Below are 56314 nucleotides of genomic sequence, written 5' to 3'. Positions count from 1 at the left end.
GCCTGATGCTCCTCGCTGAGCACATGGTCCATACGTAGATCCACTTCTCACTCCTCCTTCGTCACGGTCGCCAGCACCTGGCCGAGCGACACCTGCTCCCCGGCGGCGACGGCGAGGTTCGCCGTCCCGTCGAACGGGGCGAGCAGCCGATGCTCCATCTTCATGGCCTCGATCGTCACCAGCGGGTCCCCGGCGCGGACCGTGTCGCCGCTGGTCACGGCGACGGCGATCACGGTGCCGGGCAGCGGGGCGGTCACCTCGGGGGCGGCCTCGGTGAGCTCCGCCTCCCGCTGGGCGAGTGCGGTCAGGGTCTGGGTGGTCCGGTCGGCCACGGTCAGCCGTGCCGTGACCCCGTCGGCCCAGGCCCAGACGACGACGCCGGCGTCGGAGCGGTCTCCGCGGGCCAGGGCGACCGATCTGCTGCGCCCGTGCCGGGTGAGCAGGTGGGTGCCCGGTCCGCCGTCGGGCGTGGCGGGGCCGTCCAGGGAAGCTGTGCCGTCGAGGGGGACGGTGGTGGTCAGGGTGTGGCCGTCGGCACCGGCGTGGGTGACCAGCACCGAGGGCACGGCCTGCTCGGCGGCGCGCCAGCCGTCGCAGGCCCATCCTTCGCCAGGAACCGGCCGGGGCTGGGCGACCAGCAGGGCGGCGGCGGTGAGCAGATCGTCGTCCGGTCGGGGGAGTGCAAGGTCCGGCAGTCGCCGCGCGATCAGGGTGGTGTCCAGGCGTCCGGCCCGGACGTCGTCATCGTCGAGCAGGCCCCGCAGGTAGGCCAGGTTGGTCTCCACTCCGAGGATGACCGTCTGTCCGAGCGCCCGGTGCAGACGGGACAGGGCCTGGGCCCGGTCCGGGGCGTGGGAGATGACCTTGGCCAGCATGGGGTCATAGTCGATGCCGACGGCCTGTCCGGCCCGCAGTCCGGTGTCCACACGGACCCCCTCGCCGGCGGGCTCGTGGAGTCGCAGCACCGTCCCGGTGGCCGGGAGGAACCCGGCCTCGGGCTGCTCGGCGTACACCCGGGCCTCGACGGCGTGCCCGGTCAGCCTCACGTCCTCCTGGGTCAGCGCCAGGGGCTGACCGGCGGCGATCCGGATCTGCTGCTCCACCAGGTCCACCCCGGTGATCTCCTCGGTGACGGGGTGCTCCACCTGCAGCCGGGTGTTCATCTCCATGAAGAAGAACGTCCCGGGGTCCTCGTCGGAGACGAGGAACTCGACCGTGCCGGCCCCGCGGTAGTCCACGCTCCGGGCGGCCTGGCACGCCGCCTCGCCCAGCCGGGCCCGGATCTGCTCACCGTCCTCGGTGTCCAGCAGCAGGGGGGAGGGTGCCTCTTCGATCACCTTCTGATGACGGCGCTGCAGGGAGCATTCGCGTTCGCCCAGGTGGATGACGTCGCCGTGGGAGTCGGCGAGGACCTGGACCTCGATGTGCCGGGGGCTGCGGATCAGCTGCTCGATCATCAGCGAGTCGTCGCCGAAGGCCGCCTGGGCCACGCGGCGGGCCGCCGGCAGAGCCTCGGCCAGCTCCTCGGGGCGCTCCACGACCTGCATGCCTTTGCCGCCGCCGCCCGCTGAGGGCTTGATCAGCACCGGGTAGGTCATCCCGGCGGCGGCCTCGACGAGGGCGTCGTCGTCGAGGCCCGGGGCGGACACGCCGTCGACCAGCGGCACCCCGGCCGCGGCCACATGCTCCTTGGCCCGGATCTTGTCCCCCATGATCTCCAGCGCCTGCGCCCCGGGGCCGATGAAGACGACTCCGGCGGCCTCGCAGGCCCGCGCGAAGGAAGCGTTCTCGGAGAGGAAGCCGTAGCCGGGGTGGATGGCCTCGGCCCCGGTGGTGCGGGCGGCCTCGATCACGGCGTCGACGTCCAGATAAGAGGCGGAGGCCGCGGCGGGGCCGAGGCAGACCGAACGGTCAGCCATCCGCACGTGGGCGGCGTCGACGTCGGCCTCGGAATGTACGGCCACCGCGGTGATGCCCAGGCGATGCAGGGTGGAGATCACCCGGCAGGCGATCTCTCCGCGGTTGGCCACCAGGACGGTGGTGAAGAGCTGGTCCATGCTGGCCTCCTACATCCTGAACAGGCCGAAGCCCGACGCCGGCAGCGGGGTCCGCGAGCAGACCTCCAGCGCCATGGAGAGCACCCGTCGGGTGTCGGCGGGGTCGATGATGCCGTCGTCCCAGAGCCGGGCGGTGGAATAGTACGGCTGTCCCTGGTCCTCGTAGGTCTGTCGGATCGGGGCCTTGAACGCGTCCTCCTCCTCGGGGCTCCAGGTCTCGCCTGCGGCCTCGAGCTGGTCGCGCTTCACGGTGGCCAGCACGGAAGCGGCCTGCTCGCCGCCCATCACGGAGATCCGCGCATTGGGCCACATGAACAGGAACCGGGGCGAGTAGGCGCGCCCGCACATGGAGTAGTTCCCGGCCCCGAACGAGCCCCCGATGACCACCGTGATCTTCGGGACCCGGGTGGTGGCCACGGCGGTGACCATCTTGGCGCCGTTCTTCGCGATTCCTCCGGCCTCGTAGTCACGGCCGACCATGAACCCGGAGATGTTCTGCAGGAACAGCAGAGGAATGCCCCGCTGGTCGCACAGCTCGATGAAGTGCGCGCCCTTCAGGGAGGACTCGGAGAACAGGATCCCGTTGTTCGCCACGATGCCGACGGGGTGCCCGTCCACGTGGGCGAATCCGGTGACCAAGGTGGTGCCGTAGTCGCGTTTGAACTCGTGGAAGGCGCTGTCGTCGACGATCCGGGCGATCACCTCGTGGACGTCGTAGGGCTGATTGACGTCCTGCGGGATGATGCCGTCCAGATCAGCCACGTCCAGCCGCGGAGGGCGGACCTCGGAGGCAAGCTCCCAGGCCCGCGGGGCGGGAGCGGGGAGGGTGGCGACGATGTCGCGGAGGATCTGGAGAGCGTGGTCGTCGTCCTCGGCGATGTGGTCCGCCACGCCGGATTCGGCGGTGTGGACCTTCGCGCCGCCGAGCTCCTCGGGTGTGACGACCTCTCCGGTGGCCGCTTTGACCAGCGGCGGCCCGCCCAGGAAGATCGTGCCCTGGTTCCGCACGATCACCGACTCGTCGCTCATGGCGGGCACGTAGGCGCCGCCGGCGGTGCAGGAGCCCATGACCGCGGCGATCTGCGGGATGCCCTCCGCGGAGAGCTGGGCCTGGTGGTAGAAGATGCGGCCGAAGTGGTCCTCATCCGGGAACACCTCATCCTGCAGGGGCAGATACGCTCCGCCCGAGTCCACCAGGTAGAGGCACGGAAGCCGGTTCTCCTGGGCGATCCGCTGAGCCCGCAGGTGCTTCTTCACCGTGACGGGGAAGTAGGTGCCGCCTTTGACGGTGGAATCGTTGCACACCACCATCACGGGCCGACCGTGGACCAGCCCGATGCCGGTGATGATTCCGGCGCCGGGGGAGGCGTCGTCGTACATGCCGTGGGCGGCCAGTGCGCCGATCTCCAGGAACGGGCTGCCGGCGTCGAGCAGCCGGTCCACGCGCTCGCGGGGGAGCAGTTTGCCGCGCTGCTGATGCCGACGTCGTGACGCCTCGGAGCCGCCGAGAGCGGTGCGACGCAGGGTCTGGTGCAGCTGGTCGCGCAGTTCGCGGTTCCGGCGGGCGTTGGCCGCGAAGGTCTCGTCCCGGGGGTCCACGGCGGTGGAGAGGGTGTGCGAGATGCCCCGTGGCTCCACGTCTTCCTCCTGGTGTCCAGCAGATCCGGTGCCGGTCAGATCCGGTGCCGGTCAGGTCCGACGTCCGGTAGATTTGAGTGAACGATGGTTCACTGAAAGCGACTCTAGTGGCGGTGATCACATGATGTCCATTCTCGACGGCGGGTCGGGCGAGTCGTCGGGTCCGCCGCGGACCCGGCGCCAGCAGGAGAAGGACCGCCGGCGGCGCGACCTGCTCGAGGCGGCGGGCCGGCTGTTCGGCACCCGAGGCTTCGCCTCAGTGGCGCTGGACGACATCGGCAGCGAGGCGGGCGTCACCGGGCAGGCCATCTATCGGCACTTCAAGGGCAAACGGGACATGCTGGGCCAGCTGCTGCTCGAGGTGAGCCAGGAGCTGCTGGACGGAGGGAGGGCACTGGGTGCGGGCGCAGGAATCCCTGAGGAGCGGCTCCGGCGACTCATCGCCTTTCAGGTCCGCTTCGCGCTGCGCAGTCCCGAGGTCATCCGCGTCCAGGAGCAGGAGCTGGGGCGGCTGGCCGAGCCCGACCGTCGGCGGATCCGTCGCATGCAGCGCGAGTACATGGACATCTGGGTGGACGCCGTCCGCGCCCTGCATCCCGCGGCCGGATCGGAGGAGCTGAGCCTTCGCGTCCATGGGCTCTTTGGGCTGATCAACTCCACGGCGCATTCGCTGAAGCACGTCCACGGCCGGGCGCCCTCGGCCGAGACCATGGAGGTCGGCGCGCGTGCGCTCGAGGTCATGGCGCAGGCCGCCGCAGAGGTGGAGATGTCGCGCTGAGCGTCGGCGTCAGAGGTGTTGTGACGTGCAACACTGTCCTGCTAGCTTCGGGTTTGTCGGCATTCACTGAAATCCACGATGCGGAGTGCAGATGAGCCTGAGCCATGACACCCCCGAGGATCTCCACGACGGCGCGGCCCAGCAGGCCGGCCGGCTGAGAGTCGCCCACGACGTCGGCCCCTGCGAGCCTCCGCTGCTGGAGTCCACGATCGGCGCGAACCTCCGCGAGACGACGCTGCGATTCGGCGAGCGGGAGGCGTTGGTGGATCTGCACGCCGACAGGCGCTGGACCTACGCCGAGTTCCGGCGCGACGTGCGACGGCTGGCCACAGGACTGCATCGGGCAGGCGTCCGGACGGGGCAGCGGGTCGGCGTCTGGGGCCCCAACCGCTGGGAATGGACGCTGACCCAGTACGCCACCGCCGAGCTGGGTGCGATCTTGGTGACCATCAACCCGTCCTACCGTCAGCATGAGCTGACCTATGTCCTGCAGCAGGCCGGCATCACCGCCGTCGTCGCCTCAGATGAGTTCCGGGGTCAGGACTATCCGAGCATGCTGGCCCGCGCGGACGATGAGCTCGGAGCCTTGGAGCTCAGCGTCATCATGGGGTCCCCGGAATGGGAGCAGCTGCTCCCGGCGGAGCCGGATGAGGAGCTGCTCGACGTCGTCGCGGAGGACCTGACGCCCGAAGACCCGATCAACATCCAGTACACCTCTGGCACCACCGGGTTCCCCAAGGGTGCGACGCTGAGCCACCGCAACATCCTCAACAACGGCTTCTTCGTAGGGGAGGTCTGCCGATACACCGAGCAGGACCGGGTCTGCATCCCCGTGCCCTTCTACCACTGCTTCGGCATGGTCATGGGCAACCTGGGCGCCACCACCCACGGCGCGACGATGGTCATTCCCGCCCCGGCGTTCGATGCCCGAAGGACGTTGCAGGCGGTGCAGGATGAACGGTGCACGAGCCTCTATGGGGTGCCGACCATGTTCATCGCCGAGCTCGGCCTGGAGGATCTGGGCGACGTCGACCTGAGCAGCCTGCGCACCGGCATCATGGCCGGCTCACCGTGCCCGGAGGAGATCATGCGTCAGGTCATCGAGGTGATGCACATGGAGGAGGTCACCATCTGCTACGGGATGACCGAGACCTCCCCGGTGTCCCTGCAGACCCGGACGGATGACGAGCTGGAGCGTCGGGTGGGGACCGTGGGCCGAGTGGTGCCCCATGCGGAGGTCAAAGTGGTGGATCCCGTCACGGGGGAGACTCTGCCCGTGGACAGCGACGGGGAGCTCTGCACCCGTGGGTATCTCGTGATGCAGGGCTACTGGGACCAGCCGGAGAAGACCGCCGAGGTCGTGGATCCCCACGGGTGGATGCGCACAGGAGACATGGCGCGCATGGATGCGGAAGGGTACGTGCAGATCACCGGGCGGATGAAGGACATGGTGATCCGCGGTGGGGAGAACATCTACCCGCGCGAGATCGAGGAGTTCCTCTATACCCATCCCGACATCGTGGACGCCCAGGTCATCGGTGTGCCCGACGAACGGTACGGGGAGGAGCTGATGGCCTGGGTGCGGCTGCGCGACGGGGCCGCACGGCTCACCGCGGCAGCTCTGCGTGAGTTCTGTGACGGACGCTTGGCGCGCTACAAGATTCCGCGGTATGTGACGGTGGTGGACGAGTTCCCCACCACCGTGACTGGGAAGGTGCGCAAGGTCCAGATGCGCGACGAGGCCCTCGATCTGCTCGCCACCCCTGGAGCGGTCGACGACGCGCGCGCCGGCTGAGGGCGGCACCTGGGTGGGTGCCGTCCTCAGCTGGTGATCCGTGGCGGTGTGGTGTGGGTGGTGGCGCGGTGGGTCAGGGGTGACCGCGGTCGTGGGTGCGCCCTTCGGTGTGAAGGAGCTTGATGAGCGCGTGGGGCGCGGTGCGATGGTGGGGGTCGGGGCCACGGGACATCGCGCGCAGGGTGTTCCAGCTCAGGCGTGTCAGGGGTGGGGGCCTGTGCTGGGACCGACGGGTTCGAGGCGGGTGAGATGGCTGAGGTGGCTGGTCTGGTGGCAGTGATGCCGGTGGCGGGGGTGCTGCTGGCTCTGGTGTCGCTGTCTTCGGTGGTGTGGCCGGGTCCTCTTCGGTGAGCAGTCCGTGGGACTTCAACCGATGGTGTCTGCGGCACAGGGCCTGCAGGTTGGGCCCGCTGGTGGGGCCTGCCGGGTAGGGGAGCCGGTGGTCAAGATCGCAGCGCTGCGCTGGGATGGTGCACCCCGGGGCCTGGCAGACCCCGTCACGGAAGATGATGGCATCCCGCAGCCGGGCCGGAGCGTAGCGGCCGGTGTAGGTGATGGCGAGGACGTCCGGAGAGACGTCTCCTGCGCCGGGCTGGATCGGGCAGGGTGGGGTCGGGCTGGGCTGGTGCGGACTGGGTGGGGTCGGGCTGGCGCCCGGGCTGGTGTCCGGGCTGGTGTCCGTGTTGATGGTGGGGCTGGTGGTGGCGTGGTACCAGTCGTGGCAGGTGCGGGGATCACCGGCGAGGTGGCGGGCATCGCTGGCTGGGATCACCCAGTTCCGGTCGGCACTGATGCCCGGGTCGTCGCTGTGTCCGGTCAGGGTGGTCTCAGGGATCATCACCGCGATCTTCGCCTCCACCGGGGCGCCCTCGACCCGACCGGAGAGCAGCCAGGAGGCGAACAGATCAGCCTCCAACTGAGCCAGAGTCCGAGGATCCCGTGCATCGGTTGGATCTGTGGGTGGGGGTTCGAGGCGGTCGGAGTCTCCAGGGGCAGGGGTCTCACCGGGAAGGACCTCAGGACCGTCCTGGACCTGGACGGGGATCCTGGTGGCCCCGCGGATGGGACCGGCGGCATCAATCTGGTCGGTGATCCGTGGCAGCTCGGGGTGCTCGACGGGCCGCAGGGGGTGCTCGACGGGGAAGACCTGCTGGGCGCTGGTGGCCTGTGAGCCGGTCCCGCCTGTGCTCCTGTCTCCACAGGTGGTGTCGGTGTCGGGGTATTCGGTGTCGGGGTATTCGGGGGTGGGGATGGTGTGGTGCTGGTGGCCGCGGGCGACCGCGCGGAGTCGATTCGCGATCGCGGCGGCCGCCACTGTGGGCAGGCGGGCTTCGAGGTAGCTCATGGCGTGGTCGTCGTGTTGGAGGCGTACCCATCGATCCGCCCGAGCACGGTCGCAGTCGGCCTGGTATTGGGCGGGGTCCAGGGTGGCGATGTAGCGGCGCAGCCAGGCCCGCAGCTCACCGAGATTCATCCGGGCTGCCGCTGCGGCGGCCGCAGCGTCGAAGGCCTCACAGTGCGCAGCCCGGATCAGGGTGGTGGCGGTGGTGGTGATCGCGCGCAGTCGGGCGGTGTCGATGATCCCGGCCAGATAGGTCTTCCAAGTGACCGGCAGGGTGGTCCGGGCGGTGCGGGCGGCGGTGAGCATCCCGGAGGCTACCTGCTCGCTGACCCCCAGGGTAGCGGCGGTGTCTGTGGTGGCGGCGTCCCGCAGGGCGCGGCGGGTGTGATGGTCGAGCCCGGCGGCGTGGGCTTCTCGGGCTCTGCGGTCTTGGTAGTCCAGCAGTCCGGTGAGGGCTTGGGCTTCGGTCTGTCGGGTGGTGATGATCAGTGCTCGGGCGTGGGAGAGTTCTGGTTCTTGGGCTAGGTGCGCGGCCCGGGCGGGCCAGAACACGGAGCCAGCACCACCAGAACCAGCAGCAGCGTGATCGGCACGAGAGTCGTCGCTGTGCTGGCCGTGCTGGCTGTGCTGGCTGTGCTGGCTGTGCTGGCTGTGCTGGTCTGGGTGCTGGTTCACCCCGTCCTGGTCCTCCATGTCTCCCACGCTATCCACCCCCTCTGACGTCTCTGCCGGGGTGCCCGTCTCTGCCGACCCTGCGGGGGAGCCCTCCCCGGCTGCCCTCTCGCGGGGGTCCTTCCCCGGCTCCTCCTGGTGTTGCTCAGTCTTCCGGAACCCTCTGACATATCCATCGAGCCCAGGCACCGAACCGTGCCATGCTTCTTCCCATGCGAGCAGTCGTCATCGAGGAGATCCGTGCCCACCCTGAGGTGCGGGAGGTGCCCGCCCCGGACGCCCCGGACGGCGGCGTCGTCGTGAGTGTGGAGGCCACCGGCCTGTGCCGCAGCGACTGGCATGCTTGGGCGGGACATGAGGACATCGCCTGGCCGCATGTGCCGGGTCATGAGCTGGCGGGGATCATCCAGGCGGTCGGCGCGGGGGTGGAGCGCTGGCGGCCCGGGGACCGTGTCACGGCGCCGTTCGTGTGCGGCTGCGGCCGGTGCCGCTGGTGCCGTCAGGGGGAGCCGCAGGTCTGCCCCCACCAGGAGCAGCCGGGATTCACGCATTGGGGCTCCTTCGCCGAACAGGTCGTCTTGCACGCCGCGGACGCCAACCTCGTCGCCATCCCGGACGGAGTGAGCTCACAGGCCGCGGCGAGTCTCGGCTGTCGATTCGCCACCGCGTATCGAGGACTTGTCGGCAGGGCCCGGATCAGCAGGGGCGAGACGCTGGCGGTGATCGGCGCCGGCGGCGTCGGGCTCAGCGCGGTGATGATCGGACGCGCGCTCGGCGCGGAGGTGATCGCGGTGGATCGCAGTCAATCGGCGCTCGACCTGGCCCGTGGCCTGGGTGCTGCGCATACCATCCTCGCCCCGCAGGGCCCGGGGACGCCAGGGCAGGACGAGGGCGTCCCAGCTAGGGTCTCGGAGCTCACCGACGGCGGGGCCGACGTCGCCGTCGACGCCGTGGGCTCCGAGCAGACCTGCGCGGATTCGATCCACAGCCTTCGGCGTCAGGGCCGGCACGTGCAGATCGGACTGCTGCCCGCGGTGTCCGGGCACCCACGGCTGCCCATGGACCGGGTGATCGCCTGGGAGCTGGACGTCCTGGGAAGCCATGGAATGGCTGCTGGCGCCTACCCGGAGATGCTGGCGATGATCGCCGACGGCCGCCTGGACCCGGAGCGGCTCATCGCTCGGACCATCGGCCTCGATCAGGCCGCCGCCGCGCTGCCCCTCATGGACCGTGCGCCACAGGCGGGCATGACCATGATCGACCCTCGGCGCTGAGCGGTCACAGATGCATGCCCACGTTGACCACCGTGCCGGAGCTGTCGCGGTAGAAGAAGCGGCGCACGCCCCAGGCCTCGACCGTCAGCGGATGGACGATCTCGAGTCCCGCCTCCTGAGCCAGCCTGTAGGCATCCTCCACGTCGTCGACGAACACCGACGCCTGCGGATTCACCGGCGCGGAGGCGTCCTGCGTCATCAGCCCGATCTGGGCCCCAGCGCTGTCGGCGAGGAACGCGATCCAGCCCAGGTCCATCACCAGCTCCAGTCCCAGCACCGCCCGGTGCTCCTGCACGGCCGACGGCAGGTCGTCCACCGTGAAGATGGGTGTCACTCTCTGCACTGTCATGGATCCATGCAACGACGACGTCCCGCAGCTGGCAAGGTGCGCCGTCCCAACCCCGGCCGGCGGCGCATTAGGCTGTCACGGTGATCGACCTCGACCTTCTCGGGTGGGCGATGCTCGCCGTCGGCGCGCTCATCGTCGGCCTGTCCAAGACGGCAGTGCCGGGTGCCGCCACCCTGGCGGTGGCGATCTTTGCCGCCACGATGCCGGCCCGTGAGTCCACCGCGGCCCTGCTGGTCCTGCTGTTGGTGGGTGACCTCTTTGCGGTCTGGATGTATCGGCGCGACGTCGACTGGGCCACCCTGCGGCGTCTGGTCCCCGCCGTGCTGGTGGGCCTGCTGGTGGGCGCCGTGTTCCTGGGGCTGGCCTCTGACGCCGTCGTCCGGCGAGTGATCGGTGCCATCCTGCTGGCGCTGCTGGCCTTCACCCTGTGGCGGCGTCGATCGGCCGCCGACGCCGCAGAGCTGGGCAGGACGGCCGCCTACGGCTACGGATGGCTGGGCGGGTTCACCACCATGGTCGCCAACGCCGGGGGACCGGTGATGAGCATGTACCTGCTCGCCATGCGATTGCCGGTGAAGACCTTCCTCGGCACCACCGCCTACTTCTTCTTCGCGGTCAACCTGTCGAAGCTGCCGTTCCAGGTGGGCCTGGGCCTGCTGAACCTGCAGGTGCTGGCGATCGCGGGGATGCTGGTGCCGCTGGTCGTCATCGGGGCCTTCATCGGACGGTGGATCGCCGTGCGCATCTCCCAGCGGCTCTTCGACCGGCTGGTGCTGGTGCTCACTGCCGTCGGTGCGGTGAACCTGCTCCTCTGACCACCCCTTGTGTCCCGGCGGCAGGCATGGTCTGGTGGAAGACCACCTTGAGTGACCACACAGCGTGCTGAGACAGCACAGCACCGCCGGATCGAAGGAGGACCCCGTGCACATCGCCGTCGTGGGAGCCACCGGGAACGTAGGCTCGGCCGTGCTCCGAGAGCTGCATCTCCGTCAGGAGGTCACCTCCGTGGTCGGCATCGCCCGCCGCCTTCCCGACACCGACGTCGAGCCTTATGCCTCTCCCGAATGGGCCACGATCGACGTCCAGTTCCGCGAGTCGGTGGCCGCCCTGACCGATGCCTTCGCCGGCGTCGACGCCGTCGTCCATCTGGCATGGCTCGTCCAGCCGAACACGGAGCGGGAGCTGCTGCGCCGGGTCAACGTCGACGGCACCCGTCACGTGCTGGAGGCGGCCGCCGCGGCGGGGGTCCGGCGTGTCGCCGTGGCCTCGTCGGTGGGTGCCTACTCGCCGGTGGAGGACGACGATCCCCGGGCCGAGGACTGGCCGACCGACGGCATCCCCGGCTCGCACTACAGCGAGGACAAATCCGCTCAGGAACGCGTCATGGACGAGTTCGAGAGGGCACATCCTGACGTATCGCTCGCCCGCCTGCGTCCGGGCCTGGTCTTCCAGGGCTGCGCAGGCTCGGAGATCCAGCGGTACTTCGCCGGACGATGGGCGCCGGTGCAGGTGCTCGGGGCGGTCCGTCCGCCGTTGGTCCCCCTTCCGGCCGGCCTGCGGGTCCACGCCGTGCATGCCGCCGACGTGGCGTCAGCCTTCGCGGAGGCGGTGACCCGTGGTGTCGAGGGGCCCTTCAACATCGCTGCCGACGACCTGCTGGACGCGCACCAGCTGGCGAAGGTGTTCTCCGGAGGACGGGGCAGGGCTGTGACGGTCCCGGTCAAGCCTGTGCGCTCGGCCCTGCGCGCCGCCCATCGTGCGGGGATGGTGCCCGCTGACGAAGGCTGGTTGGACCTGAGCTTGCGCGCCCCGGTGCTGGACACGACGCGCGCCCGGCAGAAACTGGGCTGGCGTCCGCTGCGCAGCGCGGCCGAGGCTGTGGAGAGCGTCCTGCAGGGCATGATCTCCGGCGACGGCGTGGCCTCGCCTCCCCTGAGGCCCCGCTCCGGCCCGGAGCCGGAGAGTCCCGATCTGCCGAACGCCGGTCACCGGCTCACCGGGTCGGTCGACGCCGGGCTGCTGCGCCAGTACCTGGCTGATCACCTCACGGGCGCCACGGCAGGGGTCAAGCGGATCGAGGCGATGGCGGAGGCGTATCAGGACACGCCGGTCTTCCCGCAGATCTCCGAGGTGGCCGGTGCGATCCGTCGTGAGCACGCTTTCCTGCAGGGCCTCATGCTGCGCCAGGGATTCCCCCGTCCGGGCCCCTCGGCCTCGCTGGCCTGGATGGGGGAGAAGGCCGCCCGGCTCAAGCCCTATGGGCGGGCCCCGCTGCGCCGCTCGCCAACGGCGCTGCTGCTGGAGTGCGAACTGATGTCCAGCGCCGTGACCGGCAAGCTCCACGGGTGGCTGGTCTGCCGGGAGCATGCCGAGGAGCTGGGCGTGGAGGCGGCCGTGTTCACCGAGCTGATCGAGGATGCCCACGCGCAGCTGGAGACGCTGCGCGAGGCGCATCGACACACCCGGCAGACCGCCTTCCGCGACGGCAGGCCGGAGGACCCTGCGCGTCTGTGAGCCCGCTGACCAGGGGCCGCGATAGGGTTGTGACCATGCGCACACAGCAGATCGCACAGACCGACATCACCGCCCCCAGCGTCACACTCGGCCTGATGAGGATCGCGGAGAAGACCGATGAGGAGATCCGCGAACTCGTCACCGCGGCGCGTGAGGCCGGCGTCGACTTCTTCGACCACGCGGACATCTACAGCACGGGGCTGACCACCCACGGGTGCGAGCGCCGGTTCGCGGAGGCGATGCGGCTGAGCCAGGCTGAACGGGAAGAGATCACCCTCCAGACCAAGGCCGGGATCGTCAAGGACGGCCCGTACTACGACTTCTCCTATGAGCACATCGTCAGCTCGGCAGAGGAGTCGCTGCGTTCCCTGCAGACCGACTACATCGACATCCTCCTGCTGCACCGCCCGGACATCCTCGTGGAGCCGGAGGAGGTGGCCCGCGCCTTCGACCACCTGGCCTCCACCGGGAAGGTGCGGCACTTCGGGGTCTCCAACCACACTCCGGCGCAGATCGAGCTGCTGCGCACCGCCGTGAACCAGCCCCTCGTGGTCAATCAGGTGCAGCTGTCCATCCCGCACGCGGCCATCCTGGCCGAAGGGATCATGGCCAACACTGTCGGCCAGACCTCGGCCGTCTCACCCAACGGGGAAGGGATCGTGGAGTACTGCCGGATCAACGGCATCACGCTGCAGGCATGGTCCCCGTATCAGTCGCCGCACGGCGTGTTCATCGGCTCCACGCAGTACCCGGAGCTCAATGCCGTGCTGGACCGGCTGGCGCACAAGTACGCGGTGACCCCGACGGCGATCGCCACCGCCTGGATCACCCGTCACCCCGCACGCATGCAGGTGGTGCTGGGCACCACCCGGGCGGACCGGGTCGCTGAGGCCGCGTCGGGCTCCGAAATCCCGCTGACCCGCCCGGAGTGGTACGAGCTGCTGCGCGCCGCAGGCCACCGGGTGCCCTGAGGCGGGACCGATCAGCCCTCGAACGAGTCCGGGTGCCCTCCGCGGCGCCCGGACTCACCCGTGTCCAGACCGGTGATCGCCGCCATCTCCTTCTCCGAGAGGGCGAAGCCGAAGAGGTCGGCATTGTCCCGCATCCGCTCGGGGCTGTCGGTCTTGGGGATCACCACGTCGCCGCGCTGTACGTGCCAGCGCAGGATGGCCCGTGCCGGGGAGACCCCGTGAGAGGCGGCGACGTCGGCGATCACCGGGTCGGAGAACTCGTCCCCGCGGCCCAGCGGGCTCCACGCCTGCACAACGGTGCCCAGATCGGCGCAGCGGGCGCGGACGGCGTCGTTGGTGAAATAGGGGTGGACCTCGATCTGGTTCACCGCGGGCACCACGCCGGTGTCCTCGACGAGCCGGTCCAGGTGGTGCGGCTGGAAGTTGGAGACTCCGATCTCACGGGTCAGCCCCGCCTCGGCCAGTTCGATCATCGCCTCCCAGGTGGAGACGAAGTCGCCGCCGTAGAGGGTGGGCAGCGGCCAGTGGATGAGGAACAGGTCCACCTGCTCCAGGCCGAGCTCCTGCAGCGAGCCCTCCAAGCTGGGACGGACATCCTCGGGACGGTGGCGATCGTTGCGCAGCTTCGTGGTGACGAACACCTCCTCGCGCGGCAGACCGGAGGCCCGCAGCCCTGCGCCGACGCCGGCCTCGTTGGCGTACATCTGCGCGGTGTCCACGTGGCGGTAGCCCGCGCACAGCGCCTCGGTGACTGCGGCTGCCGTGTCACGGGTCTTGTACGTGCCGAAGCCGAGCTGAGGGATGGTGGAGCCGGAGGGAAGACTGATGCTGGTCATGCCTCGATCCTAGGACCTACGGCAGGCGGCCCGCAGGGACGTATCATGAGGACACCATGGCAGAGTCGGACTCACCAGACGCCGTCGCCCGCGCGATGGACGAGGTGCCACGCGTCGATTTCCTCCCGTGGCCGCAGCGGCGGTTCGCCGCCGCCGACGAGCCGCTGTCCATCGGGCACGGCCAGACCAACTCCCAGCCCAGCACCGTGGCCCGCATGCTGCGGCTCCTCGACGTGCGTGCCGGCCAGCGGGCGCTCGACGTCGGCTCCGGTTCCGGCTGGACGGCGGCCCTGCTGGGTCACCTGGTGGGCCCCGGCGGTCGGGTCTTCGGGGTGGAGCTGATCCCCGAGCTCGCCGCCCGGGCGCGCCAGGCGGTGGAGCTGCAGGCGATGCCCTGGGTGCAGGTGCGTCCCGCCGAGAGCGACACCCTCGGCCTGCCCGACGTCGCACCCTTCGACCGGATCCTCGTCTCAGCGGATGCGGCGAAGACCCCGCACGAGCTGATCGACCAGCTGTCACCGGACGGGGTCATTGTGGCCCCCGTGGTGGGGGAGATGCACCGAATCCGCCGGGTCGATGACGGCGTCGAGACCACTCTGCACGGGCAGTACCGCTTCGTGCCGCTGCACTGAGCGTCGGGCCGAGCGGGGCGGGACGTCGTCGGGGATCCCCACCCGGAAGTACGCCACCGGGTGCTCGACACCCAGCCGCCCCACCGTGGCTGGGCAGTCGATGACCTCTGAAGCCGGGGAGACCGCAAGCCCCTGCCGGTGCAGGCGCAGCCACAGGCTCTGCAGCCGTCGCCCCGCCTCCACCTGGCCGGCCGGCGAGCGGTCCGGCCAGGACATGACCACCGGCACTCCCGTCCCCGCACTCGTCAGAGGAGGGGAGATCCGGCCCAGCAGCGCGGGGAGGGCCGGCCGGAGACCTGTGAGCAGCCGCTGCACGGGTCGGGACTGCACCGCCCGGGGCAGCTGCAGACACTCGGCGGAGAGCCCGTCCTCATGCCAGCGGGGATCCTGAGGGTCCAGGCGCAGCCAGTCCAGCAACTCGGCGGCCAACTCCGGAGTGGCCGCCACGTGGCGACCGGCGCGGCGCTCCAGCGGGTCGGCGTCGAGGGCGTCCAGGATGTGGAAGCCCTCCGGGAGGTCCAGCGGCCCGGGAGGCAGCAGGCGCCCCCGGTGGACCCGCCGGTCCAGGACGTCCTGGACGGTGGCGGCTGCCGCACCGACGGCGGGCCGGGCGGCATCCTCCGGGCTCCAGCTCAGGCGGATCCTGATGTCGGGCCCGGCCCCGGTGACCTCCTCGAGGCTGACGTGCTGGCCTTCGGAGGCGGCCGCGACGGCGAAGGATTCGATCCACGCGCCGAGGCTCAGATGCAGGTCGCGATGGGTCGGGTCTCCCACCGGCAGGGTGCACGAGGGGTCCACGGTCAGGCGCAGCGCCGACGCTGCGGCCTCCGGCTGGGGCACCCATGGCTGGGTGTTGTGTGCGCTGGGCGCCCGCTCCGCCACCTGGCACCACCACTGAGGCCCCTGCAACGTCGCGCCTTCGACCGGGCCGACCCGGCGGTGGAAGAAGCTCAGCCGGTGCAGCGGATGCCCGCTTGCGTGGGCGAAGACCCGGGACGAGCCGGGATTGTCCTCGCCGATGCTGGTCACCCGCAGATGCTCCCAGACTCCGTCATGCAGCTCCGCGAACAGTTCCCGCGACACCAGGGACAGCAGGCCTTCTCCCTGGCGGTCCGGTCGGGTGCCCTGGACGATCAGCACCGCATCCCGGTTCTCGCCCGGCAGCCTCGGCAGCTCCCGGAGCCCGAGCTCGCCGCGGGACCGGCGCAGCATCGGGGCCGGGTCGGGAACCACCAGGGCGAAGCTCACGATCCGCCCGGACTCATCGGTCAGCAGCACCACCAGCCGGGGGTCCATCAGCAGCTCCAGGCCAGCAGTCTGACGGGCCATCTGGCGACGGGAGATCGGGGTGAAGTACGGCAGCTGGGCGAAGGAGTCGTTCAGCGCCTCCCGCAGCCGCTCCACCTGGCCGCCGCGGCCGCGCAGCCGCAGACGCGAGGCGGGCTCGCGGCGCACCCCGGCGGCCTCCAGCTCGGTGGGGTCGGGACGACGTCGGCGCGCGGGCGGGATGTCCCGCACCGCCACCTCCCAGGTCGACGCCGGATGCCAGGGTGAGAACCCCGCGGCACGGAGCCCGTCGGCCAGCTCGGGCGGGGTCCAGGGGGAGTCGAAGAACGAGTCTGCGGCGAACCCGGAGGTCAGGGCGCCACCCTGCTGATTGGGCAGCAGCTCCATCGGGCCCAGCAGACCGGTCGCGCCGGCGCGGAGCGCGCGGTTCTCGACGGCGCCCAGCAGCGTCTGCAGCACGGCAGGTGAGTTCGCCGCCTCGGCGCCGAAGAGCTGGAAGGGGCCGGGGCCGAGCGAGGCGCTCAGCACGGAGTCGAGCTCGGCGGAGCAGTGGGTGACGCAGCGGCCCACCGGGACGCCGTCGTCGTCGCGGACCAGCAGCAGGGAGAGCTCGTCGACATGGGGGTGGTCGCCGCGGAACCAGGCCCGGACGTCATCGGCGAGCAGCGGCACTGCCTGGGCCGTGCGGGAACCCAGGGCGAGGAACTCTTCGCAGGCCGTGCGGGTGCGGACCTCCTCGACGGTCAGCCGTGACTCGAGCATCAGCGTCTCCGGTGCAGTGGATTGAGCGCCCGGGCGAGAGCTCTCACCCGCCCGGCACCGGTGATGGTGGCGCGGAGGTCCTCGGGCAGGTCGCCGGGCCGACGGGCACCTGGCGAGCGATCCTGCCAGTTCTCCACCATGCGCAGCTCGTCGCCCTCGGCCCGCCAGGTGCCGTTGACGTAGCCGACCTCCTCAGCCTCCAGGATCCGAATGAACCCGCCGACCACCGGCGCCTTCGACGGGTCGGCCGATCCGGTGCCCGTCTCCGGGGAGGTGCCCACCAGCCAGTGCATGATCGCATGATGCTCCGGGGCCTTGGCGAAGGCCATCAGCGACTCTCGCGATTCGAAGCACACCACCAGGCCGATGCGCAGCGGGAACTCGTAGTAGCTGCGATGCCACAGGTAGCCCGGCGCGTTCTTCAGCGCCTTCGCCAGAGGGCCCCAGGTCACCAGCTGTTCCAGGAACGCTCGGGGAGAGCGGTACTCGTTGCAGCCGAGGAACAGCGCCCCGGTGCGGGCCTGCGGGGCGCGGCAGGCGGAGAAGTCACGGGTGCGCATCCTCATCCCTCGCTGCGCCGGAGGTACACGTTCTTGATCTTCCGTCGGGAGACGTCGTCGGTGAAGGGGCCCGAACGCCAGGGGTGGACATGCACGAGCAGTTCCGCGGCGCTGGGGTCCTCCTCGAGAGACTCGGCGACATCCCGCGAGACGGAGGCCAGATGCTCCAGCACGCCGGTGGCGATGGTCTCCGCCAGGCGCTCGCGGGCGCCGTCGGCGAGGGCGGCGTCGGGAAAGAACTCCGGGTCCCGCAGCTGGACGTGCAATGCAGGCCGGTGCTCCAGGTCCCCGGTCTGCTGCAGCTCGATCTGGAAGGACTCGATGAGCCGGGCGACCTCAGGGTCCCGATACAGGCCGTTCTGCACGTCCACCGGGTAGATGTTCGCCCCCATGTAGGAGATCGTCGAGTCGCTGCGGCCGAACAGCAGCAGGAAGGGCAGCTTCATCCGTTGGTGCCGGTACGCGCGTTTGAGGCGTGGGACCAGGTCGGGGAAGTCGGCGGTGAGCTGCACCATCTCAGGGAAGGTGAGCAGGCGGGCCTCGTCGCCGATGTTGTAGCGGAGCCGCGGGCTCATCACCGCTGCCGAGTTGATGGTGACCACCAGCTCGTCGTCCTCGGTGGTCTCCAGGAAGGTCTCCAACGGGTTGTACTGGAAGACCATCGGAATGCGGGTCTCCTCCTCCCCGAGGACCCGCTCGCGGAAGTCCGGGTTGCTGATCAGCTCGCGGCGCAGCGTCACCGAGAGATCAGTCTCCCCACCCATGCCGATGGTCAGGTCCGAGGCGCCGTAGCCGGCGTAGACCCGGTGGAAGCGACGTTCCAGGTGATCCCGGAGACCCTCCGTCATCGCCTCGCCGCCGACGAACCCGTTGAGCCGGAAGTCGGCGAACTCCTCCCCGGCGGCGTCGAGCCGGTCCGCCAGATGCTTCAGGAACGGCGGGTAGGCGGTGATCAGGTAGGTGAAGCCGGGACCGAAGTGGCGCAGCGTGTCGAGGATCTTCTCCAGATCCGGACCCGTGTTCTTCACCATGGCGATCTTCGCCATGGCCTGACCGGTGTTGGTGCCGGTGGCCCAGGCCCCCATGGAGAACGCGTTGATGCAGAACAGGTTCTCCTCGCCGAAGAGCATGGTCACATAGCCGGCCACGTTCTTGTGCACGGTGTCGAGCTCCTGCTTGGAGCGCATCCAGTTGAACGGGGTGCCCGAGGAACCGGAGGACTCGTCCACCACAGTCCCGGCGACGTCGATGCGTCCCCGCCAGCAGCGGGGCGCTTCCTCGTAGCGGCGGACGTACTCGTCCTTGGACGTCGGGGTGTAGGAGGTCAGGTCCCACCAGCTGAACCGGTAGCCGGTGCGGGCCAGATAGTCCTGGTATGCGGGCACGTCGAGGGAGGCGTGCTGGCAGATCATCCAGGCGTTGAGCTGGGCGAAGCGTTCCAGGGCGGGGTGGTAGTTCCTGGCGGTGAACCGCCACAGCAGCGGGTCGGCGCGGTAGAGGCGGTAGGCCGCCGTCAGGCCCAGGTTCGCCGAGCGCAGCATCACCTGGCGGGCGATGTTGACCGGGCCGCGACGGATGGGCAGGCGCCGCAGATGGGCCTGCGCCTCATCAGGCACCACGGGGCGCAGACGGAGGGCCTTGAGCGAGGACAGCAGGGTGGAGGGCGCCATGAGGGTCAGTCTATGATGCGTGCCACGTCAGGGTCAGCCGCGGTGCGTACCGAGATCAGATCGTGGCCGAGCCGATGGATGGCTTCCAGCACTTCCGGAGGATCGACCACCTGCATCGGCAGCCTCAGCTCCGCCAGGTGCACGGCCACCCATTCGGCTTCGTCGGCTCCCACGGTCATCAGGCAGCGGTCCGGCCCGGCGGGGACGACGTCGGCGGCATGCGGCGAGATCCGGGCGCGCACCTGGTCCGCGGGCGCCTCCACGATCACTCGCGCCACCAGGGCGTAGGGGGAACGGAGCACTGCCTCCTTCACGGTGGCCACGGGGTCCGGGGACGGGATCGCCGTGTAGCGCAGCGTGGTCACATGCAGGTCGCTGATCCGGTCGACCCGGAAGGTGCGCCAGTCTCGGCGCAGGTGACACCAGGCGAACAGGTACCAGCGTCCGGCGAAGGAGACCACGCGGTAGGGGTCCACCCGTCGGGCGGCGGGACGCCCGTCCCGGCGGTGCGTGTAGGTGACGGTGCGGCGTTCCGCCGAGGCCTCGGCCAGCCGCGCCACATGCTCCACCGGGGTCCCGGCGTCGCGGTTCCCGATCACAGCGGTTCCCCGCCGCACCTTCTCCGCGGCTGCGGACACCTGCGGGGGCATCGTGCGGCTGACTTTGGCCAGGGCGGACAGTGCGGCATCCTCCAGGCCGGAGAGGCCGAGGTCCGTCAGGTGGGCCAGGCCGAGCACGACGGCGGAGGCCTCCTCCGGCTCCAGGACCAGCAACGGCCGGTCGGATCCCGCCACGAGCCGGTAGCCGCCGCCCTGTCCGGCCGTCGACTCGATCCCGTACCCCAGGTCCCTCAGCCGCTGGACGTCCCGCCGCACCGTGCGAGTGGTCACACCCAGTCGCTCGGCGATCTCCTCGGCGCTGGCCGAGGATCGTGCCTGCATGAAGGCGAGGATCTGCAGGGCGCGGCGGGTGGGGTCGGTGGTGTCGCGAGGCATGGTTCTACCGTACCGCCGGACGCGGACCGAATCTGTCCGCAATGGTGTGGACACTGAATCACAACAACCCCGAGAGGAGACCGTCATGCCCTTCCTGACCCCCGAAGTGACCGATGAGCGGGACGCCTGCGCCATCTATGCCGTCCAGCAGCTGGAGCAGCTGCGCATCGCCGCGCTGGATCTGGACGACGCCCAGCTGCGTGCGGCACCCACTGCCGGAACTCTGAGCATGGGTGGGCTGATCGCCCATGTGTCGCAGACCGTGGTCCGGTGGTTGCATCATGTCTACTTCCACGGAGTCGCCGAGCCGGACAGAGGGCTTGCCGAGGAAGCCTTCGCCCTCGGCTTCGACGGGTTCTGGACCGGCGAGGAGGTCCCTGAGGAGACCGGGGCCGAGCTGCGTGACCGCCTGGCGACGGCGCGGGATCTGGTCCGTCCCGTGCTGGCGGACGCGGATTTCGATGCGCGGGTGCCGATCCCGGATGCGCCTTGGTTCCCGAAGGAGCTCGACTCATGGAACGTCCGCTGGGTGGCGTATCACCTGGTGGCCGAGACGGCCCGGCATGCCGGGCATGCGGACATCATCCGGGAGCACCTGGACGGCCAGATCGCCTATGCGCTCAACGCCCGGGACGTCGGGGAGAGCTTCGACTGGGCCGAGTACGCGGGGTGATCGTCCGCTGCGGCCTGTGATCACGCGAAGAGGTCGGAGAGGTGCTCGCGGAAGGCGTCGGCCACCGTCGCGGAGAACAGGACGAAGCGGACCTCCTCGAGCGCGTCCCAGCGGCCGGGGACCTCGGTGAGAGCGAGCCGGGCGGCCTGGGCGACGTCGTCGGCCTCCCACCCATAGACTCCGGCGCCGATGCCCGGGAAGGCCACGCTGGTGGCTCCCAGACGGAGTGCCTCCAGGAGAGACTCCCGGAAGCAGGAGGCCAGCACGGAGGGGTCGGTCTCGCCTGCGTGCCGGTTCGGTCCCACTGTGTGGATGACCCAGTCGGCAGGCAGCTGGGCTGCCGGAGTGGACGCCGCGCGGCCAGGCGGCAGGCCTTCAGGCCAGTGGTGAGCTCGCAGCGTCCGGCAGTGCTGGAGGAGTTCCGGGCCGGCTGCGCGATGGATGGCACCGTCCACGCCGCCCCCTCCCAGCAGGGAGGAGTTGGCCGCGTTGACGATCGCGTCCACGTCCTGCTCGGTGATGTCGCCGTCGACCACGGTGATGCGCATAGGGTCAGGGTAGCTCTCGCCGGGACGCCATCGCACCGGCCGTGAACGGCACGTCGTCCGACCAGGTGGTGATGCTTGCCTGCGCCGTCCCCGCGGCCGGGCATGGCGCTCGGCCGTGGGGACGGCACAGTGCAGCTGATCGAAGGGCTCAGAGTCCCAGGGCGGCCAGCAGGTCGAGAACCGTGTCGGTCAGTCCGCCAGCGATGGCCAGGACAGTGTCGAGCAGACCAGAGATCATGGTGAAGCACCTTTCGTCAGGATGTCGTTGTCATCTCGTTCACCGCATCGGCGGCGACGAACCTATCATGGCAAAAGTGCTTCAGTGGATCGCTACAATAATGTTTCCTTCGTGTTAATCATCATCCTGCCTCCGGAAGGAACTGGATCATCACGGAGTCGACCCCAGGTCAACACATCCACGCGAGCTCCGGCGATCAGGAATTTCTCCCTCTCCACGCCCTCCTGGATGAAACCGGCCGCGCGGGCGACCCCACCGGAGCTCGGATTGTTGCGCCGGTGGCCCAGCTCCAGGCGGTGCAGACCGCCGCCGCTCTGGTCTGTGGGCGCTAGGGCCCAGTCGGCCGCGGTACGGGCCGCCGTCGTCATCAGGCCACGCCCCCGGTGCTCCCGGTGCATCCAGTAGAAGAACCAACCCACCCGATTCGCCCGGTCGATGCTCAGGCCCACCAGCCCGACGGAGGAGCCGCCGACATCGACGGCGAAGGCCAACCGCCCTGCTCCGGTGTCTGTGGCGGCACGGATGTAGGCCTCTGCCGTGGACAGGTCGGACACCTCGCCCTGGCGGGACATGGCCGGGTCGGAGTGGAAGGCGGCGAGCACGTGTGGAGCGTCGCCGGTAACCAGCGGCCGGAGCTCAGGCATCGGCGGTCTTCCCCCCGTCGTCGATGTTCCCGTCGGCCACCAGGATCCTGCGGTCGAGGTCGAGCTGCTCCAGGAAGTGCTCATCGTGGCTGACCACCAGGAGAGCCCCTTGATGGTACCGCAGCGCCTGCACCAGGTGCCGCACGCTGGCGAAGTCCAGATTGTTGGTCGGCTCGTCGAGGATCAGCAGCTGGGGCGGGGGCTCGGACAGCAGCAGACTGGCCAGTGTCGCCCGCCATCGTTCGCCGCCGGAGAGGCTGCCTGCCGGCTGATGGACGGCATCGCCCCGCAGGAGGAAGAGCGCCAACTGATGCCGGATCCGAGTGAGGTCGGCCTCCGGTGCGTGGCGGTGCACGTTCTCCAGCACGCTCAGCCCGGGGTCCAGCACCTGGAGGTCCTGCGGCAACAGGCGGTGCGGCACCAGCAGCTCGCCCTCGCCGTCGGCGGGGTCCTCCTGTCCGGAGAGGCACCGCAGCAGGGACGTCTTGCCCACGCCATTGGGCCCGGTCAGCGCCACGCGCTCAGGCCCGCGCAGCATCAGATCCAGCACAGCGGAGCCGTGGGCTGGACGGAGCGACCGTGCTCTCAGGACATCCCGACTGGCGGGGACGGCCGTGTCCGGCAGGTCTATACGGATCTCTGCATCCTCCCGGACCCGGCGCTCCGCCGACCGCAGGGTCTCCCGGGCCTCGTCGAGTCGTCCCTCGTGGAGCGTTTTCAGCCGACCCGCCGACTCTTCGGCGCGACGCCGGTAGGCGTGGGCGACGATGGGCGGCAGGCTGTCGGCCTTCTTCCGTCCCTGGCGGTCCCGACGGGCCTGCTTGGTGTGTTGGACGGTCAGGTCGCGCTGCTGCCGCCGAACGTCGGACTGCGCGGTCGCCACGGCCTGGGCGGCCGCCTCCTGTTCGGCGGCCACTGCCGCCTCGAACAACGACAGGCCTCCTCCGTACCAGTGGATTCCGCCTTCGCGTACCTCTGCGATGCTGTCCACGCGCTCGAGCAGGTCACGGTCATGGCTGACCACCACCAGGGTGCCCGGGAAGTCAAGGATGAGGTCATGGGCGCGGCTCCGAGTCGCGGAGTCGAGGCTGTTCGTCGGCTCATCGAGCAGCAGCACGTCGGGGCGCCGCAGCAGCTGCGCGGTGAGGCTGAGCAGCATCAGCTCCCCGCCGGAGAGCGATCCGACAGGCCGGCCCAGGTCGATGGCGTCGAGACCGATCCGAGACAGGGCCGCGGTGAGTCGCTGATCGATGTCCCAGTCCTCGCCGACGAGGTCGAAGTCTCGGACCTCCACCGAACCGGCCTCGATCCGGCGCAGCGCCGACAGGGTCGTCTCGACGCCGAGCAGGGCTGCGACCCGACGTCGAGGGTCGATGGCCGGATCCTGGGGGAGGCTTGCGAGCTCGCCAGAGAGCCGGACGTGACCCCCGGTGGGGGCGAGCTCCCCCGTGATGATCTTCAGCAGCGTCGATTTTCCGGCGCCGTTGTCGCCGACGATCCCGTGACGCCCAGGGCCGAGGCTGAATGTGACGCCGTCGAGGATCGTGTGGCCGTCAGGCACGCGAAAGGTGAGATCGGTGCAGGTCAGAGCACCAGTGATGTGCAACATGAGGAGTCTCCGGGGTGCGCAGGGGCGGGGGGATGCGTGGAGACGCTGCACAGCGGGGCGGCTGTCGGGCGGAGGGCGTCGTGCCACAGAAGGGACCGAACGCAGGTGAAGCACCGAACCGTCAGAGAGCACAATGATCCCGCCGCGCGACGGCGGACAGGCTGTGCAGGTCTCAGACGTCAGTTCTTCACCGGTCACCTCGTGGTCGACGACAGGGCCGAATTCAGAATAGCCCCGGATCAGGACGAAGGCCAGGCCCGATACTCGGACTCCAACAGCCCCATGGAGACCTCGTCATGGAACCGCCCCCGGTGGAGGACGGACTCCCGACGTCGACCCTCCACGCCGAAGCCGAGCCTCTCGTAGAGGCTCATAGCACGGGCATTGAAGGAGAAGACCGTGAGCTCCACCTTCCGGGCCCCCATCTCGTCGAAGGCCAGCCGCAGCATCAGCCGCACCGCCTCCTCGCCGAGGCCCTGGCCCTGGGCGGGCGGGCCGAGCACGACGCCCAGGGTCGCGATGCGCGCCGGCACGCTGAGACCGTGCAGGGAGATGTGTCCGGCCACTTCGCCGTCGTCGGCCCGGGCAACGGTATAGCCGACGGCGCCGGGGGAGTCGTTCCGCGCCCAGGCGGAGATCAGCTCCCGCACCTGGGCCTGAGGCTGCTGGACGATCCGTGTCTGCTGGAACAGCGCGACGTCCGGCTCGTTCCACCACTCGGCCAGCACCGGGAGGTCGTCCTCGGTCGTGGCGCGCAGCGCCACCTTGTCTCCGGTGAGCAGGTTCGCGGCCCAGCTCCTCAGCTCGTCAAATTCACCCATGGCTCCTGACCCTACCGGTGGGTTCGCGTAGTCTGGGGCGTATGAGCGCAGAGCAGCGGGGATCCCACCATCAGGGCGCCGGACGGGCGCCGCGCGAGTGTGCCGCCTACGGCGAGAACGGCGCGGAGGACCTGGACTACGACCCGGACCACTGCGGCCGTGTGGTCACTGCCCATGACGTCGTCCGCGCGGATGCCGCGGCCATCTTCGAGCTCATTGCGGACCCCTCCCAGCAGTCCGCATGGGACGGCAATGAGAACCTCGCGCATGCGGAGCCCGGGCAGCGGGTCAGGGCGGTCGGTGACGTCTTTCGGATGACACTGACCAACGGCAAGACTCGGGAGAACCACGTGGTGGAATTCCTCGAGGGAGAACTGATCGCCTGGCGGCCCGCCACCATGGGTGAGCCGCCGGCGGGACACCTGTGGCGGTGGTCGCTGGCGGAGCTGTCCTCCGGCGGAGTGGAGGTCACCCACACCTATGACTGGTCGCAGTTGACCGACGCGGCCCGTGTGGAGCGGGCGCGCAGCACGACCGCAGAGATGCTTGCGGCCTCGGTCAGCCGCCTGAAGGCACTCGCCGAGTCCGCGTGACGGGCCCCATCACCACTGTCGTCGCCGCCGCGGTCCTCCGCCAGGCGGCCCACGGACCGCCCGAGCTTCTCATGGCCCGCCGCACCAGACCTGAGGCGATGCGTCGGCTCTGGGAGTTCCCCGGAGGGAAGCTGGAGCCGGGAGAGAACGCCCGCGAGGGCGTGCACCGGGAGCTGGCCGAGGAGCTCGGCATCCAGGTGGCCCTCGGTGAGGAGATCTGCGCATCGGGAGAGAATGGCGTGCCCGGGCTGGGCTGGCGGCTCTCCGGCACCGCGGTGATGCGCCTGTTCCAGGGGGAGCTCATCGAGGGTGTCCCGTGGCCCCTGCAGGATCATGATCGTCTGGATTGGGCGCCGATGACGCTTCGGCTACTGGATCACCCGTGGATTCCGGCGGACCGGCCCATCGTGGAGGAGCTGCTGCGGCGTGACGCCTGAGAGCGCCGGGATCCGCGCTCTGGCACGCCCGGCAGTCCTGTCACGCAGCCCCCAGACATGGGAGACGCGCGCAGAAGCAGTGAGGAGGGCTTCTGCGCGCGTCGCGCTTCCCATCGCGCACAGCCATTAGAACACGTATTCTACACGCCCCGCAAGCCTTCGGCGCGCATCATCGAATATGTGTTCGACTCGGGGAGTCTGTGAGAAAACTGTCAGAACACGGGTTCGAGACGGCGTCGTGACTCGACTCGGCAGCCTGGCGGGCCAGCGCATAAACTGACCGGGATCGTCCCCATTCCGCTCACAGTTGGAGAAGCATGTCCAGGACTGACACCAGCCCCGAGGTCCAGGAGCAGGAGGCCGCGTCCGCCGCTGACCGCGCGGCGCCGCATCCGCTCGACGAGAACGCCGTCGAGACCTGCGTCCAGAATGCCCTCGCCGCCTTCGACGAGGCTGCCGACCTCGACCAGCTCAAGGAGGCGCGACTGGCCCACACGGGTGAGAAGTCCCCGATCGTGCTGGCCAACCGGCAGATCAAGGACCTCGCCAAAGACGAGAAGAAGGACGCCGGCAAGCTTCTCGGCGGAGCCCGCGGCCGCATCCAGAAGGCGCTCGCCGTCCGGACCGAGGTGCTGGAGGCCGAGCATGCCGAGCGGATCCTCGTGGAGGAAGCCGTCGACGTCACCGCCGCGCCCCGACGTCGCCCCCTCGGAGCCCGCCACCCGCTGACCGTTCTGCAGGAGCGGGTCTGTGACGTCTTCGTCGGCATGGGCTGGGAGATCGCTGAAGGGCCTGAGGTGGAGTCCGAGTGGTTCAACTTCGATGCGCTGAACTTCGACCCGGACCACCCGGCCCGAGAGATGCAGGACACCTTCTTCGTGGAGCCCAAGGACTCCCATCTGGTGCTGCGCACCCACACCTCTCCGGTGCAGGTCCGCTCCCTCCTCGAACGGGAGCTGCCGGTCTACGTGCTGTGCCCCGGCAAGACGTTCCGCACCGACGAGCTGGACGCCACACACACTCCGGTGTTCCACCAGTTCGAGGGCCTCGCCGTGGACAAGGGTCTCACCATGGCCGACCTGCGCGGCACCCTGGAGCACTTCGCCCGCCAGATGTTCGGACCGGAGGCGGCCATCCGCCTGCGCCCGTCCTACTTCCCGTTCACCGAGCCGAGCGCGGAGATGGACATCTGGCACCCCGGGGCCACAGGTGGCCCGCAGTGGATCGAATGGGGAGGCTGCGGCATGGTCAACCCCAACGTCCTGCGGGCGGCCGGCGTGGACCCGGAGGTCTACACCGGGTTCGCCTTCGGCATGGGTGTGGAACGCACGCTCATGTTCCGCAACGACGTCTCCGACATGCGCGACATGATCGAAGGCGATGTCCGTTTCAGCCAGCACTTCGGAATGGAGGTCTGAGGGCATGCGCATCCCCCTGTCCTGGCTTCGTGAACTCACCCAGCTCCCGGCGGACGCCACGCCGGAGGACCTCATGGCCGACCTGGTCCGCGTCGGCCTCGAGGAGGAGGACGTCCACCGTCCTTCCGACGAGATCTCCGGGCCCATCGTCGTCGGGGAGGTCCTGGAGAAGACCCCCGAGCCGCAGAGCAACGGCAAGACCATCAACTGGTGTCGGGTCCGCGTGGTCGCGGAGGGCCAGGAGCAGGCCCTCACCGGGGACGGCATCTCGCCCGACGGCGTCCAGGGCGTGGTCTGCGGCGCCCACAACTTCGAGGTCGGGGACAAGGTCGTGGTGACCCTGCCCGGCGCCGTGCTGCCCGGCGACTTCCGGATCAGCGCGCGGAAGACCTACGGGCACGTCTCGGCCGGCATGATCGCCTCGGTCCGTGAGCTCGGCATCGGAGAGGACCACGACGGCATCCTCGTGCTCTCCACCCTCGGACTGGACCCGGAGATCGGCTCCGATGCTCTGGAGCTGCTCGGGCTGGACGATTCCGCCGCGGAGATCAACGTGACCCCGGACCGCGGCTACGCGTTCTCCATGCGCGGTGCGGCCCGCGAATACGCCCACGCCACGGGGACCTCCTTCACGGATCCGGCCTCCACTGTCGAGGTCCGCACCGACGGCACCCCGGGGCACGAGGTGCTCCTGGAGGACGAGGCGCCCATCTACGGCGTCGCCGGCTGTGACCGTTTCGTCGCGCGCAAGGTCGAGGATGTCGACGTCGATGCGCCCACCCCGCCGTGGATGGCAGCCCGGCTCCGACTGGCCGGGATGCGGCCGATCTCCCTGCCGGTGGACATCTCCAACTACGTGATGTGGGAGCTCGGCCAGCCGCTGCACTTCTACGACGCCGAGACGCTGCGCGGCCCGATCCGGGTCCGCCGGGCTCAGGCCGGGGAGACGCTGACCACCCTGGACGAGAAGTCTCGTCAGCTCCACGCCGAGGACCTGGTGATCGCCGACGACCGCGGCGCGATCGGCATCGCCGGCGTCATGGGCGGCGCGGACACCGAAGTGGGGGAGGGCACCACCAGCATCCTCATCGAGGCGGCACACTTCGACCCGGTCAGCGTCAGCCGCAGCAAGCGTCGCCACAAGCTGCCCTCCGAGGCGTCGAAGCGCAACGAACGCGGAGTGGACCCGCTGCTGCCGGCGGTCGCCGCTCAGCGGGCGGTGGACCTGCTGGTCCAGCTGGCAGGCGGCACGGACACCGGTGAGGTCACGGCAGTCGGCACTCCCCGGCTGCCCGAGCCCATCGCGCTGGATCCGGCGCTGCCCGCCCGGGTCGTCGGCGTGGACTACACCCGAGACCAGGTCATGGCCACGCTGGAGGAGATCGGCGCCCAGGTGGAGGACGCCGGGGAGACGCTGCGGGTCACCCCGCCCAGCTGGCGTCCCGACCTCACGATCCCGGAGGCGCTGGTCGAGGAGATCGCACGCCTGATCGGCTATGACCAGATCCCCTCCCGGCTTCCGGTCGCCCCGGCCGGCCGGGGCCTGACCCGCGAGCAGCAGCGGCGCCGCCAGGTGCTCAGCGGCATGGCGGCGGCAGGCTTCACCGAGACGCTGAGCTATCCGTTCTACTCGGAGGAGGCCAACACCCTCTTCGGTCGCGCCGACGAGGGCGAGCTGGACATGCTGCGCCTGGCCAACCCGATCGCAGCCCAGCACGGCACCCTGCGCACCACGGTGCTCCCGGGGCTGCTGGACACGCTGCGTCGCAATGTCTCCCGCGGATTCGCCAACCTCGCGCTCTATGAGGCGGGGCTGGTGTATCTGCCGGGCGAGACCGTGGGCAGTCCGAGCATCCCGCCGCTGGGCGCCCGCCCGGGCGACGACGCGCTGGCCGGGCTGGAGGCGGGGATCCCCCGCCAGCCGTGGCATCTGGCCGTCGCCGTGGCCGGCTCGGAGCCGGCACCCACCCCCGGGCAGCCGGGGCGTGTCCGAGACTGGGCCGACGCTGTGGACGCCGCCCTCACCGCCGCAGAGCTTCTCGGCGTGGACCTCACGGTGCGGCAGGGGCACCACCAGGCTTTCCACCCCGGGCGCACCGCGGAGCTGGTGGTCGACGGCGCCGTCGTCGGTCACGCGGGCGAGCTGCACCCGAAGGTGGCCGAGGGCTGGGACCTTCCGGCGCGCACTGCCGTGATGGAGCTGGACCTCAGTGCCCTGCTGGCGGCCGCACCGGAGAAGGTGGTGGCGGAGCAGATCTCCACGTTCCCGCCGTCCACGCAGGACGTCTCGCTCATCGTGGAGGAGTCCCTGCCCGCCGGCGAGCTGCAGTCCACGCTGGCCTCAGGCGCCAGCGAGCTGCTCGAGGAGATCCAGCTCTTCGACGTCTACTCCGGAGAGGGGATCGAGCCCGGTAGGAAGTCGCTGGCCTATGCCCTGCGATTCCGGGCCGAGGACCGCACCCTGACCGCCGAAGAGGCCTCCGAGGCCCGGGAGGCGGCCGTGGCGCTGGCGACCGCACGCCACGGCGCCGTCCAGCGCTGAGACCCAGCCCAGACGACGTCGGCCCCTCGCCCTGGTGATCCAGGGGGAGGGGCCGACGTCGTCTGCGGGGTATGTGTGGGAAGGCGGGTCAGGGGACCAGCAGCAGTTTGCCCGTGGTCCTGCGGTTCTCGAGGTCGTCATGGGCGCGGCCGGCCTCGGCCAGGGGGTAGCTTCCGCCGATGTTCAGGGTCAGGTCCCCGGAGGTCAGCGCCTTGAAGAGCTCGGAGAACCGCCAGGCGCGCTCCTCGGCGTTGCGGAGGTACCACTGCAGTGATGGGCGGGTCACGAACAGCCCTCCGCGGCGGTTGAGCTCCTGGAGGTCGAAGGGCGGGACCTGGCCGGAGGCCCCGCCGAAGAGCACCAGGGTGCCGCGCACGCCCAGGCTCTCCAGGGAGCCGGTGAAGGTGTCGCGGCCGACGCCGTCGTAGACCACCGAGACGCCTTCGCCCTTGGTGATCTCGCGGACCTCGTCGGCGAAGGTGTCGTAGCTCAGCACGTAGTCCGCGCCGGCGGCCTGGGCGATCTCCGCCTTCTCGGCAGTGGAGGTGGTGGTGATCACCCGGGCGCCCTTGGCCTTGAGCAGCTGGGTGAGGATCTGGCCGACGCCGCCGGCGCCGGCGTGGGTCAGCACGGTCTCGCCCGGTGCCACCCGGTAGGTGGAGTTGATCAGGTAGTGGGCGGTCGCGCCCTGCAGGGGGAGGGCGGCGGCCTGCTGGTCGGTGACCTCGTCGGGGACCGGGACGGCTTTGGCGGCGTCGATCAGGAAATGGGTGGCGTAGGTGCCGGTGGCCGCCTCGCTGGTGGTGACCCGTCGGCCGATCTCCAGGCCCTCGACGGCTTCTCCGGCGGCGATGATGGTGCCGGTGCCCTCGCCGCCGGGGACGAAGGGGTGCTCCACGGGATAGACCCCGCTGCGCTGGTAGGTCTCGATGAAGTTGACTCCCGCGGCCGCGGTCTCCACCAGCACCTGGCCGGGGCCGGGCTCGGGCAGGGAGACCTCCACCGTGCTGAACACTTCAGTTCCGCCGGCCTGCTCGGTGCGCGTCACGCGTGCGGCACTGGGCAGGTCCTCGGGGAAGACGCTCTGTTCGTTCATGCGGGTCAGACTATCGAAGTCGGCTGGACATGAAGAACGAGATCCCGTCCGCACCCTCTATGCATAAATATTGATATGCATGCATACATGTGCGTAGACTGGCAGGCATGACGTACTCGATCGCTGTCTCCGGCGCCTCCGGCTATGCCGGGGGCGAAGTGCTCCGCCTGCTCGCCGGGCATCCCGAGGTCGAGATCGGCGCGGTCACCGCGCACTCCTCGGCCGGGGAGGCTCTCGGCTCCCTCCAGCCCCATCTGCGACCGCTGGCGGAGAAGACCATCCTGGAGACCACAGCCGAGAATCTCGCGGGTCATGACGTCGTCTTCCTCGCCCTGCCGCACGGGGCCAGCGGCGAGATCGCGGCCCAGCTGCCCGAGGACGTCCTCGTCATCGACGCCGCGGCCGACCACCGGCTGGAGTCAGCCGCGGCCTGGGAGGCGTTCTACGGCTCCGCGCACCAGGGGGCCTGGCCGTACGGACTGCCGGAGCTGCCCGGGCAGCGCGAGAAGCTCACCGGGTCCCGACGCATCGCCGTACCCGGCTGCTATCCCGCCACGATCCTGCTCGGCCTGGCGCCGGCCTTCGCCGCAGGCCTGGTCGAGCCCACCGACGTCGTCGTCGTCGCCGCCACCGGGACCTCCGGAGCTGGGAAGTCGCTGAAGCCCCATCTGCTGGGATCCGAGGTGATGGGCGGGATGAGCCCCTACGGCGTGGGCGGGGTACACCGTCACACCCCGGAGATCGAGCAGGGACTCAGCACCGTGGCCGGCACCGGGGTGCAGATCTCGTTCACCCCGACGCTGGCGCCTATGGCCCGCGGCATCCTGGCCACCTCCACCGCCCGGCTCGCCGACGGCGCCACGGCCTCCGCCCTGCGGGAGGCCTATGCCGCCCGGTACGACGACGAGCCCTTCGTCCATCTGCTGCCGGAGGGACAGTGGCCCGCCACCAAGCACGTGATCGGGTCCAACCACGTCACCGTCCAGCTCGCCGTCGACGAACGCGCAGGACGGCTGATCGTGGTCTCGGCCAGCGACAACCTCACCAAGGGCACCGCCGGCGGTGCCGTCCAGTCCATGAACCTCGCCCTGGGCCTCGACGAGACCCTCGGGCTGAACCTGTTGGGAGTCTCCCCATGAGCGTCACCGCAGCCGCCGGCTTCACCGCCGCAGGCGTCACCGCCGGTCTGAAGAGCGCCGGACGCGACCTTGCACTGGTGGTCAACATCGGTCCGCAGCGCCACGCCGCGGCTGTGTTCACGAGCAACCGGGTCGCCGCCGCGCCCGTGCTGTGGTCCCGACAGGCCGTCAGTGACGGCCGAGCTGACGCCGTCGTGCTCAACTCCGGAGGCGCCAACGCCTGCACCGGGCCGGAGGGCTTCGCCGACACCCACCACACCGCTGAACGCGTGGCTCAGGCCTTGGACATCTCCGCCCAGGACGTGCTCGTCTGCTCCACCGGGCTGATCGGGGAGCGGCTGGACATGGGCGCCCTGCTGCCCGCCGTGGATGCGGCCGCCGCGGCCCTGACCGATGACGACGGCGCGGCCGCCGCCGCTGCCGAGGCGATCCGCACCACCGACACCGTCTCCAAGACGGCCCAGTCCGGCGGGACCGGCTTCGTCGTCGGCGGCATGGCCAAAGGGGCCGGCATGCTCGCCCCCGGCATGGCCACCATGCTCGCGGTGCTCACCACCGACGCCGTGATCACCCAGCCGGATCTGGACGCCGCACTGCGCGAGGCAGTGCGGGTCAGCTTCAACCGGGCCGACTCGGACGGCTGCATGTCCACCAACGACACCGTGGTCGCCCTGGCCTCCGGCGCACACCCTGATGCTGACGCCTCCGGCGTGGACCTCAGAGAGTTCCAGGCGGCGCTCACCGAGGTCTGCCGTGACCTCGCCGCGCAGCTGATCGCCGATGCCGAGGGCGCGCATCACGAGATCGCCATCACCACGATCCATGCCGCCAACGAGGACGAGGCTGAGACCGCCGGACGCGCGGTGGCCCGGTCCAACCTCTTCAAGACCGCGATCTTCGGCCGGGACCCCAACTGGGGGCGCATCCTCTCCGCCGTGGGCACCACCGATGTGGCCTTCGACCCGGGCACGATCGACGTCGCCGTCAACGGCGTGTGGATCTGCCGCGGCGGCGGGATCGGGGAGGACCGCTCCCTGGTGGACCTCAGCGGACGCCAGGTGGAGATCACCATCGACCTGAAGTCCGGGGACGCCGAGGCCACCATCCTCACCAACGACCTCACGCACGACTACGTCCACGAGAACAGCGCCTACTCCAGCTGAGCCGATCCACCTGAGGGGAACCCGTGATCGAGAAGACCACCAGCCTGCAGCCCCGCGAGCGGGATCCGCGGGCCGACGCCGGTGCCAAGGCCGCCACGCTCATCGAGGCGCTGCCCTGGATCCAGAAGTTCGCCGGCGAGACCATCGTGATCAAGTACGGCGGCAACGCCATGGTCGACGATGAGCTGCGTCGTGCCTTCGCCGAGGACGTGGTCTTCCTGCGCCACGTGGGGGTCAACCCGGTGGTGGTCCACGGCGGCGGCCCGCAGATCAACGCCATGCTGGAGACCGTCGGCGTGGAGTCCGAGTTCCGGGCCGGCTACCGGGTCACGACGCCGGAGGCCATGGATGTGGTGCGCATGGTGCTGACCGGCCAGGTGGGACGGGAGCTGATCGGCCTGATCAACAGCCACGGCCCCTATGCGGTGGGTCTCTCTGGGGAGGACGCCGCCCTGCTGCGCGCCCGGCGCAAGACCGCCCACCTCGGCGGGGAGGAGATCGACCTCGGCCTGGTCGGCGAGGTCACCGGGGTCAATCCCGCCGCCGTGGAGGATCTGCTCGCGGCCAAGCGCATCCCGGTGATCTCCACCGTCGCCCCGGAGTTCGACGACGCCGGTCAGCCCACCGGCGAGGTGCTCAACGTCAATGCGGATCTGGCGGCCGCCGCCGTGGCCTCCGCCCTGGGAGCCGCCAAGCTGGTCATGCTCACCGATGTGGAGGGCCTCTACGCTGACTGGCCGGACCGGTCGTCGCTGATCTCCTCGCTGTCCGCCTCCGACCTGCGCGCCATGCTGCCGGAGCTGCAGTCCGGGATGATCCCGAAGATGACAGCCGCACTCACCGCCGTGGACGGCGGGGTCCCGAGGGCTCACATCGTCGACGGCCGCGCCCCCCATTCGATGCTGCTGGAGATCGTGACCACCGAGGGCGTCGGCACCCAGGTGGTCCCGGACGAGGAGGTCACCCCATGACCGCGCCGCATCAGCCGACCCCTGATGAGCTCACCACCTCCGCCCTGGCCGAGGCGCAGCCCGACCGGGCCCTGCTGGAGCGCTACCGGGAGTCCCTGCTGGGCGTCTTCGGGACCCCGCAGCGAGTCCTGGTGCGCGGCTCCGGAGCCACCGTGTGGGACGCGGACGGACGAGAGTACCTGGACCTGCTGGCCGGGATCGCGGTCAACGCGCTGGGCCACGCCCACCCGCTGATCACCTCCGTGGTGGCCAGCCAGTCGGCCACCCTGGGGCACATCTCCAACTTCTTCACCAGTCCCACCCAGGTCGCCCTGGCCGAGAAGCTTCTGCAGCTGTCTGCGGCACCCGAGGGCTCCAAGGTGTTCTTCACCAACTCCGGCACCGAGTCCAACGAGGCCGCCTTCAAGCTCGCCCGACGGCATGGCGGGGCGGACCGCCCGCGCATCATCGCGCTGGAGGACGGCTTCCACGGTCGCTCCATGGGAGCCCTGGCGCTGACCTGGAAGCCGGCCCATCGGGAACCCTTCGAACCGCTGCCGGGCGGCGTCGAGTGGGTGCCCGCCGGTGACGTGGAGGCGCTGCGCCAGGCGGTCGACCCCACGGTGGCCGCCGTCGTCGTCGAAGCCGTCCAGGGAGAGGCCGGGGTCCGCGGGATGCCGGAGGGGTACCTCCAGGCCGTCCGGGAGATCACCCGGGAAGCCGGCGCGCTGATGATCGTCGACGAAGTCCAGACCGGGGCGGGCCGCACCGGGGAGTGGTTCACGTCCACCGACGCGCGGCCCGACGCCATGACGCTGGCCAAGGGCCTCGGCGGCGGATTCCCCATCGGTGCCATGATCACCTTCGGCGAGCAGGTCAGCGGGCTGCTCTCCGCCGGACAGCACGGCACCACCTTCGGTGGGAACCCGGTGGCGACGGCGGCGGCGCTGGCGACCATCCACGCCCTGGAGTCCGGGGACGTCCTGCAGAACGTGCGCCGGGTCGGCGCGGCGACGGCGGCGGCTCTGGAGCAGCTGGAGCTGGTCACCGAGGTCCGGGCCCATGGCCTGCTGATCGGCTTCGACGTCGACGGCGGCGATCGTGGGGACGACGGCGGCCCCGCCTTCGCCCCGACGATGGTGTCGGCCGCGCTGGAGGCCGGCTTCATCATCAACGCCCCGGGACCGCACACGCTGCGGCTCGCCCCGCCGCTGACCATCACCGAGACCCAGATGATGCGCTTCGTGGACGCCTTGCCCGGGATCCACCGCGCTGCGAAGGAGACCCTATGACCCGCCACTTCCTCACCGACCTGGACCTCAGCCCCGAGGAGCTGGGCCGGGTCCTGACCCTGGCAGCGGCCATGAAGGCCGCCCCCTACGCGATCACGCCGCTGGCGGGACCGCAGACCGCGGCCGTCTACTTCGACAAGACGTCCACCCGGACCCGGATCTCCTTCGCCGCAGGCATCTCCGCCCTCGGTGGGGCGCCGCTGATCATCAATCCGGGGGAGTCCCAGCTGGGCCACAAGGAGTCGATCAGCGACACCGCGAAGGTCCTGGAGCGCATGGTCTCGCTGATCATCTGGCGCACCTATGAGCAGTCCGGTCTGGAGGAGATGGCCGCCCACAGCCGCGTGCCGGTCATCAACGCGCTCTCCGACGACTACCACCCCTGCCAGCTGGTGGCGGACCTGCTCACGGTCCGAGAGCATCTGGGCGAGCTGACGGGGCGCTCCCTGGCGTATCTGGGGGATGCGGCGAACAACATGGCCAACTCGTACCTGCTGGCCGGAGTCAACGCCGGCATGGACGTGCGCATCGCCGGACCCGAGGGATACCTGCCGGCCGAGGAGATCGTCTCCGCCGCCCGCGTGCGGGCCGCGGAGACCGGCGGCTCGGTGACCATCACCACCGAGGCCTCCGAGGCGCTGGCCGGGGCCGACGTCGTGGCCACCGACACCTGGATCTCCATGGGGCAGGAGGACGAGAAGGAGCAGCGGTTGCAGCTCTTCGGGGACTATCGGGTCGATGCGGCCGCGCTGGCGCAGGCGGCCGAGGGCGCGATCGTGCTGCACTGCCTGCCGGCGTATCGGGAGGCGGAGATCAGCGCCGAGGTCATCGACGGCCCGCAGTCGGTGGTCTGGGACGAGGCGGAGAACCGGCTGCACGCGCAGAAGGCCCTCATGGCCTGGCTGCTGGTGGAGTCAGGCCTGGCCGACGAGGAGACGGTGGCGCTGGTGCGTGCCGGCGAACGTGGCGAGGAGCTGCCGCGACGATGAGCACGCAGAGCACCCCCACCACCAAGACGGCCCGGCATGCCAAGATCCGGGAGCTGATCACCCGTGGCACCGTCCGGTCGCAGGGCGAGCTGGTGGAGCAGCTCGCCGAGGAGGGGGTGCGGGTGACCCAGGGGACGCTGTCCCGGGACCTGGTGGAGATCGGCGCCGCAAGGGTGCGGGGAGCCGACGGGGCGCTCATCTACGCCGTCCCCGCCGAAGGCCATGAGCGTGAGTTCCAGGCGGATCAGACGGAGGCCACCACGCTGGCCCGTCTGGTGGGCCTGTGTCGAGACCTGCTGGTCTCGGCGGAGGCCAGCGCCAACCTGGTCATCCTCAGGACGCCGCCGGGGGCTGCGCAGTTCCTGGCCAGCGCGGTCGACCATGCCGGTCTCCGGGACGTGCTGGGCACCATCGCCGGGGATGACACCATCATGCTGGTCACCGCCGGGCCGCAGAGCGGTCCGGCGCTCGCGGAACGCTTCCGCGCCTTCGCGGAAGGACGGGACCCTGAAGCGGACAACGCGTCCTGACCCGCGACACTGGATCTCCGCATCGCGGAATATGCTCTCCGTTCTGGATCGTCACGTGTGATACTGGTCTCGTCGGTCGCTCCGCAGACCCTGGCGGGGGCTCGGCCGACGACCTCGACCAGGAGCACAGGATGACGACGAACCCGATCCGGATCACCGTCAACGCTCGTGAGCGCGTACAGGCGGCGCCCCCTCGGATGAGCCTGCTGGACTGGCTGCGCGGGCTCGGACTGACCGGCGCGAAGGAGGGCTGCGCCGAGGGAGAGTGCGGCGCCTGCGCCGTGTTGGTGGCCCGCCCCGACGGCGACGCCTCCGTCCGGTGGACTGCGCTCAACTCCTGCCTGCCGCCGGCGGCGGCTCTCGACGGCCAAGAGATCGTCACCGCGGAAGGCCTCGCCGACGGCGCGGACGGCCTCCACCCCGTCCAGCAGGAGATGGCGCAGCGCGGGGGATCCCAATGCGGCTACTGCACCCCCGGATTCATCTGCTCGATGGCCGCCGAGTTCTACCGGCCCGAGCGGCGGGCCACCGGCGACGAGGATGCTGACGAGGGTGTTGACGGCTCGTCCGGCGTCTCCGCGCCCTGCGGCGACTCGCACGGCCCGAACGGCTTCGACCTGCACGCCCTGAGCGGCAACCTGTGCCGCTGCACCGGCTACCGACCCATCCGGGACGCCGCCTATGCGCTGGGTCGGCCGCACCCTGGAGACCCGCTGGCGCGCCGCTGTGCCTCCGCCGCACCTGCGGCCGCGGCGACGTCGGTGGCCGCCGAGGACGGCTGGTTCCTCCGTCCGGCGACCCTGGCGGAGGCCCTGGACCGGCTCGCCCAGGACCCGAAGATGGTGGTGATCGCCGGCGCCACCGACCTCGGAGTGGAGCGGAACATTCGGCACGCCCGCCCTCGCGGCCTGCTGGCGATCGACCATCTGCCCGAACTGCAGGCGATCACCTGGGCGGATGACGCCGTCGAGATCGGCGCGGCCGCGACCCTCTCAGAGATCGAGCGCACCGTCTCCGGCCGTGTCCCGCTGCTGGCCCAGCTGCTCCCGCAGTTCGCCTCCCGGCTGATCAGGAACAGCGCCACCCTCGGCGGCAACCTGGGCACGGCCTCGCCCATCGGCGACGCCGCCCCTGCGCTGCTCGCCTTGGATGCGGAGCTGGACCTGGTCTCCGCCGCGGGGCGGCGGACGGTCCCGCTGAAGGACTTCTTCACCGGGTATCGGCAGACCGTGCGAACGGCCGGGGAGCTCATCCGGGTGGTGCGGATCCCCCTGCCTCTGCAGCCGCACACCGCATTCCACAAGATCGCCAAGCGGCGGTTCGAAGACATCTCCTCGGTGGCCGTGGCCTACGCCGTGACGCTGCGCGACGGGCACGTCGACGATGTCCGCATCGGACTCGGCGGGGTGGCCGCCACGCCGCTGCGTGCGCTGGCCGCGGAGGACGCCCTGCGCGGCCGGGAGTGGACGCCCGCGACCGTCGACGAGGCGGCGTCGGTCCTGCGGGCCGAGGGCACGCCGATGGACGATCTGCGGGCCAGTGCGGACTACCGCGCCGAGATGCTCGCCCAGAGCCTGCACCGGTTCCTCGCCGAGCGGGAGGACCGCGAGGATCGTTCCGAGGAGCACGTGAAGGAGGAGACGAGGCCATGACGTCGCAGACCGACCCTCAGATCCGGCCCGAGTCCCCGTCCGAGCACCGCGGCGTCGGCGCCGCCGAACCGCATGAGAGCGCGGCCCTGCACGTGACGGGAGCAGCCCAGTACACCGACGACATCGCCGTCCGCGACCCGCGGACCCTGCACGCCTGGCCCGTCCAGGCTCCGCATGCCCATGCTCGCGTGCTGGCCCTGGACACTGCGGGTGCTCGCGCCGTCGACGGCGTCGTGGAGGTGCTCACGGCCGAGCACGTCCCCGGCATCAACGACGCCGGGGTGAAGGGCGACGAACCGCTCTTTCCACGGGTGGTGATGTTCCACGGGCACGCCGTGTGCTGGGTGCTGGGGGAGACCCAGGAGGCCGCCCGGCGGGGTGCCGAGGCCGTCGTCGTAGACTACGAACCCCTGGACGCGCTGATCACCCTGGACGAGGCGATCGCCGCGGAGAGCTTCCAAGGCCGGCAGCCGGTGCTGCGCCGCGGCGATGTCGGCGCCGGTCTCGCGGAGGCGCCCCACCGCTTCTCGGGGACGTTCTCCTTCGGCGGCCAGGAGCACTTCTACCTGGAGACCCACGCCTCCCTCGCCCTGGTGGACGAGGCCGGGCAGGTGATGATCCACAGCTCCACCCAGCACCCCACTGAGACGCAGGAGATCGTGGCTCACGTGCTGGGGGTCGCCTCCCATGAGGTGACGGTCCAGGCGCTGAGGATGGGCGGAGGCTTCGGCGGCAAGGAGATGCAGCCCCATGGTCTGGCCGCGGTCGCCGCGCTCGGAGCGGTGCGTACGGGCCGCCCGGTGCGCGTGCGCCTGACCCGCACCCAGGACATCACGATGACCGGCAAGCGCCACCCCTTCGCCGCACAGTGGGAGGTGGGCTTCGACGACGCCGGCCGCCTCCGGGCGCTGAAGGCGGTCATCACCTCGGACGGCGGGTGGTCCCTGGACCTCTCCGAGCCGGTGCTCTCGCGGGCCCTGTGCCACATCGACAACGCTTATCTCATCCCGGCCGTGGAGGTCCTGGGCCGGATCGCGAAGACGCATAAGACCTCGCAGACCGCCTTCCGCGGATTCGGAGGGCCGCAGGGGATGCTCATCATCGAGGACATTCTGGGGCGTTGCGCGCCGCTGCTGGGGCTGGCCCCGGACGAGCTGCGGCGCCGGAACCTCTACCGCCCCGGAGACGTCACTCCCTATGGGCAGCCCGTGCGGCACGCCGAACGTCTCGGCGACATCTGGGACCAGCTGGAGGATCGCGCCGACGTCGTGGCCCGACGTCGGCAGGTGGAGGAGTTCAACGCCCGGCATGGCCACCGGAAGCGCGGACTGGCACTGACACCAGTGAAGTTCGGGATCTCCTTCAACTTCACGGCCTTCAACCAGGCCGGCGCTCTGGTGCACGTCTACAAGGACGGCTCGGTGCTCATCAACCACGGCGGCACGGAGATGGGCCAGGGGCTGCACACCAAGATGCGGCAGGTGGCGGCCACGGCTCTGGGCGTGCCGCTGGAGCAGGTGCGTCTGGCCCCGACCCGCACGGACAAGGTGCCCAACACCTCCGCCACGGCGGCCAGCTCGGGCGCGGACCTCAACGGCGGAGCCGTGAGGAACGCCTGCGAGCAGATTCGCCAGAGTCTGGCGGAGGTTGCCTCTCGGCGGCTCGGGGTCCACTCCCATGACGTCCGATTCTCCGACGGCGAGGTTCGGGGGCTGGGGACCGAGCCGGTGAGTTTCGCCGACGTCGTGCGGGACGCCTATCTGCAGCGGGTCCAGCTCTTCGCCGCCGGCTACCACCGCACCGAGGGCATCCACTGGGACCCGGTGGCGATGCGAGGCGAACCGTTCAAGTACTTCGCCTACGGTGCGGCCGTCAGCGAGGTCGAGGTGGACGGCTTCACCGGAGCCCACCGGCTGCTCCGCACCGACATCCTCCACGACGTCGGCGACTCGCTGTCCCCGCTGATCGATGTGGGCCAGATCGAGGGCGGCTTCGTCCAGGGCGTCGGGTGGCTGACCCTGGAGGACCTCCGCTGGGACGAAGGCGACTCGCCGGGACGCGGCCGGGTGCTCTCCCAGGCGGCGAGCACCTATAAGCTCCCCAGCTTCTCGGAGATGCCGGAGGACTTCACGGTGCATCTCTACGAGCGCGCCACCGAGCCCGGGGTGGTGTACGGATCCAAGGCGGTGGGGGAGCCTCCCCTCATGCTGGCCTTCAGCGTCCGGGAGGCGCTGCGGGCCGCGGTGGCCGCCTTCGGCCCCGGTGGATCCTCGGTGGAGCTGCCCAGTCCGGCCACCCCGGAGGCGGTGTTCTGGGCGCTGCGGCGTGCCCGGGAGGCGGCAGGGGACGAGGCGGCGCGGGATGAGGCCGCAGAGCCGGTGAGCGGCGGCTGACGGTGGAGCTGACGGGTGACTGGCATGAGGCGCTGGGCCGGCTGCGGGCTCGGGGCCGGGCGGGCGTGCTCGTCACCGTGCTGAGCACCCGCGGTCACGCCCCGCGGGAGGCGGGGGCCAAGATGGTCGTCGTCGCGGACGGCTCCTGGGACAGCATCGGGGGAGGGAACCTCGAGCAGACCGCCATCGAGCATGCCCGATCCCTGCTGGCCCCGGGGTCGGAGAGCCCCCAGGTCCTGGAGCTGTCCCTGACCGAGCATGCGCCTGCCGTCCACGGTCGTCAGTGCTGCGGGGGGCAGGTCTCGCTGCTCTTCGAACGGATCGGTGCGCTGCCGGTCGTGGCGATCTTCGGCGTCGGCCACGTAGGCCTGGAGACGGCGCGGATGTTCTCTCGCCTGTCCGTGACCCTGCACCTGGTGGACAGCCGCGAGGAACAGGCGGGCCGGGCCCGCGCCCTGGACCTGACGGAGTCTCGGGCCCAGGTGGAGGTCCACCACGCCCCGGCCCCGGAGACGGTGATGGCGCAGCTGCCCGCGGGGGCCCACGTGCTGATCATGACCCATGACCACGCCGAGGACCTGTTCCTGTGTGAGGCCGCCCTGGGGCGGGAGGATCTCGGCTACGCGGGGCTCATCGGGTCACGGGCGAAATGGGCCCGGTTCCGTCGTCGGCTGCAGGAGAGCGGGCACCCCGAGGAGCACCTCGACCGCATCACCTGCCCCATCGGGCTCTCTGAGGTGCCCGGCAAGGACCCGGTGAGCATCGCGGTCAGCGTCGTGGCGGACTATCTGCGCCGTGGGTCCGTCGGAGCTCCTGGGGGAGCGAGCGCATGACGATCTATCGGGCGCAGGTGTTGGACACTCCAGGGGAGCTGGGAGACCCTGACGCGTTGCGGGCGGACCACGACTGCGCCCTGGTCGTCGAGGACGGGGTGATCGTCGCCCGGACCGGGCTCGACGCCGCCGTCGCCGGCCATCCCGGTCACGAAGTCGTGGATCTTCGCGACGGCGTTCTGCTGCCCGGCCTGGTGGACACCCACGTCCACTTCCCCCAGATCCGCGTCATCGGCGGGCTCGGGATGCCCTTGTTGGAGTGGCTCGACCAGTGCGCGCTGCCCGAGGAGGAGAGGTTGGCCGAGGCGACGCATGCCCAGGCGGTGGCCGAGGACTTCCTCTCCTCCGTGGTGCGGTCCGGGACGACGTCGGCGCTGGTCTTCGGCTCCCACTTCCCGGCGGCGATGGACGTGCTCTTCACGCAGGCGGAGCGGATCGGACTGCGGATGACCTCCGGCCTGGTGGTCAGCGACCGCCTCCTCCCGGAGAGCCTGCTGGTCACCCCGGAGCGGGCTCTGGAGGCCGGCCGGACCCTGGCGGGGCGATGGCATGGCCGAGGACGGCTGCGCTATGCGGTCACTCCGCGGTTCTCGCTCTCGGCGAGCCAGGAGATGCTGCGGTCGTGCGGTGAGCTGCTCGCCGCGGGAGCGGGCACGGGGCCGGGCGACGAGGGTCTCTGGTTCACCTCGCATGTCAATGAGAACCCGGCGGAGATCGCCGCCGTGCGCGAGCTGTTTCCAGAGGCCCGGGACTACGTGGACACCTATGACCGGGCCGGGCTGCTGAGCTCACGTGCGGTGCTGGCCCATGATGTGCATCCCACGGAGGAGGAGCTGGTCATCCTGGGGGAGCGGGGTGCAGCGGTGGCCCACTGCCCGACGTCGAACTTCTCCCTCGGCAGCGGGCTGTTCCCCTGGCGGCGCCATCGGGACGCGGGCGTGCCGGTCGCGCTGGGCACCGATGTCGGCGCCGGGGCGGGGTTCTTCCTGGTGGCGGAAGGCCTGCAGGCCTATTTCGGGCAGCGTCTGCTCGGTGCTGAGGGCTTGGACCTGCGCCCCTCGGACCTGCTGCATCTGGCGACACGTTCCGGCGCTCAGGTGCTGGGACTGGCCGAGGAGATCGGGGATCTGTCGGTGGGACGTCAGTTCGACGCGGTGCTGGTGCGGCCCCAGACGGGCGGGACGCTGGAGCAGGTCCTGCCTTACGCCCGTGATGCGCAGGATGTGGTGGCGAAGATCTTCTCGCTGGGCTCAGCGGCGGATGTGGCCGGTGTCTGGATCGGCGGGGCTCCCGTGGGATGACGGGGCCTCGTCACCGGCCGGAGCGGTTCCCCTGGTGCTCGTCGAGCACAGCACGCATCGCGTCGAGGCCGAACATCTCGATGGCCGCATAGGCGTTCTGGCCCTCGTGGCGGGGGTCCGCGCCGGCGTCGAGGAGCAGGCGCACCGTCTCCTCGTTCTGCAGGAACACCGCACAGGTCAGGGCGGACTGGCCGCGGTCGTTGAGCCGGTCGACGTCGGCGTCCCGGTCGAGCAGGCCCTTCACCAGGGAGACGTGGTTGTTGTAGGTGGCCAGGATCAGCAGCGTGTCGCCCTTGGCGTTGGCCAGGTTGACCGGGATCCCCTGGTCGATGAGGCCCAGCAGCTCTTCGCCACGGCCCTGCCGCGCGAGGTCGAACATGGAGTTGAGGAACTCCAGCTGTTCGTCGGTCAGCTCGGGGACGTCGCCGGTGTCCTGGGGCTGTCCGGCGGCGGGGGAGGAGTCGTGTGGCATGGCCCCGAGTGTATCGGAGGCCGAGCCGGCGACGGCGGCGTGTCATGTCGTCCGAGGTCATCGACGCCGTCGCGTATGCTGGGTTATTGAAAGTGATTCTCAATAACTAGGAAGGTCGCTCCATGACCCCCTCTCCAGCGCAGGCCCTCGACACCCTCGTGGTCGGGGCGGGCCCCGCCGGCATCGGGTGCGCCCTCGCCCTCGACGCCGTCGACGGACTGACCGTCGGCGTCGTCGACCGCGGCCAGATCGGCGAGACCTTCCGGCGATGGCCGCAGGAGCAGCGATTCCTCACCCCGTCCTTCACCGGCAACGGCTACGGGTCCACGGACCTGAACTCCGTGCACCCGGAGACCTCTCCCGCCTTCAGCCTCGGTGTGGACTATCCCGACGGGCGCGGCTACGCGAAGTACCTGCGCGGTGTCGCCCGGGTCTTCGAGGTGCCGGTCGCCCCGGAGTGTGAGGTCACCTCGCTGCGGCAGGACGACGGCGGCTTCGTCGCCACCACCCCGCACGGGCCCATCCCAGCGCGGACGGTGGTCTGGGCCGGCGGGGAGTTCCAAGACCCCGCCGTGCCACAGATGGCGGGGAAGGGCGCGCTGGTCCACACCTCCCGCCACGAGGCCTGGGGGCCGCGGCAGGGTCGCCTCGTGGTGCTCGGCGGCTACGAGTCCGGCCTCGACGTCGCCTGCCACCATGTCGAGGCCGGCGCGGAGGTCACTGTGCTCGATGCCGACCATCCCTGGGACGCCGGCGAAGGGTCCGATCCGTCCTTCCGCCTGGCGCCGCGCACCAGGATGCGGCTGGCTCGCGCCCAGCAGACCGGCAGGCTCCGCCTGCTGGCTCGGCATGCCTCGTCGGTGGCCCGCGACGGAGACCGCTGGTCGGTCTCTCTCAGTGACGGCACCGTGCTGGAGGCCGACTCGGCACCTTTGGCGGGCACCGGGTTCGGGCCTGGTCTCGGACCCGCGGCGCATCTGTTCGACCGCAGGGAGGACGGCTGGCCCCTGGTGGACGCCGACGATCAGTCCACCCGAGCCCCCGGGCTCTTCCTCGCCGGAGCGGCGCTGCGTCACGGGTCGCAGCGCTTCTGCTTCGTCTACAAGTTCCGGCAGCGCTTCGCCCATGTCGCCCGCGTGGTCGGCGAGTCCTTCGGGAAGGACTGCACGGCGCTCGAGGCCTGGCGTCAGGCCGGCATGCTCGCCGAGGACGTCGAGTCCTGCGGGGCCGAATGCGCGTGCTGACTCCTTCGCCGCCTTGGCTGTTCCTGCTGGCGATCGTCGTCGGCCTGCTGCTGGGACTGACTGTCTCGGACGCCGCCTGGGCGGAGCATGCGACGGATCCGCTGATCATGCTGCTGCTCGGGCTCGTGTTCCTGGAGCTGCGAGTCGGTGGGGCGCGGGAGCTGCTGCGCTCGCGCCGCGCCGCCGTCGTGGCGCTGGTGCTCAACATGCTCGTGCTGCCGGCGGCCGCCCTGGGGCTAGTGACGCTGCTGGTTCCCGACAGCGAGGCCGTGCGTCTGGGGCTGCTGATCTATCTGCTGTTCCCCTGCACGGACTGGTTCCTCGGATTCACCCGGGTGGCCGGTGGGAACGCTGTGCTGGGGGCGGCGCTGATCCCGGTCTCCCTGGTGCTGCAGCTGCTCCTCTACCCGGTGTGGATCTCGCTGGTCACCGGGCGCAGCCTCCCTGGAGTGATGGAGGCGCTGTGGCCGGCTGTCACAGAAGGCCTGCTGATTCCGGCCGCAGCGGCGGTGCTGGTGCGCCTGCTGGTCGGTCGGGCGGCCGGCCGTGACGCGCTCGCCGCCGTTCAGCGGGCCGGAGGCGCGGCCCTGCCCTGGGTCATCGCCGCGCTGATCCTGGTGCTCTTCGCCGCCGGGGCGTCGGAGGCGGTCCTGGCGCCGTGGGTCTTCGTCCAGGTGCTGATCGTGGTCGCCCTGTTCTTCGCGCTCAGCATGGGGCTCGCTGTGGCCGTGTCGCGGCGTGCCGCGTTGGCCGAGCCGGATCTGATCCTGATCATCTTCACGACGGCGGCTCGGAATGCGCCGCTGATGCTGGCCGTCACGGCCCTGGTGCTGGGCGAGGATCCCGTGGTGACTGCGGTGATCGTGCTCGGCATGCTGCTGGAGTTCCCGCATCTGGCGGCGGTGTCCTGGTGGATGCGCCGGCGTCGTCGCAGGGATCGTCGTCGGAGTCGGAGGCTCGGTGTCGCGGAGCCGCTGACGACGGCGTCCTGAGGCGATAGCCTGCCAGGGAGACGGCGGTTCCCCGAGCCCCACTGCGTGAGTATGCAATGGACTGAATATTTATGTAGACTCCTCGGTGAGCCGACCACCACACCTCCCTGGCCGCCCAGGGACGACATGCAAGGAGCTGGACCCGTGACCGATCGCATCGTTCTCGCCTACTCGGGCGGCCTCGACACCTCAGTGGCCATCGGCTGGATCGCCGAGGCGACCGGCTCCGAGGTCGTCGCCGTCGCCGTCGACGTCGGACAGGGCGGAGAGTCCCTGGAGACCGTCCGCCAGCGCGCCCTGGACTGCGGCGCCGTCGAGGCCTACGTGGCCGACGCTCGCGACGAGTTCGCCGAGCAGTACTGCATGCCCACGCTGAAGGCCAACGGGCTGTACATGGACGCCTACCCGCTGGTCTCGGCCATCTCGCGACCGGTGATCTCGAAGCACCTCGTCGCCGCCGCTCAGCAGTTCGGGGCCTCCACTGTCGCCCACGGCTGCACCGGCAAGGGGAACGACCAGGTGCGCTTCGAGGTCTCCATCCAGACGCTCGGCCCGGAGCTGAAGTGCATCGCCCCAGTCCGCGACCTCGCCCTGACCCGGGAGAAGGCCATCGAGTACGCGGAGAAGAACGACCTGCCGATCGAGACCACGAAGAAGAACCCCTTCTCCATCGACCAGAACGTCTGGGGACGGGCCGTGGAGACGGGCTTCCTGGAGGACATCTGGAACGGCCCCACCAAGGACGTCTACGACTACACCGAGGACCCGGCCTTCCCGCCGGCGGCCGACGTCGTGACCATCACCTTCGATCAGGGCGTGCCGGTGGCCCTCGACGGACGCAGCGTGACGCCGCTGGAGACCATCGAGGAGCTCAACCGCCGCGCCGGCGCCCAGGGCATCGGGCGGATCGACATCGTGGAGGACCGGCTGGTGGGCATCAAGTCGAGGGAGATCTATGAGGCGCCGGGCGCGATGGCCCTGATGGCCGCCCACCGGGAGCTGGAGAACATCACCCTGGAGCGCGAGCAGGCGCGGTTCAAGAAGACGGTCGATCAGCGGTGGACCGAGCTGGTCTATGACGGCCAGTGGTTCTCGCCGTTGAAGAACAACCTCGACGTCTTCATCGACGAGACCCAGAAGTACGTCTCCGGGGAGATCCGCCTGGAGCTCCACGGCGGCCGCGCCACGGTGCAGGGCCGGCGCTCCGAGACCTCCCTGTACGACTTCAACCTCGCCACCTACGACGAAGGCGACTCCTTCGATCAGTCGTCAGCGCCCGGATTCATCGACATCTTCGGGCTGTCCGCCCGGACGGCCTCGCAGCGCGAGGAGCGGATCCACGGCAAGCCCGACCTCTCCGGCGCCGGCGTCGAGAAGTGAGCGCAGCCGGCATGGGAACGGAGTCGACCAGCCAGACGCACGGCACCAACGAGGGCTCCCTGTGGGGTGGGCGCTTCGCCTCCGGGCCGGCCGATGTGATGGCGGCGCTGAGCAAGTCCACGCATTTCGACTGGAAGCTCGCCCCCTATGACATCGCCGGATCCCGGGCGCACGCCCGAGTGCTGCACCGGGCGGGGCTGCTGACCGAGTCCGAGCTGGAGGGGATGCTCTCGGCGCTGGACGCCCTCGCCGAGGACGTCCGCTCCGGGGCCTTCACCCCCGCGGAGTCCGACGAGGACGTCCACGGGGCGCTGGAGCGCGGGCTGCTGGAGCGGGCGGGCCAGGAACTCGGCGGCAAGCTGCGCGCCGGACGGTCGAGGAACGATCAGATCGCCACGATGGTGCGCATGTACCTGCGGGATCAGGTCGCGGTCATCTCATCCGGCGTCCTCGACGTCGTCGAGGCCCTGGTCTCCCAGGCGCGGCGGCACCCGACGGCGCCGATGCCGGGCCGCACCCATCTGCAGCATGCGCAGCCGGTGCTGCTGGCCCATCATCTGCTCGCCCATGCGTGGCCGCTGCTGCGCGACGTCGACCGTCTGGCGGACCTGGACCGTCGTCTGGCGCGTTCGCCGTACGGCTCCGGAGCGCTGGCCGGCTCCTCGCTGGGTCTGGACCCGGCGCAGGTGGCCGCCGAGCTGGGCTTCGACGGGCCGACGGAGAACTCCATCGACGGGACCGCCTCGCGGGACCTGGTGGCGGAGTTCACCTGGGTGACCGCGATGATCGGGGTGGACCTCTCCCGGATCAGCGAGGAGGTCATCTTTTGGGCCACCAAGGAGTTCGGCTTCGTCACGCTCGACGACGCGTACTCCACGGGCAGCTCGATCATGCCGCAGAAGAAGAACCCGGACATCGCGGAGCTGGCCCGCGGCAAGGCCGGCCGGCTCATCGGTGACCTCACCGGTCTGCTGGCGACGCTCAAGGCGCTGCCGCTGGCCTACAACCGGGACCTGCAGGAGGACAAGGAGCCGGCCTTCGACGCCGTCGACACCCTCGAGCTGCTCCTTCCGGCGGTCTCCGGGATGATCGCCACGCTCGAGTTCCACCCCGAGCGACTCGCCGAGTTGGCCCCGCAGGGGTTCTCCCTGGCCACGGACGTCGCGGAGTGGCTGGTCCGGCAGGGTGTGCCGTTCCGGGTGGCCCATGAGGTGGCCGGAGAATGTGTGCGGGCCTGTGAGCAGCATGCGCCCGTCAAGGAGCTGCACGAGCTCACCGATGAGGAGCTGGCCGCCATCCACTCGGCTCTCACGCCCGAGGTGCGTCACGTGCTCAGCGTGGAGGGCTCCCTGGCCTCCCGTGACGCCGTCGGCGGCACCGCTCCCGTGCGGGTCGCCGAGCAGCTCGAGGCGCCCGCCGCCGAGTCGGCACGGCGCCGCGCGGCGCTGGGAGGCTGAGCATCGGCGGTCGGCGCGACGCAGATGACTGAGATGGCCTCCGGACGCTCGATCTCAGATCCCACGACGCAGCGCAGGCGGCGGCCCCGACTCCTCGGGGCGGCCGCCTGCGTCGTCGTCCTCCTGACCTCCTGCGGGGGAGCTCCGGAGGAGCCTGACGATCAGACGTCCGCCGAGCTGCCGGAGGCTCCGGTCCAGCGGCAGGCCCCGTTCTCCGCGCAGGCGCGTGAGGCGGCCTCGCTGGCGGATCTTCCCGTGCGCGAGATCGCCGACCCGGACTGGGTCGCCGCGACGGCCGAGTCGGTGGAGATTCCGCCGCGCGCGCTGGAGGCCTATGCGGGTGCCGCCCTGCGGCAGCGTGCCGAGAGGCCCGGATGCGGTCTGGGCTGGAACACCCTGGCGGGGATCGGGCAGGTGGAGTCCCTGCACGGCACCTACGCAGGCTCGAGCCTGGAGGAAGACGGCACGGCCTCACCGCCGATCATCGGCATCGCCCTGGACGGCGGTGAGGGTGTGGCGGAGATCCGGGACACCGACGGCGGCGAGCTCGACGGCGACGATGAGTGGGACAGAGCCGTCGGACCGATGCAGTTCATCCCGACCACCTGGGGGCTCTACGCTCAGGACGGCTCTGCCGGGGCACGCGAAGTGGGCCCGGACCCGCAGAACATCGATGACGCCGCGCTGACTGCCGCGGTCTATCTGTGTGAGCGTGGTGGGCCGCTGACGCAGGATGAGGGTTTCGCCACCGCGGTGGGGGCCTACAACCGCTCAGTGCCCTACATCAATGACGTCGCCCGGTGGGCTGAGCGGTACGCGGGGGCGTTCTGAACGGGCTCCTTCTGAGGGTGGCGAGCCCGTCGCCCCGGCTCACCAGCTCGAAGCCGGCCGGCGCCGCCTCCGCGGCGAGCGCGGCCTGTGTGACGGGCTGCCATCGGCTCGCAGCCTCCACGCTGCGCAGCACCGTGCCGCCGTCGCGGACCTCGTAGCGCTGCACTAGGCCGTCCGGCTGGGGGAGGAAGCGCGCCACGTAGTCCAGTCCGCCGAGGCGCCGATGCTGCTCCACGGACTGACCCGACGGCGGTGCGAGGTGCCGGTCGGCGGTGACGAGTCCGGACGCTCCGGGCGCCATACGCTGTTCCAGCTGCGCGAACATCTCCCGGCGCTGGTGGCTGCTGAGGTGGCCCAGCATATGCGTGCAGAGGAAGCCGTCGATGGGCCCGGTGAGCTGGGCGAAGGCCGCGGGTGCAGGTTCGGCGATGATGCGGACGCGCCCGGCCAGGTCCTCGTCGGTCGAGATCCTGGTCAGCAGGCCGGCCCGCATCATGGCCGAAGGCTCGACGGCGGTGATGCGGCCGTCGAACACCCGGGCCAGGGCGTCGACTCCCAGTCCCGTGCCGGCGCCGATGTCCATCACCACGGCGCTGTCTCCCAGCTCTCCGAAGAGCGCCTGGAGAACAGGCCTGATGGGGCTCCACGTCTCCTCGCTCAGGAAGAGATCATGGAGCTCACCGATGAGCTCGTACTCGTCGAGCTGGGACCCGGGCATGCTGTCAGCCCTGGCGGGCCTTGAGGCGGGGGTTCTTCTTGTTGATGACGTAGGTCTTGCCGCGGCGGCGCACCACCTGGGAGCCGGGCTTGTTCTTCAGCGAGCGCAGGGACTTGCGGACCTTCATGGCATCCTCCTAGTGATAATGAGTAGCATTAGCAGTGATCATACGCTTCAACCCTGGAAGGACGCGAATGGAGATCACGCCGGAGGACGAGCCGCAGGGAGCGAGCATCGGAGGGCGGGTGGACGTCGTCGCCGTCGTCGGAGCCTGCGCACCGGAGCGGCAGGAGCTCGCGGCGCGCCTGGCCCGCGCCGAGAACCGGGTGCTGCTGCCTGCGCGCAGGATGCGCGCCGAGCCGGAGGTGCTCGATCAGGCGGTGACGCTCCTGGGCCGGATGCGTGCGGCGCAGGGCCTGGTGGTCGAGCACCCGCTGGAGACGCCGGCTATGGAGATCATCGGCCTTCTGGCCGACCCCACCATGGCCACTCGGCTCTCCGCCGTGGTCTGCGTGGTGGACGCCGCGCATCTGCTCGACGATCTGGAGACGGAGGACTTCGTGCCGCTGCAGGACGGGGCCCACCACGCGGCCCGGGCGGAACTGATGGTCCAGCAGATCGAATACGCCTCGGACATCGTGCTGGTCAACACCTCCGGCCTTCCGGCTCACCGGCTCCGCACGCTCGAGGCGCTGCTGAGCGCGCTGAGTCCGCGGGCCACGGTGCGACGCGACGGTGGCGTCTCGGACGGATGGCCTCGGCGGAGCACGGAGTACTCCCAGGAGCAGACGAGGGCCGGGTGGATCTGCCAGCTCAACGGGGACTTCGCCCCGGAGGTGACCACCGAGGACGTCACGGTGATGCGGTACGACCAGCTGCGACCTTTCCACCCGGGCCGGCTGCATGCAGTCCTGGAGACCTTCTTCTTCGAACGCGGCGCCGGGCAGGTGCTGCGCTCCGCCGGGTTCTGCCGACTGGCGACCCGGCCACATGTCACCGCCCAGTGGGACCATGTGGGGGCCGGATTCGCCCTGGAACCGGTGAGCTTCGACCACCAGATGCGGGAGGAGGACGAAGTGCTGGCCTTCGGGCAGGACGTCGCCGTCGTCGGGCTCGGTCTGGACACCCGGAGGCTCACCGCGGCCCTGGACGAGGCGGCTCTGGACGACGACGAGCTCGCGGCCGGTCCCATGGCCTGGTCCACCTTCCCCGATCCCTTCCCGGACTGGCGCACCGCACCGAATCTGTGAGCACAGTGAGTCCCGCAGGTCCGGGATGGAAGAATGGTCGGCCGTGGACCTTCATCAGCTTGACACGCTCTTCGACGGGCACGCCACGGCGCTCGCTCCGGCCCTGCTGGGCTGCCGCCTGACCGTGGTGACCGTACAGGGTGCTGTCACCGTCCGGCTGACTGAGGTCGAGGCCTACGGTGACCAGGGCGAGGACCCCGGAGCGCACAGCTTCCGCGGCCGCACGGCCCGCAATGACTCCCTGTTCGGGCCTCCGCGGCGCACCTACGTCTACCTGAACTACGGGATCCATCGCTGTCTGAACCTGGCCTGCGGACCCGAGGGCACGGCCGGGGGAGTGCTGCTGCGCGCCGGCGAGGTGCTCGCCGGACGCGGCCTCGCAGTCGAGCGCCGGGGGCGGGACACCGGGGTGAAGCTGCTCTCGGGGCCCGGGCGTCTGGGTCAAGGGCTGGGCATCACGCTCACCATGGACGCCGCGCCGGTGACACTGGTGCCGCCCGAGGCGCCGCAGCCTGCGGATCCGGACCCCGAAGACGTCGCTTTCCTCCTCTCGCCGCCCGGGGAGCCGGTCGGCGAGAGGCTCTGGGGCCCGCGGGTGGGCGTCTCCGGTGTCGGCGGAGGCCCGGAGTTCCCCTGGCGCTGCTGGCTGGCCGGTGAAGCCGGTGTCTCGGCCTACCGGCCGGGTCGGGATGTGCCCGCTCGGGAGGTGCTGGAGCGTCGGCAGAGCTGACGGCGACGCCGTCATGTCCTGTTCACCCTCTTGCGGGTAGGATAGGTGGTCATCTGTTTCAGACATGAGAGCCGTACTGCTTGATGAGTGACACGACCAGCTCGAGCGCATCCGAGGTCATCCCGGATCGTCCGGCCGCGCGCAACGGCCGTTCCGGAGGGCCCTCCGGAGACATGCCCACCGTCGGTGAGGTCCCCGTCCCGGCGCTCGACGCCGGCGTCGAGGAGGAGCGGGAGTACGTGGGCCTGCTGTACCGCAGGCTCGACGAGCTCCGCGAGGAGAAGGAGACCCAGCTCTCCGAGGTGCGCAGCACCGGGGCGGTGGGCACCATGCAGAACGTCTCGGAGCGCGACGCCTTCGCCACCATGTATGAGGATCGGCTGGCTCAGCTCAACGCCGTGGACGATCGGCTCGTCTTCGGGCGCCTGGATCTCGACGGCGGCGACTGTCGGTACATCGGCCGCATCGGGCTGACCACCGCCGAGCGGCAGCGGCTCATGCTGGATTGGCGAGCCCCGGAGTCCGGTGTCTTCTACCAGGCCACCGCCTTCGATCGGCAGGGCGTGCGACGACGCCGGCACCTGATGCTGCGGCGTCGGGACGTCCAGGGCGTGGAGGATGAGGTCCTGGACCCGGACCTGCTCGAGGAGACGGCGGAGAACCACGGGGACGGGGCTCTGCTCGCGGCGCTCAACGCCCGGCGCACCGGTCAGATGGGCGACATCGTCGCCACCATCCAGGCGGAGCAGGACCGGGTGATCCGCTCGGACCTGCCGGGAGTCCTGGTGGTCCAGGGTGGGCCGGGGACGGGGAAGACCGCGGTGGCCCTCCATCGGGCCGCCTATCTGCTGTACAGCCATCGGGAGCGGCTGAAGTCCGCCGGGGTGCTGATCGTGGGGCCGAACTCCACCTTCATGTCCTACATCGACCGTGTCCTGCCCTCGCTGGGGGAGACCGGCGTGGTGATGTCGTCGGTGGCTGAGCTGTACCCCGGGGTGCGCGGCGTCGAGGAGCAGGACTCCCGGGTCGCTGAGATCAAGGGGCGGCTGCAGATGGCGGAGGTCATCGGTGCGGCCGTGGCCCAGCGTCAACGCACCATCGCGGAGCCGCGAGAGGTGGACGTCGACGGCGTCAAGGTCTCGGTCACCCCGGCGATGATCAACCGCGCCCGGGAACGGGCCCGGGCTACCGGCAAGCCCTACAACGAGGCGCGGACGACCTTCGTGAAGGTCGTGGTGAAGGACATCGCGGAGAAGCTCGAGCGCATCCTGGCCAAGCGGTCCGAGGGCAACGAGGCGGACCGCTCCTATCTGGTGGAGGACGTCCGCACCGCCCGCGACGTGCGCGTGCTGCTGAACCTCTGCTGGCTGCCGCGGACGCCGCAGAATCTGCTGGAGGACCTGTGGAGCCGGCCGGCCTATCTGGAGGCGGCCGCACCGATGCTGACCCGGACCGAGCGGGACCTGCTGCGGCGGGAACCCGGGGAGCCGTTCACCGTCGCCGACGTCCCGCTGCTCGACGAGGCCGCCGAGCTGCTGGGCTACCTCGACGAGTCCGCCGGACGGGAGGAGGCTCGGCAGAAGGCCGCCCGGGAGCGGCAGCTCGAGGACGCCCGCAAGGCCGTGGAGAACGCCACCCCCGCGATGGCCGAGATGGGCATCGAAGGCTTCCTGAGCGCGGAGGACGTGGTGAGCCTCAACGAGGAGACCGCCGCCCGCCTCAGTGCTGCTGAGCGCGCCCAGGTGGACCGCACCTGGACCTACGGCCATGTCGTGGTCGATGAGGCCCAGGAGCTCTCACCCATGCAGTGGCATGTGCTCATGCGGCGGTGCCCCCTGAAATCCTTCACCGTGGTCGGCGACATCGCCCAGGGTTCCTCGGCGTCGGCGGCGACGAGTTGGCAGGCCGCCATGGAGCCTTTCGTCGGCGAGCGGATGCGCGTCGAGGAGCTCACGGTCAACTACCGGACCCCGCGCCGGATCGTGGATCTGGCCGAGGCCGTGGCCCGCTCCGAAGGACTGGACATCACCTCGCTGCGCACGGTCCGCGAGGGCGACCATGCTCCCGCAGTGGACCAGGTGGCGGACGATGCCGTGGTGCCGGCGGTGGTGGAGGCCGTCGACGCCGAGTTCGGCAAGGTCGGAGACGGCCTGGTGGCGGCCATCGTCCCGGAGCGGCTCCACGCGTCCGCCCGGCGCGCCCTGCGGGAACGCTTCGGCGAACGGGTCGGCGACGGCGCGGGCTCACTGAGCCAGGACATCGTGGTCCTCACCGCCGATGACGCCAAGGGTCTGGAGTTCGACGCCGTGGTGGTGGTCGAGCCCGCCGAGCTGCGCGAGGAGGCCGCGGGCAGGATCGGCAGCCTGTATGTGGCGCTCACCCGTCCCACCCAGTCGCTGCACGTCGTGCACTCGGGCGAGCTCCCGGCGGGGTTCGACGCGCGGTGAGACGACACCGGGCCCCGGACCAGGGCCCGACACTGCTACCGTACGAGTTGTGATGGAGAAGAACCTCGTGGAGAACCCAGCGGCGCTGGAGACCCAGCGCAACGATGACAGCTTCGAGAACATCTGGCAGGAGCTGAAGTGGCGCGGCCTGGTGCACGTGTCGACGGAGGAGTCTGCACTGGAGGAGGCCCTCGCGGGGGACCCCATCACCTATTACTGCGGATTCGATCCGACGGCGGCTTCTCTGCACCTGGGTCACCTGGTGCAGCTGCTCACGATGCGACGCATCCAGCTGGCCGGTCATCGGCCCCTGGCGCTCGTCGGCGGCTCCACCGGCCTCATCGGCGACCCCCGCGAGTCGGGGGAGCGGGTGCTCAACACTCCGGAGACCGTGGCCGGCTGGGTGCGAAGCATCCAGGACCAGGTGCGCCCCTACATCTCCTTCGAGGGGGAGAACGCTGCGCAGATGGTGAACAACCTGGACTGGACTCAGGGGATCAGCGCCATCGAGTTCCTGCGGGACATCGGCAAGTACTTCCGTGTGGGCACCATGATCAAGAAGGACCTGGTGGCCAAGCGGCTGAACTCTGATGAGGGGATCTCCTACACGGAGTTCAGCTACCAGATCCTCCAGGGTCTGGACTACCTGCAGCTGTACCGCGAGTACGACTGCACGCTCCAGTTCGGGGGTTCCGACCAGTGGGGGAACATCACCGCTGGAACGGAGCTTGTCCGGCGGGTGGAGAATGCCCAGGTGCACGCCCTCGGCACGCCGCTGATCACGAACTCGGACGGCACCAAGTTCGGCAAGTCGGAGGGCAACGCGATCTGGCTCGACGCCGAGCTGTGCTCGCCGTACACCTTCTACCAGTTCTGGCTCAACCAGGCCGACGCCGATGTGATCGAGCGGCTGAAGGTGTTCACCTTCCGCAGTCGGGAAGAGATCGACGCCCTGGCTCGCGAGGTGGAGGAGCGCCCCTTCTCCCGGGAGGCGCAGCGGACTCTGGCATGGGATGTGACCACGCTGGTCCATGGGGAGGAGGCGACCCGAAAGGTCATCGCCGCCTCTGAGGCGCTCTTCGGCAAGGGGGAGATCGCCGAGATCGACGAACCGACCCTGCGCGCGGCCTCCGCTGAGCTGCCGGTCGCAGACCTCGACCCGCAGTCAGCCTCCGTGGTGGAGGCGCTGGTCTCCACCGGTCTGGTCAGCTCGAAGTCCGAGGCACGGCGCACCGTCAAGGACGGCGGCGCCTACGTGAACAACACCAAGGTCGACGACGGCGAGACCCCGGCCGGTTCAGAGCTCTGGCTCCATGGCCGGTACCTGGTGGTGCGTCGCGGCAAGAAGAATCTGGCCATCGTGCGCCGGAACGGCGACTGATCACCGAGACCCAGACCGGCACGGCAGCCGCGGCCCGGACGTCCCTTCGGACGCCGGCGCCGCGGCTGCTCTCGTCTGAGACGCACATCACCCCCGATCCGGTTTGCGCGGGGGCGAGGTGCTGTGTAAAGTTTCTACTCGTGCTCAGGGCACAGGGAAGACAGCCGAAAGGCAGAAACCCGGTGCAGAGCACACTGTGGCGGTCACGTCACAGGGCTTCTTGACGCTCATCCTTGAGGATGGCCCAGAGAATTCGGTGAGACACCGAGTTTGCACGGGTCAGACGGATAGGGTAGGATAGAGAAGTTGCTGTCCGGAGGGTGGCTCGGGACCGGGTTTGACAGCCGGAAACGAGATGTTCTAGGATAGAAAAGTTGCTTCGGAGCGATCCGGAAAGCGAAAATTGACAACAGAGAATA

General features: G+C 70.2%; 49 protein-coding genes (1 of these 49 cut by a window edge). 31 read left to right on the top strand and 18 right to left on the bottom strand.

Annotated elements, in window-relative coordinates:
* The 3 genes in view from ABD658_RS08940 to ABD658_RS08930 are tightly spaced (at most 15 nt apart) and all read right to left on the bottom strand, a layout consistent with a single transcriptional unit that may run on beyond the window.
* Positions 1-32, bottom strand: partial view of an acyl-CoA dehydrogenase family protein gene (locus ABD658_RS08940; RefSeq protein ID WP_344683893.1) — the start only. The gene continues 1135 nt to the left of window position 1, outside the view; 32 of the gene's 1167 nt are visible here — the first part of the coding sequence; its start codon is at positions 30-32; the stop codon falls past the left edge of the window.
* A 15-nt stretch (positions 33-47) separates the two neighbouring features.
* On the bottom strand, positions 48-2057 hold the full coding sequence (locus ABD658_RS08935; protein ID WP_344683880.1) for an ATP-binding protein: 2010 nt from the start codon (positions 2055-2057) through the stop codon (positions 48-50).
* Between the two features lie 9 nt (positions 2058-2066).
* Complete coding sequence (locus ABD658_RS08930; protein ID WP_344683882.1) at positions 2067-3695, bottom strand: carboxyl transferase domain-containing protein; 1629 nt, start codon at positions 3693-3695, stop codon at positions 2067-2069.
* Positions 3696-3816: 121 nt separating this feature from the next.
* On the opposite strand from ABD658_RS08930, the gene ABD658_RS08925 reads away from it, so the two are divergent.
* Entirely contained in the window at positions 3817-4473 is a 657-nt protein-coding gene (locus tag ABD658_RS08925; protein ID WP_344683884.1) for a TetR/AcrR family transcriptional regulator, read from the top strand.
* 91 nt (positions 4474-4564) lie between these two features.
* Positions 4565-6268 (top strand): AMP-binding protein, encoded by a 1704-nt coding sequence (locus ABD658_RS08920; RefSeq protein WP_344683886.1) that lies wholly within the window; start codon positions 4565-4567, stop codon positions 6266-6268.
* A gap of 73 nt (positions 6269-6341) precedes the next feature.
* On the opposite strand, the gene ABD658_RS08915 is transcribed toward ABD658_RS08920, so the two are convergent.
* A complete protein-coding gene (locus ABD658_RS08915; protein WP_344744319.1) occupies positions 6342-8303 on the bottom strand; it encodes an HNH endonuclease signature motif containing protein in 1962 nt (653 codons plus the stop codon).
* 191 nt (positions 8304-8494) lie between these two features.
* Here ABD658_RS08915 and ABD658_RS08910 point away from each other — a divergent pair, with 191 nt between their 5' ends.
* Positions 8495-9556, top strand: a complete 1062-nt coding sequence (locus tag ABD658_RS08910; protein ID WP_344681707.1) for a zinc-dependent alcohol dehydrogenase family protein — start codon at positions 8495-8497, stop codon at positions 9554-9556.
* A 4-nt stretch (positions 9557-9560) separates the two neighbouring features.
* Here the strand turns inward: ABD658_RS08910 and ABD658_RS08905 are convergent, their stop codons facing one another.
* Complete coding sequence (locus ABD658_RS08905) at positions 9561-9905, bottom strand: VOC family protein (RefSeq protein WP_344681705.1); 345 nt, start codon at positions 9903-9905, stop codon at positions 9561-9563.
* Positions 9906-9985: 80 nt separating this feature from the next.
* Here ABD658_RS08905 and ABD658_RS08900 point away from each other — a divergent pair, with 80 nt between their 5' ends.
* The 3 genes from ABD658_RS08900 (at position 9986) to ABD658_RS08890 (ending at position 13390) form a co-directional block, all read left to right on the top strand.
* Entirely contained in the window at positions 9986-10720 is a 735-nt protein-coding gene (locus ABD658_RS08900; RefSeq protein WP_237090074.1) for a sulfite exporter TauE/SafE family protein, read from the top strand.
* Positions 10721-10826: 106 nt separating this feature from the next.
* Entirely contained in the window at positions 10827-12419 is a 1593-nt protein-coding gene (locus ABD658_RS08895; RefSeq protein ID WP_344681702.1) for an NAD-dependent epimerase/dehydratase family protein, read from the top strand.
* Between the two features lie 35 nt (positions 12420-12454).
* Positions 12455-13390 (top strand): aldo/keto reductase, encoded by a 936-nt coding sequence (locus tag ABD658_RS08890; protein WP_344681700.1) that lies wholly within the window; start codon positions 12455-12457, stop codon positions 13388-13390.
* An 11-nt stretch (positions 13391-13401) separates the two neighbouring features.
* Here the strand turns inward: ABD658_RS08890 and ABD658_RS08885 are convergent, their stop codons facing one another.
* Positions 13402-14226, bottom strand: a complete 825-nt coding sequence (locus tag ABD658_RS08885) for an aldo/keto reductase (protein WP_344681698.1) — start codon at positions 14224-14226, stop codon at positions 13402-13404.
* Positions 14227-14282: 56 nt separating this feature from the next.
* Here ABD658_RS08885 and ABD658_RS08880 point away from each other — a divergent pair, with 56 nt between their 5' ends.
* Positions 14283-14858 (top strand): protein-L-isoaspartate O-methyltransferase family protein, encoded by a 576-nt coding sequence (locus tag ABD658_RS08880; RefSeq protein ID WP_344681696.1) that lies wholly within the window; start codon positions 14283-14285, stop codon positions 14856-14858.
* Here the strand turns inward: ABD658_RS08880 and ABD658_RS08875 are convergent.
* The 4 genes from ABD658_RS08875 to ABD658_RS08860 are packed head-to-tail and all read right to left on the bottom strand — an operon-like array spanning position 14742 to position 20132.
* The gene (locus ABD658_RS08875; protein WP_344744315.1) at positions 14742-16907 is read right to left on the bottom strand and encodes a nitroreductase family protein; all 2166 of its coding nucleotides are present in this window, start codon (positions 16905-16907) and stop codon (positions 14742-14744) included. The genes ABD658_RS08880 and ABD658_RS08875 overlap by 117 nt on opposite strands.
* Positions 16907-17467 (bottom strand): hypothetical protein, encoded by a 561-nt coding sequence (locus tag ABD658_RS08870; protein WP_344681694.1) that lies wholly within the window; start codon positions 17465-17467, stop codon positions 16907-16909. Before ABD658_RS08870 ends, ABD658_RS08875 begins: the two co-directional genes overlap by 1 nt.
* Positions 17468-17469: 2 nt before the next feature.
* Positions 17470-19137, bottom strand: coding sequence for a phenylacetate--CoA ligase family protein (locus tag ABD658_RS08865; protein ID WP_344681692.1), 1668 nt, complete (start codon positions 19135-19137; stop codon positions 17470-17472).
* Positions 19138-19142: 5 nt separating this feature from the next.
* A complete protein-coding gene (locus ABD658_RS08860) occupies positions 19143-20132 on the bottom strand; it encodes a helix-turn-helix transcriptional regulator (protein WP_344681690.1) in 990 nt (329 codons plus the stop codon).
* 85 nt (positions 20133-20217) lie between these two features.
* Between ABD658_RS08860 and ABD658_RS08855 the strand changes: the two genes are divergently transcribed.
* Complete coding sequence (locus tag ABD658_RS08855; RefSeq protein WP_344681688.1) at positions 20218-20805, top strand: mycothiol transferase; 588 nt, start codon at positions 20218-20220, stop codon at positions 20803-20805.
* A 20-nt stretch (positions 20806-20825) separates the two neighbouring features.
* On the opposite strand, the gene ABD658_RS08850 is transcribed toward ABD658_RS08855, so the two are convergent.
* The 4 genes from ABD658_RS08850 to ABD658_RS08835 all read right to left on the bottom strand — a co-directional run bounded on the left by ABD658_RS08850 (position 20826) and on the right by ABD658_RS08835 (position 24665).
* Positions 20826-21353, bottom strand: a complete 528-nt coding sequence (locus ABD658_RS08850; RefSeq protein ID WP_344681686.1) for an O-acetyl-ADP-ribose deacetylase — start codon at positions 21351-21353, stop codon at positions 20826-20828.
* 330 nt (positions 21354-21683) lie between these two features.
* Positions 21684-22235, bottom strand: coding sequence for a GNAT family N-acetyltransferase (locus ABD658_RS08845; RefSeq protein WP_344681684.1), 552 nt, complete (start codon positions 22233-22235; stop codon positions 21684-21686).
* Positions 22228-23844 carry an ABC-F family ATP-binding cassette domain-containing protein gene (locus tag ABD658_RS08840; RefSeq protein ID WP_344681682.1) on the bottom strand — a complete coding sequence of 539 codons (1617 nt, stop codon included), beginning with the start codon at positions 23842-23844 and terminating at the stop codon, positions 22228-22230. Before ABD658_RS08840 ends, ABD658_RS08845 begins: the two co-directional genes overlap by 8 nt.
* Before the next feature lie 239 nt (positions 23845-24083).
* Positions 24084-24665 carry a GNAT family N-acetyltransferase gene (locus ABD658_RS08835; RefSeq protein ID WP_344681680.1) on the bottom strand — a complete coding sequence of 194 codons (582 nt, stop codon included), beginning with the start codon at positions 24663-24665 and terminating at the stop codon, positions 24084-24086.
* A 41-nt stretch (positions 24666-24706) separates the two neighbouring features.
* Between ABD658_RS08835 and ABD658_RS08830 the strand changes: the two genes are divergently transcribed.
* The 4 genes from ABD658_RS08830 (at position 24707) to pheT (ending at position 29655) form a co-directional block, all read left to right on the top strand.
* Positions 24707-25258 carry an SRPBCC family protein gene (locus tag ABD658_RS08830; RefSeq protein WP_344681679.1) on the top strand — a complete coding sequence of 184 codons (552 nt, stop codon included), beginning with the start codon at positions 24707-24709 and terminating at the stop codon, positions 25256-25258.
* The gene (locus tag ABD658_RS08825; protein WP_344681677.1) at positions 25255-25695 is read left to right on the top strand and encodes an NUDIX domain-containing protein; all 441 of its coding nucleotides are present in this window, start codon (positions 25255-25257) and stop codon (positions 25693-25695) included. The genes ABD658_RS08830 and ABD658_RS08825 overlap by 4 nt, the downstream gene beginning before the upstream one ends.
* A gap of 317 nt (positions 25696-26012) precedes the next feature.
* Positions 26013-27113 (top strand): phenylalanine--tRNA ligase subunit alpha, encoded by a 1101-nt coding sequence (gene pheS / locus ABD658_RS08820; RefSeq protein ID WP_344681675.1) that lies wholly within the window; start codon positions 26013-26015, stop codon positions 27111-27113.
* 4 nt (positions 27114-27117) lie between these two features.
* A complete protein-coding gene (gene pheT, locus ABD658_RS08815; RefSeq protein ID WP_344681673.1) occupies positions 27118-29655 on the top strand; it encodes a phenylalanine--tRNA ligase subunit beta in 2538 nt (845 codons plus the stop codon).
* Between the two features lie 88 nt (positions 29656-29743).
* Here pheT and ABD658_RS08810 read toward each other — a convergent pair whose 3' ends face one another.
* Complete coding sequence (locus tag ABD658_RS08810) at positions 29744-30751, bottom strand: quinone oxidoreductase family protein (protein ID WP_344681671.1); 1008 nt, start codon at positions 30749-30751, stop codon at positions 29744-29746.
* 107 nt (positions 30752-30858) lie between these two features.
* Here ABD658_RS08810 and argC point away from each other — a divergent pair, with 107 nt between their 5' ends.
* The 10 genes from argC to ABD658_RS08760 all read left to right on the top strand — a co-directional run bounded on the left by argC (position 30859) and on the right by ABD658_RS08760 (position 42993).
* On the top strand, positions 30859-31890 hold the full coding sequence (gene argC / locus ABD658_RS08805) for an N-acetyl-gamma-glutamyl-phosphate reductase (RefSeq protein ID WP_344681668.1): 1032 nt from the start codon (positions 30859-30861) through the stop codon (positions 31888-31890).
* Positions 31887-33053 (top strand): bifunctional glutamate N-acetyltransferase/amino-acid acetyltransferase ArgJ, encoded by a 1167-nt coding sequence (argJ, locus tag ABD658_RS08800; protein ID WP_344681666.1) that lies wholly within the window; start codon positions 31887-31889, stop codon positions 33051-33053. Before argC ends, argJ begins: the two co-directional genes overlap by 4 nt.
* A 26-nt stretch (positions 33054-33079) precedes the next feature.
* Entirely contained in the window at positions 33080-34024 is a 945-nt protein-coding gene (gene argB / locus ABD658_RS08795) for an acetylglutamate kinase (protein ID WP_396954382.1), read from the top strand.
* A complete protein-coding gene (locus ABD658_RS08790; protein ID WP_344681664.1) occupies positions 34021-35295 on the top strand; it encodes an acetylornithine transaminase in 1275 nt (424 codons plus the stop codon). The genes argB and ABD658_RS08790 overlap by 4 nt, the downstream gene beginning before the upstream one ends.
* On the top strand, positions 35292-36284 hold the full coding sequence (argF, locus tag ABD658_RS08785; protein ID WP_085437575.1) for an ornithine carbamoyltransferase: 993 nt from the start codon (positions 35292-35294) through the stop codon (positions 36282-36284). Before ABD658_RS08790 ends, argF begins: the two co-directional genes overlap by 4 nt.
* Complete coding sequence (locus tag ABD658_RS08780; protein ID WP_344681661.1) at positions 36281-36814, top strand: arginine repressor; 534 nt, start codon at positions 36281-36283, stop codon at positions 36812-36814. Before argF ends, ABD658_RS08780 begins: the two co-directional genes overlap by 4 nt.
* Positions 36815-36945: 131 nt before the next feature.
* Positions 36946-38466, top strand: coding sequence for a xanthine dehydrogenase small subunit (locus tag ABD658_RS08775; RefSeq protein ID WP_344681659.1), 1521 nt, complete (start codon positions 36946-36948; stop codon positions 38464-38466).
* A complete protein-coding gene (xdhB, locus tag ABD658_RS08770; RefSeq protein ID WP_344681656.1) occupies positions 38463-40859 on the top strand; it encodes a xanthine dehydrogenase molybdopterin binding subunit in 2397 nt (798 codons plus the stop codon). Before ABD658_RS08775 ends, xdhB begins: the two co-directional genes overlap by 4 nt.
* Before the next feature lie 2 nt (positions 40860-40861).
* Entirely contained in the window at positions 40862-41692 is an 831-nt protein-coding gene (gene xdhC, locus ABD658_RS08765) for a xanthine dehydrogenase accessory protein XdhC (protein WP_344681654.1), read from the top strand.
* Positions 41689-42993: a guanine deaminase gene (locus tag ABD658_RS08760; protein WP_344681652.1), complete on the top strand. Its 1305-nt coding sequence runs from the start codon at positions 41689-41691 to the stop codon at positions 42991-42993. Before xdhC ends, ABD658_RS08760 begins: the two co-directional genes overlap by 4 nt.
* 10 nt (positions 42994-43003) lie before the next feature.
* Here ABD658_RS08760 and ABD658_RS08755 read toward each other — a convergent pair whose 3' ends face one another.
* Positions 43004-43465 (bottom strand): ankyrin repeat domain-containing protein, encoded by a 462-nt coding sequence (locus ABD658_RS08755; protein ID WP_344681650.1) that lies wholly within the window; start codon positions 43463-43465, stop codon positions 43004-43006.
* A 122-nt stretch (positions 43466-43587) separates the two neighbouring features.
* Between ABD658_RS08755 and ABD658_RS08750 the strand changes: the two genes are divergently transcribed.
* The 5 genes from ABD658_RS08750 to ABD658_RS08730 all read left to right on the top strand — a co-directional run bounded on the left by ABD658_RS08750 (position 43588) and on the right by ABD658_RS08730 (position 49369).
* On the top strand, positions 43588-44709 hold the full coding sequence (locus ABD658_RS08750; RefSeq protein ID WP_344681648.1) for an NAD(P)/FAD-dependent oxidoreductase: 1122 nt from the start codon (positions 43588-43590) through the stop codon (positions 44707-44709).
* On the top strand, positions 44697-45701 hold the full coding sequence (locus tag ABD658_RS08745) for an arsenic resistance protein (protein WP_344681646.1): 1005 nt from the start codon (positions 44697-44699) through the stop codon (positions 45699-45701). Before ABD658_RS08750 ends, ABD658_RS08745 begins: the two co-directional genes overlap by 13 nt.
* 144 nt (positions 45702-45845) lie before the next feature.
* Positions 45846-47081, top strand: a complete 1236-nt coding sequence (locus tag ABD658_RS08740) for an argininosuccinate synthase (RefSeq protein WP_070159150.1) — start codon at positions 45846-45848, stop codon at positions 47079-47081.
* Between the two features lie 11 nt (positions 47082-47092).
* A complete protein-coding gene (argH, locus tag ABD658_RS08735) occupies positions 47093-48538 on the top strand; it encodes an argininosuccinate lyase (RefSeq protein ID WP_344744306.1) in 1446 nt (481 codons plus the stop codon).
* Between the two features lie 24 nt (positions 48539-48562).
* A complete protein-coding gene (locus ABD658_RS08730) occupies positions 48563-49369 on the top strand; it encodes a lytic transglycosylase domain-containing protein (protein ID WP_344681644.1) in 807 nt (268 codons plus the stop codon).
* On the opposite strand, the gene ABD658_RS08725 is transcribed toward ABD658_RS08730, so the two are convergent.
* Positions 49323-50087, bottom strand: coding sequence for a class I SAM-dependent methyltransferase (locus tag ABD658_RS08725; protein WP_344681642.1), 765 nt, complete (start codon positions 50085-50087; stop codon positions 49323-49325). The genes ABD658_RS08730 and ABD658_RS08725 overlap by 47 nt on opposite strands.
* A gap of 4 nt (positions 50088-50091) precedes the next feature.
* Entirely contained in the window at positions 50092-50214 is a 123-nt protein-coding gene (ykgO, locus tag ABD658_RS08720; protein WP_070159154.1) for a type B 50S ribosomal protein L36, read from the bottom strand.
* Positions 50215-50281: 67 nt separating this feature from the next.
* On the opposite strand from ykgO, the gene ABD658_RS08715 reads away from it, so the two are divergent.
* The 4 genes from ABD658_RS08715 to tyrS all read left to right on the top strand — a co-directional run bounded on the left by ABD658_RS08715 (position 50282) and on the right by tyrS (position 55895).
* Complete coding sequence (locus ABD658_RS08715) at positions 50282-51337, top strand: GTP-binding protein (RefSeq protein WP_344681640.1); 1056 nt, start codon at positions 50282-50284, stop codon at positions 51335-51337.
* A 25-nt stretch (positions 51338-51362) separates the two neighbouring features.
* On the top strand, positions 51363-52067 hold the full coding sequence (locus ABD658_RS08710) for a DNA-3-methyladenine glycosylase (RefSeq protein WP_425574501.1): 705 nt from the start codon (positions 51363-51365) through the stop codon (positions 52065-52067).
* A gap of 173 nt (positions 52068-52240) precedes the next feature.
* On the top strand, positions 52241-54514 hold the full coding sequence (locus ABD658_RS08705; protein ID WP_344744353.1) for a HelD family protein: 2274 nt from the start codon (positions 52241-52243) through the stop codon (positions 54512-54514).
* Positions 54515-54566: 52 nt separating this feature from the next.
* Complete coding sequence (gene tyrS / locus ABD658_RS08700) at positions 54567-55895, top strand: tyrosine--tRNA ligase (protein ID WP_344744351.1); 1329 nt, start codon at positions 54567-54569, stop codon at positions 55893-55895.
* Positions 55896-56314: the final 419 nt, after the last annotated feature.

Origin of the sequence: Nesterenkonia aethiopica (assembly GCF_039534665.1) — a bacterium.
GTDB classification, from domain to species: Bacteria; Actinomycetota; Actinomycetes; order Actinomycetales; family Micrococcaceae; genus Nesterenkonia; species Nesterenkonia aethiopica.
Note: the sequence above shows the minus strand (reverse complement) of the source record. Positions and strands in the feature narration are given on the sequence as shown.

What these genes read in the sequence shown, in the direction of transcription:
- ABD658_RS08935 (WP_344683880.1), bottom strand. Translation starts at nt 2,057, where the DNA reads ATGGACCAGCTCTTCACCACCGTCCTGGTGGCCAACCGCGGAGAGATC.
- ABD658_RS08925 (WP_344683884.1), top strand. Translation starts at nt 3,817, where the DNA reads ATGATGTCCATTCTCGACGGCGGGTCGGGCGAGTCGTCGGGTCCGCCG.
- ABD658_RS08920 (WP_344683886.1), top strand. Translation starts at nt 4,565, where the DNA reads ATGAGCCTGAGCCATGACACCCCCGAGGATCTCCACGACGGCGCGGCC.
- ABD658_RS08915 (WP_344744319.1), bottom strand. Translation starts at nt 8,303, where the DNA reads ATGGAGGACCAGGACGGGGTGAACCAGCACCCAGACCAGCACAGCCAG.
- ABD658_RS08910 (WP_344681707.1), top strand. Translation starts at nt 8,495, where the DNA reads ATGCGAGCAGTCGTCATCGAGGAGATCCGTGCCCACCCTGAGGTGCGG.
- ABD658_RS08905 (WP_344681705.1), bottom strand. Translation starts at nt 9,905, where the DNA reads ATGACAGTGCAGAGAGTGACACCCATCTTCACGGTGGACGACCTGCCG.
- ABD658_RS08890 (WP_344681700.1), top strand. Translation starts at nt 12,455, where the DNA reads ATGCGCACACAGCAGATCGCACAGACCGACATCACCGCCCCCAGCGTC.
- ABD658_RS08885 (WP_344681698.1), bottom strand. Translation starts at nt 14,226, where the DNA reads ATGACCAGCATCAGTCTTCCCTCCGGCTCCACCATCCCTCAGCTCGGC.
- ABD658_RS08880 (WP_344681696.1), top strand. Translation starts at nt 14,283, where the DNA reads ATGGCAGAGTCGGACTCACCAGACGCCGTCGCCCGCGCGATGGACGAG.
- ABD658_RS08875 (WP_344744315.1), bottom strand. Translation starts at nt 16,907, where the DNA reads ATGCTCGAGTCACGGCTGACCGTCGAGGAGGTCCGCACCCGCACGGCC.
- ABD658_RS08870 (WP_344681694.1), bottom strand. Translation starts at nt 17,467, where the DNA reads ATGCGCACCCGTGACTTCTCCGCCTGCCGCGCCCCGCAGGCCCGCACC.
- ABD658_RS08865 (WP_344681692.1), bottom strand. Translation starts at nt 19,137, where the DNA reads ATGGCGCCCTCCACCCTGCTGTCCTCGCTCAAGGCCCTCCGTCTGCGC.
- ABD658_RS08860 (WP_344681690.1), bottom strand. Translation starts at nt 20,132, where the DNA reads ATGCCTCGCGACACCACCGACCCCACCCGCCGCGCCCTGCAGATCCTC.
- ABD658_RS08855 (WP_344681688.1), top strand. Translation starts at nt 20,218, where the DNA reads ATGCCCTTCCTGACCCCCGAAGTGACCGATGAGCGGGACGCCTGCGCC.
- ABD658_RS08850 (WP_344681686.1), bottom strand. Translation starts at nt 21,353, where the DNA reads ATGCGCATCACCGTGGTCGACGGCGACATCACCGAGCAGGACGTGGAC.
- ABD658_RS08845 (WP_344681684.1), bottom strand. Translation starts at nt 22,235, where the DNA reads ATGCCTGAGCTCCGGCCGCTGGTTACCGGCGACGCTCCACACGTGCTC.
- ABD658_RS08840 (WP_344681682.1), bottom strand. Translation starts at nt 23,844, where the DNA reads ATGTTGCACATCACTGGTGCTCTGACCTGCACCGATCTCACCTTTCGC.
- ABD658_RS08835 (WP_344681680.1), bottom strand. Translation starts at nt 24,665, where the DNA reads ATGGGTGAATTTGACGAGCTGAGGAGCTGGGCCGCGAACCTGCTCACC.
- ABD658_RS08830 (WP_344681679.1), top strand. Translation starts at nt 24,707, where the DNA reads ATGAGCGCAGAGCAGCGGGGATCCCACCATCAGGGCGCCGGACGGGCG.
- pheS (WP_344681675.1), top strand. Translation starts at nt 26,013, where the DNA reads ATGTCCAGGACTGACACCAGCCCCGAGGTCCAGGAGCAGGAGGCCGCG.
- pheT (WP_344681673.1), top strand. Translation starts at nt 27,118, where the DNA reads ATGCGCATCCCCCTGTCCTGGCTTCGTGAACTCACCCAGCTCCCGGCG.
- ABD658_RS08810 (WP_344681671.1), bottom strand. Translation starts at nt 30,751, where the DNA reads ATGAACGAACAGAGCGTCTTCCCCGAGGACCTGCCCAGTGCCGCACGC.
- argC (WP_344681668.1), top strand. Translation starts at nt 30,859, where the DNA reads ATGACGTACTCGATCGCTGTCTCCGGCGCCTCCGGCTATGCCGGGGGC.
- argJ (WP_344681666.1), top strand. Translation starts at nt 31,887, where the DNA reads ATGAGCGTCACCGCAGCCGCCGGCTTCACCGCCGCAGGCGTCACCGCC.
- ABD658_RS08790 (WP_344681664.1), top strand. Translation starts at nt 34,021, where the DNA reads ATGACCGCGCCGCATCAGCCGACCCCTGATGAGCTCACCACCTCCGCC.
- argF (WP_085437575.1), top strand. Translation starts at nt 35,292, where the DNA reads ATGACCCGCCACTTCCTCACCGACCTGGACCTCAGCCCCGAGGAGCTG.
- ABD658_RS08780 (WP_344681661.1), top strand. Translation starts at nt 36,281, where the DNA reads ATGAGCACGCAGAGCACCCCCACCACCAAGACGGCCCGGCATGCCAAG.
- ABD658_RS08775 (WP_344681659.1), top strand. Translation starts at nt 36,946, where the DNA reads ATGACGACGAACCCGATCCGGATCACCGTCAACGCTCGTGAGCGCGTA.
- xdhB (WP_344681656.1), top strand. Translation starts at nt 38,463, where the DNA reads ATGACGTCGCAGACCGACCCTCAGATCCGGCCCGAGTCCCCGTCCGAG.
- ABD658_RS08760 (WP_344681652.1), top strand. Translation starts at nt 41,689, where the DNA reads ATGACGATCTATCGGGCGCAGGTGTTGGACACTCCAGGGGAGCTGGGA.
- ABD658_RS08755 (WP_344681650.1), bottom strand. Translation starts at nt 43,465, where the DNA reads ATGCCACACGACTCCTCCCCCGCCGCCGGACAGCCCCAGGACACCGGC.
- ABD658_RS08750 (WP_344681648.1), top strand. Translation starts at nt 43,588, where the DNA reads ATGACCCCCTCTCCAGCGCAGGCCCTCGACACCCTCGTGGTCGGGGCG.
- ABD658_RS08745 (WP_344681646.1), top strand. Translation starts at nt 44,697, where the DNA reads ATGCGCGTGCTGACTCCTTCGCCGCCTTGGCTGTTCCTGCTGGCGATC.
- argH (WP_344744306.1), top strand. Translation starts at nt 47,093, where the DNA reads ATGGGAACGGAGTCGACCAGCCAGACGCACGGCACCAACGAGGGCTCC.
- ABD658_RS08730 (WP_344681644.1), top strand. Translation starts at nt 48,563, where the DNA reads ATGACTGAGATGGCCTCCGGACGCTCGATCTCAGATCCCACGACGCAG.
- ABD658_RS08725 (WP_344681642.1), bottom strand. Translation starts at nt 50,087, where the DNA reads ATGCCCGGGTCCCAGCTCGACGAGTACGAGCTCATCGGTGAGCTCCAT.
- ykgO (WP_070159154.1), bottom strand. Translation starts at nt 50,214, where the DNA reads ATGAAGGTCCGCAAGTCCCTGCGCTCGCTGAAGAACAAGCCCGGCTCC.
- ABD658_RS08715 (WP_344681640.1), top strand. Translation starts at nt 50,282, where the DNA reads ATGGAGATCACGCCGGAGGACGAGCCGCAGGGAGCGAGCATCGGAGGG.
- ABD658_RS08710 (WP_425574501.1), top strand. Translation starts at nt 51,363, where the DNA reads ATGGAAGAATGGTCGGCCGTGGACCTTCATCAGCTTGACACGCTCTTC.
- ABD658_RS08705 (WP_344744353.1), top strand. Translation starts at nt 52,241, where the DNA reads ATGCCCACCGTCGGTGAGGTCCCCGTCCCGGCGCTCGACGCCGGCGTC.
- tyrS (WP_344744351.1), top strand. Translation starts at nt 54,567, where the DNA reads ATGGAGAAGAACCTCGTGGAGAACCCAGCGGCGCTGGAGACCCAGCGC.